At 37.4% G+C, this 57,671-nt stretch carries 42 protein-coding genes and 10 pseudogenes (1 of these 52 running past the window's edge); 26 read left to right on the plus strand and 26 right to left on the minus strand.

What is annotated here, in order from left to right; genetic code table 11:
* Positions 1-17: 17 nt before the first annotated feature.
* The 5 genes and pseudogenes from HX13_RS12420 to nhaA all read left to right on the plus strand — a co-directional run bounded on the left by HX13_RS12420 (position 18) and on the right by nhaA (position 8,130).
* A complete protein-coding gene (locus HX13_RS12420) occupies positions 18-1,904 on the plus strand; it encodes an AMP-binding protein (protein WP_050021321.1) in 1,887 nt (628 codons plus the stop codon).
* Positions 1,905-2,040: 136 nt separating this feature from the next.
* Entirely contained in the window at positions 2,041-3,948 is a 1,908-nt protein-coding gene (gene acs, locus HX13_RS12425) for an acetate--CoA ligase (RefSeq protein WP_050021322.1), read from the plus strand.
* A 312-nt stretch (positions 3,949-4,260) separates the two neighbouring features.
* Entirely contained in the window at positions 4,261-4,539 is a 279-nt protein-coding gene (locus HX13_RS12430) for a hypothetical protein (protein WP_238555280.1), read from the plus strand.
* A 198-nt stretch (positions 4,540-4,737) separates the two neighbouring features.
* A pseudogene (locus tag HX13_RS12435) lies at positions 4,738-6,949 on the plus strand (RelA/SpoT family protein).
* Positions 6,950-6,951: 2 nt separating this feature from the next.
* A complete protein-coding gene (nhaA, locus tag HX13_RS12440; protein WP_050021323.1) occupies positions 6,952-8,130 on the plus strand; it encodes a Na+/H+ antiporter NhaA in 1,179 nt (392 codons plus the stop codon).
* On the opposite strand, the pseudogene HX13_RS12445 reads toward nhaA, so the two are convergent.
* Positions 8,127-9,141: pseudogene (locus HX13_RS12445) on the minus strand (YihY/virulence factor BrkB family protein). The gene nhaA and the pseudogene HX13_RS12445 sit on opposite strands and share 4 nt — an antisense overlap.
* 333 nt (positions 9,142-9,474) lie before the next feature.
* Here HX13_RS12445 and HX13_RS12450 point away from each other — a divergent pair.
* Positions 9,475-9,949: pseudogene (locus HX13_RS12450) on the plus strand (23S rRNA (pseudouridine(1915)-N(3))-methyltransferase RlmH).
* A gap of 55 nt (positions 9,950-10,004) precedes the next feature.
* Here HX13_RS12450 and HX13_RS12455 read toward each other — a convergent pair.
* From HX13_RS12455 to HX13_RS12465, 3 genes are read right to left on the minus strand one after another with little or no spacing between them, the layout of a single operon-like run.
* Positions 10,005-10,817, minus strand: coding sequence for a tetratricopeptide repeat protein (locus HX13_RS12455; RefSeq protein WP_050021324.1), 813 nt, complete (start codon positions 10,815-10,817; stop codon positions 10,005-10,007).
* Positions 10,814-11,380, minus strand: a complete 567-nt coding sequence (locus tag HX13_RS12460) for a phosphatase PAP2 family protein (RefSeq protein WP_050021325.1) — start codon at positions 11,378-11,380, stop codon at positions 10,814-10,816. The genes HX13_RS12455 and HX13_RS12460 overlap by 4 nt, the downstream gene beginning before the upstream one ends.
* A gap of 1 nt (position 11,381) precedes the next feature.
* Positions 11,382-11,717: a twin-arginine translocase TatA/TatE family subunit gene (locus HX13_RS12465; protein WP_050021326.1), complete on the minus strand. Its 336-nt coding sequence runs from the start codon at positions 11,715-11,717 to the stop codon at positions 11,382-11,384.
* 243 nt (positions 11,718-11,960) lie between these two features.
* Between HX13_RS12465 and HX13_RS12470 the strand changes: the two genes are divergently transcribed.
* The gene (locus HX13_RS12470; protein ID WP_050021327.1) at positions 11,961-12,905 is read left to right on the plus strand and encodes a hypothetical protein; all 945 of its coding nucleotides are present in this window, start codon (positions 11,961-11,963) and stop codon (positions 12,903-12,905) included.
* Positions 12,906-13,004: 99 nt separating this feature from the next.
* On the opposite strand, the gene HX13_RS12475 is transcribed toward HX13_RS12470, so the two are convergent.
* The 5 genes and pseudogenes from HX13_RS12475 to secD form a co-directional block, all read right to left on the minus strand.
* Entirely contained in the window at positions 13,005-13,805 is an 801-nt protein-coding gene (locus HX13_RS12475; protein ID WP_050021328.1) for an arylamine N-acetyltransferase family protein, read from the minus strand.
* A gap of 126 nt (positions 13,806-13,931) precedes the next feature.
* Positions 13,932-15,179, minus strand: coding sequence for a TCR/Tet family MFS transporter (locus HX13_RS12480; protein ID WP_050021329.1), 1,248 nt, complete (start codon positions 15,177-15,179; stop codon positions 13,932-13,934).
* 222 nt (positions 15,180-15,401) lie between these two features.
* Positions 15,402-16,676 carry a hypothetical protein gene (locus HX13_RS12485; RefSeq protein ID WP_128572392.1) on the minus strand — a complete coding sequence of 425 codons (1,275 nt, stop codon included), beginning with the start codon at positions 16,674-16,676 and terminating at the stop codon, positions 15,402-15,404.
* 88 nt (positions 16,677-16,764) lie between these two features.
* Positions 16,765-17,337: a hypothetical protein gene (locus tag HX13_RS12490; protein WP_050021331.1), complete on the minus strand. Its 573-nt coding sequence runs from the start codon at positions 17,335-17,337 to the stop codon at positions 16,765-16,767.
* Positions 17,338-17,711: 374 nt separating this feature from the next.
* Positions 17,712-20,607 (minus strand): annotated as a pseudogene (secD, locus tag HX13_RS12495) (protein translocase subunit SecD).
* Positions 20,608-20,823: 216 nt separating this feature from the next.
* Between secD and HX13_RS12500 the strand changes: the two are divergent.
* On the plus strand, positions 20,824-22,194 hold the full coding sequence (locus tag HX13_RS12500; protein ID WP_050021332.1) for a PQQ-dependent sugar dehydrogenase: 1,371 nt from the start codon (positions 20,824-20,826) through the stop codon (positions 22,192-22,194).
* Positions 22,195-22,232: 38 nt separating this feature from the next.
* On the opposite strand, the gene HX13_RS12505 is transcribed toward HX13_RS12500, so the two are convergent.
* The 4 genes and pseudogenes from HX13_RS12505 to HX13_RS12520 all read right to left on the minus strand — a co-directional run bounded on the left by HX13_RS12505 (position 22,233) and on the right by HX13_RS12520 (position 27,532).
* Positions 22,233-23,411 (minus strand): hypothetical protein, encoded by a 1,179-nt coding sequence (locus tag HX13_RS12505; protein WP_050021333.1) that lies wholly within the window; start codon positions 23,409-23,411, stop codon positions 22,233-22,235.
* 6 nt (positions 23,412-23,417) lie between these two features.
* A pseudogene (gene hemN, locus HX13_RS12510) lies at positions 23,418-24,775 on the minus strand (oxygen-independent coproporphyrinogen III oxidase).
* Between the two features lie 172 nt (positions 24,776-24,947).
* Positions 24,948-25,961: a WD40/YVTN/BNR-like repeat-containing protein gene (locus tag HX13_RS12515; RefSeq protein WP_050021334.1), complete on the minus strand. Its 1,014-nt coding sequence runs from the start codon at positions 25,959-25,961 to the stop codon at positions 24,948-24,950.
* A gap of 53 nt (positions 25,962-26,014) precedes the next feature.
* Positions 26,015-27,532 (minus strand): amino acid permease, encoded by a 1,518-nt coding sequence (locus HX13_RS12520; protein ID WP_050021335.1) that lies wholly within the window; start codon positions 27,530-27,532, stop codon positions 26,015-26,017.
* Between the two features lie 164 nt (positions 27,533-27,696).
* Here HX13_RS12520 and pnuC point away from each other — a divergent pair.
* The 6 genes and pseudogenes from pnuC (at position 27,697) to HX13_RS12550 (ending at position 33,670) form a co-directional block, all read left to right on the plus strand.
* A pseudogene (gene pnuC, locus HX13_RS12530) lies at positions 27,697-28,390 on the plus strand (nicotinamide riboside transporter PnuC).
* A gap of 12 nt (positions 28,391-28,402) precedes the next feature.
* The gene (locus HX13_RS24275; RefSeq protein WP_238555281.1) at positions 28,403-28,645 is read left to right on the plus strand and encodes a hypothetical protein; all 243 of its coding nucleotides are present in this window, start codon (positions 28,403-28,405) and stop codon (positions 28,643-28,645) included.
* On the plus strand, positions 28,636-29,046 hold the full coding sequence (locus HX13_RS24280) for a hypothetical protein (protein WP_238555282.1): 411 nt from the start codon (positions 28,636-28,638) through the stop codon (positions 29,044-29,046). The genes HX13_RS24275 and HX13_RS24280 overlap by 10 nt, the downstream gene beginning before the upstream one ends.
* A gap of 96 nt (positions 29,047-29,142) precedes the next feature.
* A pseudogene (dapF, locus tag HX13_RS12540) lies at positions 29,143-29,911 on the plus strand (diaminopimelate epimerase).
* Between the two features lie 30 nt (positions 29,912-29,941).
* Positions 29,942-30,967 carry an endolytic transglycosylase MltG gene (gene mltG / locus HX13_RS12545; RefSeq protein WP_050021338.1) on the plus strand — a complete coding sequence of 342 codons (1,026 nt, stop codon included), beginning with the start codon at positions 29,942-29,944 and terminating at the stop codon, positions 30,965-30,967.
* A gap of 138 nt (positions 30,968-31,105) precedes the next feature.
* A complete protein-coding gene (locus HX13_RS12550) occupies positions 31,106-33,670 on the plus strand; it encodes a TonB-dependent receptor domain-containing protein (protein WP_050021339.1) in 2,565 nt (854 codons plus the stop codon).
* 41 nt (positions 33,671-33,711) lie between these two features.
* Here the strand turns inward: HX13_RS12550 and HX13_RS12555 are convergent, their stop codons facing one another.
* From HX13_RS12555 to HX13_RS12570, 4 genes and pseudogenes are all read right to left on the minus strand, one after another.
* On the minus strand, positions 33,712-34,164 hold the full coding sequence (locus tag HX13_RS12555; protein WP_050021340.1) for an adenylyltransferase/cytidyltransferase family protein: 453 nt from the start codon (positions 34,162-34,164) through the stop codon (positions 33,712-33,714).
* A 14-nt stretch (positions 34,165-34,178) separates the two neighbouring features.
* Entirely contained in the window at positions 34,179-34,988 is an 810-nt protein-coding gene (locus HX13_RS12560) for a methyltransferase domain-containing protein (RefSeq protein ID WP_050021341.1), read from the minus strand.
* Positions 34,955-35,978, minus strand: a pseudogene (galE, locus tag HX13_RS12565) (UDP-glucose 4-epimerase GalE). Before galE ends, HX13_RS12560 begins: the two are co-directional and overlap by 34 nt.
* A gap of 174 nt (positions 35,979-36,152) precedes the next feature.
* On the minus strand, positions 36,153-37,262 hold the full coding sequence (locus HX13_RS12570; RefSeq protein WP_050021342.1) for a DegT/DnrJ/EryC1/StrS family aminotransferase: 1,110 nt from the start codon (positions 37,260-37,262) through the stop codon (positions 36,153-36,155).
* A 267-nt stretch (positions 37,263-37,529) separates the two neighbouring features.
* On the opposite strand from HX13_RS12570, the gene HX13_RS12575 reads away from it, so the two are divergent.
* Positions 37,530-38,972: a S8/S53 family peptidase gene (locus HX13_RS12575; RefSeq protein ID WP_238555284.1), complete on the plus strand. Its 1,443-nt coding sequence runs from the start codon at positions 37,530-37,532 to the stop codon at positions 38,970-38,972.
* A gap of 171 nt (positions 38,973-39,143) precedes the next feature.
* Here HX13_RS12575 and HX13_RS26380 read toward each other — a convergent pair whose 3' ends face one another.
* From HX13_RS26380 to HX13_RS26390, 3 genes and pseudogenes are all read right to left on the minus strand, one after another.
* A complete protein-coding gene (locus HX13_RS26380) occupies positions 39,144-39,395 on the minus strand; it encodes a hypothetical protein (RefSeq protein ID WP_410493125.1) in 252 nt (83 codons plus the stop codon).
* A 28-nt stretch (positions 39,396-39,423) separates the two neighbouring features.
* On the minus strand, positions 39,424-40,725 hold the full coding sequence (locus tag HX13_RS26385; RefSeq protein ID WP_410493131.1) for a phosphoenolpyruvate carboxylase: 1,302 nt from the start codon (positions 40,723-40,725) through the stop codon (positions 39,424-39,426).
* A gap of 36 nt (positions 40,726-40,761) precedes the next feature.
* Positions 40,762-41,611: pseudogene (locus HX13_RS26390) on the minus strand (phosphoenolpyruvate carboxylase); the annotation flags it as partial.
* A 172-nt stretch (positions 41,612-41,783) separates the two neighbouring features.
* Here HX13_RS26390 and HX13_RS12585 point away from each other — a divergent pair.
* The 8 genes from HX13_RS12585 to HX13_RS12620 all read left to right on the plus strand — a co-directional run bounded on the left by HX13_RS12585 (position 41,784) and on the right by HX13_RS12620 (position 47,607).
* Positions 41,784-42,350 carry a Crp/Fnr family transcriptional regulator gene (locus HX13_RS12585; protein WP_050021344.1) on the plus strand — a complete coding sequence of 189 codons (567 nt, stop codon included), beginning with the start codon at positions 41,784-41,786 and terminating at the stop codon, positions 42,348-42,350.
* Between the two features lie 55 nt (positions 42,351-42,405).
* Positions 42,406-42,984, plus strand: coding sequence for a peptide deformylase (gene def, locus HX13_RS12590; protein ID WP_050021345.1), 579 nt, complete (start codon positions 42,406-42,408; stop codon positions 42,982-42,984).
* A 517-nt stretch (positions 42,985-43,501) separates the two neighbouring features.
* Positions 43,502-43,768 carry a hypothetical protein gene (locus HX13_RS12595; RefSeq protein WP_128572393.1) on the plus strand — a complete coding sequence of 89 codons (267 nt, stop codon included), beginning with the start codon at positions 43,502-43,504 and terminating at the stop codon, positions 43,766-43,768.
* Positions 43,769-43,889: 121 nt separating this feature from the next.
* Positions 43,890-44,228: a hypothetical protein gene (locus HX13_RS12600; protein ID WP_128572394.1), complete on the plus strand. Its 339-nt coding sequence runs from the start codon at positions 43,890-43,892 to the stop codon at positions 44,226-44,228.
* A 37-nt stretch (positions 44,229-44,265) separates the two neighbouring features.
* Positions 44,266-44,871 (plus strand): hypothetical protein, encoded by a 606-nt coding sequence (locus tag HX13_RS12605; protein ID WP_050021348.1) that lies wholly within the window; start codon positions 44,266-44,268, stop codon positions 44,869-44,871.
* Between the two features lie 176 nt (positions 44,872-45,047).
* The gene (locus tag HX13_RS12610; protein WP_050021349.1) at positions 45,048-46,211 is read left to right on the plus strand and encodes an iron-containing alcohol dehydrogenase; all 1,164 of its coding nucleotides are present in this window, start codon (positions 45,048-45,050) and stop codon (positions 46,209-46,211) included.
* 215 nt (positions 46,212-46,426) lie between these two features.
* Complete coding sequence (locus HX13_RS12615) at positions 46,427-46,888, plus strand: lipocalin family protein (RefSeq protein ID WP_050021350.1); 462 nt, start codon at positions 46,427-46,429, stop codon at positions 46,886-46,888.
* Positions 46,889-46,950: 62 nt separating this feature from the next.
* Positions 46,951-47,607, plus strand: coding sequence for a GDSL-type esterase/lipase family protein (locus HX13_RS12620; RefSeq protein ID WP_050021351.1), 657 nt, complete (start codon positions 46,951-46,953; stop codon positions 47,605-47,607).
* A gap of 43 nt (positions 47,608-47,650) precedes the next feature.
* Here the strand turns inward: HX13_RS12620 and HX13_RS12625 are convergent, their stop codons facing one another.
* Positions 47,651-49,003: a DEAD/DEAH box helicase gene (locus HX13_RS12625; protein ID WP_050021352.1), complete on the minus strand. Its 1,353-nt coding sequence runs from the start codon at positions 49,001-49,003 to the stop codon at positions 47,651-47,653.
* Positions 49,004-49,159: 156 nt separating this feature from the next.
* Complete coding sequence (locus tag HX13_RS12630; RefSeq protein WP_050021353.1) at positions 49,160-50,809, minus strand: ABC1 kinase family protein; 1,650 nt, start codon at positions 50,807-50,809, stop codon at positions 49,160-49,162.
* Positions 50,810-51,038: 229 nt separating this feature from the next.
* On the opposite strand from HX13_RS12630, the gene HX13_RS22795 reads away from it, so the two are divergent.
* Both HX13_RS22795 and HX13_RS22800 read left to right on the plus strand, forming a co-directional pair.
* Positions 51,039-51,206 (plus strand): hypothetical protein, encoded by a 168-nt coding sequence (locus HX13_RS22795; RefSeq protein WP_167336369.1) that lies wholly within the window; start codon positions 51,039-51,041, stop codon positions 51,204-51,206.
* Positions 51,207-51,397: 191 nt separating this feature from the next.
* The gene (locus HX13_RS22800) at positions 51,398-51,553 is read left to right on the plus strand and encodes a hypothetical protein (RefSeq protein ID WP_168238059.1); all 156 of its coding nucleotides are present in this window, start codon (positions 51,398-51,400) and stop codon (positions 51,551-51,553) included.
* A gap of 40 nt (positions 51,554-51,593) precedes the next feature.
* On the opposite strand, the gene HX13_RS12635 is transcribed toward HX13_RS22800, so the two are convergent.
* The gene (locus tag HX13_RS12635; protein WP_050021354.1) at positions 51,594-53,096 is read right to left on the minus strand and encodes a carbon-nitrogen hydrolase family protein; all 1,503 of its coding nucleotides are present in this window, start codon (positions 53,094-53,096) and stop codon (positions 51,594-51,596) included.
* 255 nt (positions 53,097-53,351) lie between these two features.
* Here HX13_RS12635 and HX13_RS12640 point away from each other — a divergent pair, with 255 nt between their 5' ends.
* A complete protein-coding gene (locus HX13_RS12640; RefSeq protein WP_050021355.1) occupies positions 53,352-53,705 on the plus strand; it encodes a nuclear transport factor 2 family protein in 354 nt (117 codons plus the stop codon).
* Between the two features lie 149 nt (positions 53,706-53,854).
* Here HX13_RS12640 and guaA read toward each other — a convergent pair whose 3' ends face one another.
* The 3 genes and pseudogenes from guaA to purH all read right to left on the minus strand — a co-directional run.
* Positions 53,855-55,384, minus strand: a complete 1,530-nt coding sequence (gene guaA / locus HX13_RS12645) for a glutamine-hydrolyzing GMP synthase (protein ID WP_050021356.1) — start codon at positions 55,382-55,384, stop codon at positions 53,855-53,857.
* Positions 55,385-55,556: 172 nt separating this feature from the next.
* Positions 55,557-56,796, minus strand: a pseudogene (gene purD, locus HX13_RS12650) (phosphoribosylamine--glycine ligase).
* Positions 56,797-56,885: 89 nt separating this feature from the next.
* Positions 56,886-57,671, minus strand: partial view of a bifunctional phosphoribosylaminoimidazolecarboxamide formyltransferase/IMP cyclohydrolase gene (purH, locus tag HX13_RS12655; RefSeq protein ID WP_050021357.1) — the 3' portion only. Its footprint extends 732 nt past the window's final position; 786 of the gene's 1,518 nt are visible here — the last part of the coding sequence; its start codon lies beyond the right edge, outside the window; it ends in the stop codon at positions 56,886-56,888.

Below are 57,671 nucleotides of genomic sequence, written 5' to 3' on the forward strand. Positions count from 1 at the left end.
CCAAACACACTATTGATATGAATACTGATATTTTATTTAAACAAAGTATAGAAGATAAAGAAGAATTCTGGAAAGAGCAGGCCAGGGAAATAAAATGGTCTGAATTTCCTCAAACTATTCTTTCAAAAGATAAAAATGATTACCCGCAATGGTTTTCCGACGGGAAACTCAATATGTGCCATTTATGCATTGACCGGCATATTGAAGATGGTTTTGGAGACCAGACAGCTATTGTTTATGACTCACCTGTTACTCATCAGAAAAAAACTTATACTTTCAGAGAAGCTCAGGAAGAAATTTCAAAACTGGCAGGAGGGCTGAGTTCTCTTGGCTTACAGAAAGGAGATACAGCCGTTATTTATATGCCGATGATCCCGCAGACCCTTTTCGCCATGCTGGCCTGTGCAAGAATCGGGGTTATTCATAATGTAGTGTTTGGAGGTTTTGCACCTCATGAACTGGTAGTAAGAATTGACGACTGTAAACCAAAAGTTTTAATCACAGCTACCGCCGGTGTAGAGATCGCCAAAAGAATCCCTTACTTACCGCTTGTTGAAAAAGCTATAGAGATGGCACAGGATAAAGTGGATCATATCGTTGTTTACAACAGAAAACTGACAGAAAACCAACACGAAATGTTCGACGGCCTGATTGATTATGAAGAACTCGTTCAAAAGTCCGAACCTGTTGATTGTATTTCTGTAGCATCTACCCACCCGCTTTATTTGCTTTACACTTCAGGAACTACAGGAAAGCCTAAAGGAATTGTACGGGACACCGGAGGTTATGCCACGGCATTAAAATTCTCCATGAAATACATTTATGGGGTTGAACCGGGTGAAACGTATTGGGCCGCCTCTGATTTTGGCTGGGCAGTGGGTCATAGTTTTTCCGTGTATGGTCCGTTAATTAACAGGAACACCACGATTATCTTTGAAGGAAAACCCGTTATGACTCCTGACGCCGGCACTTTCTGGAGAATTATTTCAGAATATAAGGTTTCCGTTATGTTTACAGCTCCTACTGCTATCCGGGCAATTAAAAAGGAAGATCCTGATGGGGAACTGGTGAAAAAATATGATTTGTCTCACTTCAAAAAACAGTTTCTGGCAGGAGAACGGTGTGATGTTGCTACGTTGGATTGGTTCGCCCGCCACATAGGAGTTCCCGCTATTGATCATTGGTGGCAGACGGAATCGGGCTGGCCAATGCTGGGATTAATGACCTTCGATGACCGATACAAGATCAAAAGGGCCTCTGCCGGAAAGCCCATCCCCGGATACGACATTAAAATATTTGATGAAAATGGTCTGGAGCTTGACCCTCACCACGAAGGATACCTGGTTATCAAACTTCCGCTTCCTCCGGGAGCCATGCTGGGAATCTGGAAAGATTATGAGCGTTTTCAAAACAGCTATCTGTCCCAGTACAAAGGGTATTATTTTTCCGGAGACGGCGCTATACAGGATGAGGACGGATATATTTTCATCACAGGAAGAGTGGATGACGTAATCAATGTAGCCGGGCACAGGCTCTCCACTTCCGAAATGGAAGAGATTGTTTCTTCCCACCCGGATGTTGCAGAGTGTGCTGTGGTGGGAATAGATGATGATCTGAAAGGACAGGTTCCTTTTGCGGTAATTGTTTTAAAAAACGGATCTTTAATTTCCGGGGAACAGGTTGAAAAAGATATCATCCAAATGGTCCGCGAAAAAATAGGAGCCGTAGCTTTCCTGAAAAACGCAATGGTTGTCAAACGCTTACCCAAAACCCGGTCGGGCAAAATCTTAAGAAAGCTCATCAGAACCTTACTGGACGGAAAAGATTTCCAGATTCCCTCGACAATTGATGATGAAAAAATCATTGAAGAAATTCAGGAAAAAATCAAGGATTATAGGGCTTAGACCGGAAATTAAACATATATTTAAGTATCAGTTTAAATTTTCAGGTTACAAAAAATCATCACCCTGTTAACGGGTAAAACATACGGACAATATTATTTATCAATAAAAATTCAAATTTCAAAAAAACGAAAGGGATATGAGAAATTACTTAATAGAAGATTTACCACATTATTTTGAAGAATATAAAAAATCTATCAAAAATCCTAAAAAGTTCTGGGATAAAATAGCAGATCAGAACTTTGTATGGTACCAAAGGTGGAGCAAGGTTGTTAAGTACGATATGAACGAAGCTAAGATTACATGGTTTAAAAATGCCAAGCTTAATATTACCAAAAACTGTATAGACAGGCATCTTGCTGTAAGAGGAGACAAAACAGCCATCATCTGGGAACCGAATGATCCTAAAGAAGAAGCACAACATATTTCCTACAACGAACTATATACCCGTGTTAATAAAACGGCTAATGTTCTGCGTGATATGGGAATCGAAAAAGGAGACAGGGTCTGCATCTATCTTCCCATGATCCCTGAGCTGGCAATCACGATGCTGGCCTGTGCCAAACTGGGAGCTGTACATTCTGTTATTTTTGCAGGATTTTCCGCTTCTGCCGTTTCTTCAAGAGTCAATGACTGTGAAGCCAAAATGGTTATCACGTCAGATGGAAGCTACAGGGGAAACAAAGTACTGGATCTGAAAAGCATTGTTGATGAAGCTCTTGAAAAAAGCCCAACTGTTGAAAAAGTATTGGTGGTAAAGAGAACCCACAACGAAATCAAAATGAAAGAAGGCAGAGATTACTGGATGGCTGATCTCTATGAAAAAGCCTCCCCTGATTTTGTAACTGTGATCATGGATTCGGAAGACCCTCTTTTCATCCTGTATACTTCAGGTTCTACCGGAAAACCTAAAGGAATGCTCCATACCTGTGCAGGTTATATGGTGTATACCGCCTATACTTTTAAAAATGTTTTTAATTATAAAGAAAATGATATTTACTGGTGTACTGCCGATATCGGATGGATTACCGGCCATTCTTACATCCTTTACGGCCCCTTGTTGAATGGTGCTACAACAGTGATTTTCGAGGGGGTTCCCACCTATCCGGAACCGGACCGTTTCTGGGAAGTTATTGAAAAACATAAGATCACCCAGTTTTATACCGCCCCTACTGCCATCCGTTCTTTGGCAAAAGAAAGCACAGAATGGGTAGACAAACATGACCTGAGCACCCTAAAGGTCATCGGATCTGTGGGTGAACCAATCAATGATGAAGCCTGGCACTGGTTCAACGACCATGTCGGAAAGAAAAAATGTCCGATTGTAGATACATGGTGGCAAACCGAAACAGGAGGAATTATGATTTCCCCTCTTCCTTTCGTTACCCCTACAAAACCTACCTATGCTACCCTTCCGTTACCGGGAATTCAACCTGTTTTAATGGATGACAAACGCAATGAGATCACCGGGAACCAGGTAACGGGAAACCTTTGTATCCGTTTTCCATGGCCGGGAATTGCAAGAACCATCTGGGGAGATCATCAAAGATATAAGGAAACCTATTTTACAGCATTCCCAGGAAAATATTTTACAGGTGACGGGGCGTTACGGGATGAAGTAGGTTATTACAGAATTACAGGCCGCGTAGATGATGTAATCATTGTTTCCGGGCACAACCTGGGTACCGCCCCTATCGAAGACAGTATCAATCAGCATCCTGCCGTAGCAGAATCCGCTATTGTAGGTTATCCGCATGATATCAAAGGAAATGCCCTGTATGGCTACGTAACTCTTAAAGAAACCGGAGAGAGCCGCGATAAGGAAAACCTTAAAAAAGAAATTAACCAATTAATCTCCGACCAGATTGGCCCGATCGCCAAACTGGATAAGATTCAGTTTGTTTCAGGGCTTCCCAAGACACGGTCCGGGAAAATCATGCGTAGGATTCTGAGAAAAATTGCAGAAGGAGACTTCAGTAACTTCGGGGATATCAGCACACTATTGAATCCTGAGATCGTAGAGGAGATCAAAAACGAAAGAATTTAGTTTGAAATCCAATGTATTCCAAGGCCGTTTCTGTATAAGAAGCGGCCTTTTCTATGAAGTTTTGTTTATCCTAAACAAGCATCAACTTTGTTTCTTTTTTTTTGCTTCTTTCAACTTGTACCACTTTCTATCATTATTTGATTCATGAATCACATTGCATGGTCTTTACAATTAAACACCTGTTCAATAGACATTCACAAATAATAATTCATTACATTATAGATAAAACATTAATAAGTGAATTTTATTAAAATAAATTTGAAACATTAAGGAATTATTATTAACTTTAATAACAACTTTAAACCCACAATTATGTCAAATATATTAGCTGGGCTATTTGAGCATCACAGCGATTACAAAAAGCTAGAAGATGATCTTGAAAATTCAGGATTCCAAAATTCAGATTACATTATATATATTAATAGTGGAAACCACAGTAATCAATACCTTGCAAGTGTTTCTGTAAAGGATAGCAACCAGGTAGAAACTGCCCGGAACGCTTTCACTCAGAATGGGGTTCTCAAAACCTATTTATTTGAAAATATGAGCATTGACCAAGCGAATTACGACACTATTAAAAAAATATATTGATGCAAGAAACAGAGCAGAAATTCACAACAGTCCTGACATTAAAATTAAAAACGTCCAGTGACGGAATGAATTCTGAAGTGAAATTTTAAAGGTATAGAATCTAATAACCGAAAGTCCGTAGAGATATTCTGCGGATTTTTTGTGTTTGAAAAGAGTAAAAAATTTCGTATTTTCGTTCAAATATAGGCATCTGCACAAATGAGTTACGACTTAGAACAAGAGAATAAGGAGATCCTTGCCAGATATAAGGATCTGATTTCAAATACATACAGGACTTTGGATGAGGAAAATAACAAACTCATCCGAAAGGCATTCGATATTGCATTGGATGCCCACAAGGATCAAAGGAGGAAAACCGGAGAGCCATACATTTACCATCCTATTGCGGTTGCAAAAATTGTAGCCACAGAAATCGGTTTGGGAGCTACTTCCATAGCTTGTGCACTGCTGCATGATGTGATTGAAGATTCGGATTACACTTATGAGGATCTCAAAAAAATCTTTGGAGAAAAGATTGCCAATATCGTGAATGGGCTGACCAAAATCTCCATCATGAATCATCAGAATATTTCTGTACAATCTGAAAACTACAGAAAATTACTATTGACGCTGTCTGAAGATTTCAGGGTGATTCTGATTAAAATAGCAGACCGCCTTCACAATATGAGAACCCTGGAGAGCATGGCACCGGACAAGCAGAAAAAAAATTGCTTCAGAAACGGTCTATATCTATGCTCCTATGGCACACCGCCTCGGATTATATAATATTAAATCTGAGCTGGAAGACCTTTCATTAAAGTATAACAACCCTGAAGTATATCATGAGATCACCGAAAAACTGGAACTGGCCAAAGAAAGCAGGGAACGATATATTCAGGAATTTACCAAAGAAGTATCGGAAAGGCTTCGGGAAGAAGGATTAAATTTTAAAATCAAGGGCCGTGCAAAAGCTATTTCTTCCATTTACAGAAAAATGCTGAAACAGGGCGTTTCTTTTGAAGAGGTTTTTGACAACTATGCGATCAGAATTATTTATAAATCTGATGCTAAAAATGAAAAATTCCTGGCCTGGAAAATATATTCCATTGTTACTGATGTATACCACAGCAACCCTTCAAGAATGCGTGACTGGATCACTCAGCCGCGTTCCACAGGATATGAGAGTTTGCATCTGACGGTATTAGGACCCGATAAAAAATGGATTGAGGTACAGATCCGTTCTGAACGAATGGACGAAATTGCCGAAAAAGGGGTGGCTGCTCACTATAAATACAAAGAGGGTTACAAACAAAGCTCTGATGACCGGAATTTTGAAAAATGGGTAACAGAAATCCGTGAGGTTCTTGAGCAGCAGCAAAATCTTTCCACTTCCGAACTGTTGGACAATATTAAGCTTAATCTTTATTCTAAGGAAGTATTTGTCTTTACCCCTAAAGGAGAAATTAAAATTCTTCCTACCAATGCTACAGCTTTGGATTTTGCATTTGCCGTCCATTCTGACCTGGGGATGAAATGTTTAGGTGCCAAGATCAATGGAAAACTTGTTCCTATCTCCTATGTTCTTCAAAACGGGGATCAGGTGGATATTCTTTCCTCCCAAAACCAGAAACCCAAATCCGACTGGCTGGAATTTGTTGTTACTTCTAAGGCCAAGTCAAAGATTAAAAGTTATCTGAATTCTCAGAAAAACCAATTGGTGGAAGAAGGAAAAGAAATCCTTCAGAGAAAATTACGCCATGCCAAGATCAATTTCAATGATGATGAAGTCAATAAGCTTCAGAAATTTTTTAATCTGAAATCTTCCCAGGAGCTGTTTCTTAAATTCCAGAGTAATGAACTGGATGCCAGCAGTCTGAGAAAATATATAGAAAGTAAAAACGTATTTAATAATTTACTTTCCCGGTTCAGAAAATCTCCATCAAAAAATCTGCACTTTGAAGAACCGAAAGAGCAGAATCTGGATATGATCGTCTTTGGAAAGGACGAAGAAAAACTGAACTACAGCTATGCAAAATGCTGTACTGTAATTCCCGGCGATAAAATCTTCGGATTTATCACCATTTCTGATGGTATTAAGGTACACAGTGACAATTGTCCGAATGCCATTAACCTCAGGGCACAATATGATTACCGTGTCATTCCTGCCAAATGGGTAAACGCCGAAAGCTTCAAAAACAGAGTAAAAATTGAAATTGAAGGGCTTGACAGGATGGGAATGATCAATGATATTACCACTGTGATCAGTGGAAGCATGGGAATGGATATGAAAAGCATGTCCATTGAATCCAACAATGGCGTTTTCACCGGAAACATCAATCTGGAAGTAAAAAATAAAGGTCAGCTGGAAGAAACCTTCAAAAAACTTAAAAGCATTAATGGCGTTTCGAGAGTGAGACGATTACAATCTTAAACATGAATTTATCTCTTTATTTTAAAAAATTTTTCAACAACAGTCAGGCTTCAGGAATTATCCTTATTTTCTGTGTGCTTATTTCATTACTCATTGCCAATTCCTCTTTAGCTGAGAATTTTCAGCACTTTTTAGATCAGGAGGTAGGAACCCATCTGTTTGGGCTGGAATATCCTGTCAGCATCTGGATCAACGATGGGCTGATGGCTGTATTCTTTCTTCTGGTAGGTCTTGAAATCAAAAGAGAACTGGTAGAAGGTGAATTGTCTTCTTTTAAGAATGCTTCCCTACCCATTTTCGCTGCTGTAGGAGGCATGCTTGTTCCTGCTGTCATTTTCAGTATTTTCAACTCCGGGACGGAATACAGCAATGGCTGGGGAATTCCTATGGCAACGGATATCGCTTTCTCATTGGCCATTATCTCTATGCTGGGTAAAAAAATCCCTAATTCGATCAAAATATTTCTGGCTGCTTTAGCTATTGTAGACGATTTAGGAGCCATTCTTGTTATTGCTATTTTCTATACGGAACAGATTCACTGGACCTATCTGCTGCTGTCTTTTGGGGTAACTGCCCTGTTGTTTATTTTAAACTTTTTAAAAGTAACCAAAACTATATTTTATATCATTCCGGGCTTATTTTTATGGTATTTCCTTCATCACTCCGGAATTCATGCAACAATAGCAGGTGTATTGCTTGCTTTCTCCATTCCGACCAATGCATCGAATGTAGAAATTTCCCCTCTGGAAAAACTGGAACATCAGCTTCATATTCCGGTAAGCTTTATGATCATGCCTGTATTTGCCCTTACCAATACCAATATTACTTTTTCAAGTGATATGGTTTCCGGCATTACCAGTACATTGGGATTGGGAATTATTGGTGGTCTGATATTGGGAAAACTGATCGGAATCAATATATTCTCTTTAATCGCAATTAAATTAAAGCTTAGTTCTTTACCACAAAACAGCAATTGGCTTCAAATGATTGGTGTAGGGCTTTTGGCCGGAATCGGGTTCACCATGTCTATTTTTATTGCCCTGCTCTCTTTTAAAGATGAAATTCTGATCCAGGATGAAGCGAAGTTTGCTATTTTAATCGCATCTTTTATAGCTGCCATTTTAGGATTTATCATTTTAAGCATAAGCTCGAAAGGAAACATGGAACCGGAGGAAGACTAATCCTTCTTTCGGTTTTCCTGCATTCTTCTGTGCTCTTCACCACTTTCAAAGTCGGGCTCTGTGATGGGGGTATGATAGTGAGCTGCTTCTTTTTTGATTTCGTCAGATAATAATTTTTCGATCCTCAGCTTTCTGATGGCCATATTTAATTCATTACCGAATAAGAGCAGGTATACGTTCACATTCACCCAAACCATAAGCAGGATCATTGTTCCGATAGAACCATACAGAACGTTGTACCGGGCAATATTTTTTACATAAATCGCAAAGAAGTATGTGGTCACTACAAACAGTATTGTTGTAAGAATCGCGCCTGGAACAGCCTGTCTGAACCTGGCAATTTTTACTGTTCCCAACCAGTAAAATAAAGTCAGCAGTATAAAGTAAAACAGTGGAAAAGAAACAAATCCGATAATACTGGAAAGATTATCTACAAGCCATGAAATTTCATAAGACGGGGTGAAGGGCTTGATGACAACCTCTGCATAATACACCCCAAAAAGTGCTAAAAACACAATGGTTATAAAGCCTATTGTAATGAAAAAAGAAAGGATAAATTCTTTAACATCACTGAGCTTCTCATCCGAATTTTCATTAAATCCATTAATCAGAGAAAATGTACCGTTTGTAGCGAAAATCAAAGCCAGTATAATGGTCAGGTTACTAATCCCTTTCATATTGGGAATAATATTGTTTTCTATATAGCCTCTCACATCATTTTCCATATTGGATGGAAAAACATTATGCATCAAAACATTAAAAAATATAAAACTCAAGCTTATCATAAAGCGGCAAATAAGGCAAAACGGAAAGCAGGAACAGGATAAAAGGAAATAAACTCATGGTAAAGCTCCAGGAAATGGCAGCTGCCTTTCTGCCGATTTTATTCTTAAAAATTCCGGAGATATAAATCTGAAACATCTGCCAAAGTGATATTCCCAAAACAGGAATATGGATATGATCAAAAAACTCTTGAATTTTCAGTATAAATCTGGGAACTTTAATATTCATCTATTGTAATAATTTCACAATTAACGAAAGACTTATTCTCTGAAAGCCATTTTCTTTTCAGCTACATTGCAGGTCTTTCCCTACAAATATAATCATTTTCTATATCCTTATAACCGGGTAAGATTGGTCAATCTTCATTAATTATGTAAGATCTGCTTATTACTTTGCATGCTAATGATCATATCATATATGAAAAAGAAAATATTCTTTAAAAATTACAGATTTATTTAATATCAGTTGGTATAAGATGACATTAAACAATGCAAGCATTTCCCTTTTCCAACTTTACCGTCAGCTTAAAAAGCCCTATCTTTGCCTCTGAAACTTTTATCAATGCGAATCAGTTTACTTTGTATCGGCAAAACAGACGATAAGGAAATCACGTCTTTAATCCATTATTACCTTAACCGTTTACCCAAACACTGGAATTTTGAAATTACAGAAATTCCTGATGTTAAAAATGCTAAAAACCTGTCTCCCGATCTTCTTAAAAAAGAGGAAGCAAAAATTGTTTTTACATCATATTGACAAAAATGATCTTGTTGTAATGCTTGATGAAAAAGGAAAGCAACTGACCAGCCGGGAGTTTTCTCAAAAAATAGATACCTGGATGAGTTCTTCTGTGAAAAAAGTACATATTCTGATTGGTGGAGCCTATGGTTTTTCAGAAGAGATGTATAACAGGGCCAACGAAAAAATGTCATTATCTAAAATGACTTTCACCCATCAGATGATCCGGTTATTCATTGTAGAGCAATTGTACAGAGCCGATCAGATCCTTCAGGGAAAACCTTACCATAATGATTAAACACTAAAAAATGGCCTTGTTAGGCCATTTATATGGATTCAGAGAAATTAAAATTTTATTTCTTTGTACATTTAGTATAATATTCTGCGAGTATTGCTTTTTCATATCCCAGGTTTACAGCTTTATCCAGATTTTCACAGGCTTCTTTAGGTTTGGCTGTATCCAATAATATTAATGCTTTGGTAACGTAGGATTGGGCGAATTTAGGATCAATAGAAACAGCTTTATTCACATCTGAGAGCGCTTCTTTATATTTTTTCATTTTAAAATAAACATCGGCTCTTCCGTTGTATAACAGTGATTCCGGTTTTTCGGCTATCAATGTATTATAATCTTTTAAGGCACCATTGAGGTCTCCGTTATTTTTCTTCAGATTTGCCAGTCCGGTTTTAGCAAAAATATTATCCGGAGCAAAAGTCAGAATCTGGTTAAGATCCTGCATGGCCTGTTCCTTTTTTCCCTGGCTGTCGTAGATTTTGGAACGAGTGAGGTATAAATCCGGATTTTTATCGTCTACCTGAAGTCCTTTTTCAATATATTCCAGTGCTTTTACCTTATTTCCTTTCTGGCTGTGTAATGATGCGAGATTGGCATAAACGGGGGCCGACATCGGATTTGTTTTTAACGCTGATTCATACGATTTGAAAGCCTGAGTGGTTTTTCCCAATCTTCTTTGGGCTGTTCCCAGGTTGTTATAATATTCAGACTGGAATTTTTGAATCTGCTCTTTCGCTGCCAATTTTGAGTATTGCTCTTCAGCACATTTATAATCTGCTTTTTTGAAGCATTCTTCGGCCTGCTTTTTATCCTGAGCATATAAGCCGGATGTAAAGCTGATGGAAACTACAAGTAATAAAAGTTTTCTCATGAGGTTATGTTTTGTTTGTTGATCACTTTTCTGGCGAGTGCACCGAATATCACTCCCAATAAAGATCCAACAAACGCCCCCACCAAAATATCTATCGGGAAATGCACTCCTAAATATATACGGCTATAAGAAACTATTAAAGCCCATACAAATATAACATATGGAAACCATTTCAGCTTATTTTTCAGCAAAATACTCAAAAAAGAAGCTAAAAAGAAGGTATTGGAGGCATGAGCAGAATAAAATCCATACGAACCGCCACATTTTACAATTCTCATATAGGGCTCCAGGCTTGGATCGTGGCAGGGTCTGAGTCTTGCCACTCCATATTTGAAAACACTTGCCAGCTGATCTGAAACCGTAGCTCCAAGGGCAAGGAATACAAGAATAAAAACCAGGGATTTCAGCTGATAATTTTTGTATAAAAAATAAAGAAATATGATATAAAGAGGCACCCAGATCCAGGTACTAGAAATCAGCATCCACAGCTGATCAAAAGAAGGGTCTCCTAAATTGTTAAGGTAAAGGAATACCTGTTTATCTTCCTGAATAATTTCCTCCATATTATCTGCTTACAGGTCCTTCATAGGTTTCGTCCTCTGAAGGTTTTGGTTTTGGAGGTTCATTAGATGAGACAGGTTCCGTCAGAATATCTTTTTTAATATCATTCACCGGATTGAAGTCTTTGGCCGCATCTTTTACTTTCTCAATTTCACGTTTGATTTCTGAAACAGGGTTATCTGTTTCTTTCATAATCTCCGTTTTGATATCTTCCACTGCCCCACGCATTTTCCTAACACCTGCCCCCAGGTCACGTGCTATCTGAGGAAGTTTATCCGGTCCGAATAATACAACGATTGCGATGGCAATGAGTGCCATTTCTCCAATGCTTAATTCCATGCTGTAAAATTACAAAAGATTATACATTTATTTACAGTAAACTTAAATTTTAAACAAATTTTAAGAATTTAATGATTAACAGAATGGAAGGAACAAAACCGAGCATTGAAGTGGTTCTATTATTCTCTTAGTTGTCAATATCATCATTCTACCGGAAATTATTAATTAATAAATAATTAATTCAAATCTATGAGAATTATTTAATATTTTACTATATTTACCACACAACCTAAATTATTTAATATGAAAAAATTAGTATCCACTTTCAAATTACTGGCTGTATTGTCAGTATTAACTCTTAGCAGCTGCCGGGACGAAAACAATGACATTGCCCAACAGGAAGTACTTCAGAACAAAGTAACCATGGCAGATCTTAAAAAGGAGATCACCCCCTCTTCCCAGGCTGTTCCTGATGTTGTTCAATCTCAGCTGGAAGAATCAAAGAAAAATATTGAATATTATTTAAAGAATGATTTACAGATCACCGGAATCACTGTGCTGGGACAGCTTTCCACCACAAAAGGTATTGAGCTTTCACAGAGCTTGATTTCTGATCAGGACCAGTTTATTGCCATAGGAAATATTATGGACCCTTCTTCTGTAAAAATCGGGAAAATTGGAGATTTATATACCGGGGAGGATCTCATTACTGCTCAAAAAGGACTTAAAGAAATGATTTCAGAAGAGATTAAAACCGGTACGAATGTCCTGGAAGTAACATGGAACGGCAAAAATGGAAAATTCACAACACTTTGTTTCTACAATAGCACCGGGATTATCTGGGATAATATTTTTGGAGGTCTGGTCATGATGGATACGAGAGGCCAGGTGGAAACAACCAATGACGCAGCAGCAAAAGTAGCTTCCAAATGGTATAAGCAATGGTGGACTGCCAAATGGCTGTGGGGCTCTAAAAGAGGCGAGATCGGTTATAAAATTACCATTTACTATTCGGGTTCCACCGTATCCAATACCGATGTAAGCGACTGGGGTAATATCAGCTTGGGAAAAGCAAAAAGCGAAAGCAAAGTTATTAAAAATTCAGGTGCTTACGGCAAATGCCAGTATGCTTTAGGACTTTGTACACCAACAGGTTCTTTGAGCTTTAATGCCAGCAAATTCTCAGTATCTTTCTCAGGTTTGGGAAGCAATATTGTAAGCAACGGAAGCCAATCACTTTATCCGTAATTTGTCTTCACAATATCGTTTTCAAAATACTAAAGAGGTTGTCCAGACAGCCTCTTTAGTATTTTTATCAGGTACCGTTTAGGCGTTTTGTGTATGATTTTAGTCTTTTGGTTTCATTTTCAACCTTTCAATAGCATTGTCTTTCAATCCAAAAGTATTTTCCAATATTTCAAAAAGTTGCAGATCTTTTTCTATCGGTACAGATTCTTTAATGCCTTCGTTGGAACGAATATTCAATATATTGTCAGTATACGTATAGCGGGCATTTTCATCTACTTTTGAAAGAACCAGGTTCTTCTTAAAATTAGATTCGGGATGGGTAGATAAATACCAGTTGGCAATTTCCAGATCAACAGGTTCTACGTGTCCCAGCCTAAAGCGGTATATCGGAAGCCATTTCTGTTTCCACGTCCAAAGAATATAAGTGCTTTCATTTTGGGAAATTTTGAAAATACCATTAGGAGTCTGCTGTGCTTCTTCTTCATTCAGGAGTATGGGAGTGGTAAGGGTTACCGTTCCAAATCCGCAATCCACCAGATATCTTGTTCCTTCCAGATCGACAGTGAGCAATAAATGCGTTGGAGCTGCAACACTGTTTTCATCGCGTTTCCATACTACCCTGCCTAATTGCAGTTTCACGCTGAAACCTAAATACCGTAAGACTTCACTTAAAAGCAGGTTTTGTTCATAGCAATATCCACCCCGCGATGTGGTGATCAGTTTATTAAAAATATCATCCGGGCTTAAAGACGGAACAGTTCCCGTATAAGGGTCTATGTTTTCAAAAGGAATGTGCTTGGGATGAAGCTGATGAATCTTTTTCAACGTCTCCATAGTGGTTTCTGCATCACCGGAATAATGGATCCGCTGCAGATATTGTTGTAGTTTTAATGCATCCATACTTTAGGGTTTACCATTATTAATATTACAAAAAATTACTTTTAAAAGAAAGCGTAACTTCACCAATCTATGTAAATATTTTGTACAAAAAAAGGTTAAGAACTACTATCTTAACCTTTAATTTTTCTATTTTTTCTTGAAGAGAATATCATCATCAATCTTTCTCTTCTTGTGAAAAGCTGAATACGTAATCACCACACTGATGGCCATTAAAATAAATGCAAGGAAGAAAGGTGCCCCTGAAAACTTGAATGGTGCTTCGTCATGGGTAAAAAAGTAGAACAGATTGGTCATCATCGGAGGCCCAATAATCGAAGTAGCGCTCATCAGACTGGTTAAAGCTCCCTGAAGTTCCCCCTGTTCATTGGAAGGTACACTTTTTGTTATCACAGACTGCAAGGCCGGTCCACAGATTCCTCCTAAACAATACGGTACCAGAAATGCAAACATCATCCAGCCTTCTGATGCAAAAGCAAACAAAAACATTCCTACGGCATATAAAGCCAGGCCATAATAGATACTTTTCTGTTCGCCCAGCCTTGGTGTTGTCCATCTGATTAAAACTCCCTGCACCAGGCCAACCAATAAACCCACTACTCCCAGTGATATTCCTACCATTCTTTCCGTCCAGCTGAATTTATACATCGTAAAGAAACTCCAGTTGCTTTGTACAGCATGTCCGGCAATATAGATCAGAATCAAAGCGACAATAAGTCCTGAGATTTCAGGATGTTTACCTAAGAATTTAAATGAGCCTACCGGATTGGCACGTTTCCAATCAAATTCTCTCCTTTTATCTTTGTCCAAACTCTCCGGCAGGATAAAATACCCATACAGAAAATTAAGTAAACATAACCCTGCAGCTGCATAGAAAGGAACTCTTGCTCCGTAGTGTCCCAAAACTCCTCCCAATACAGGCCCTATAATAAACCCAAGGCCAAAGGCAGCTCCTATCAAGCCGAAGTTTTTGGCCCGGTCTTCATCTGTAGAAATATCCGCAATATAGGCACTGGCGGTTGTTACGCTTGCTCCTGTAATTCCTGCAATAATTCTACCGATAAACAGCCACCAGATCGTGGGCGCCAATGCCAGGAAAATATAATCGACTGCAAACCCGAAGAGGGAAATGAGAATAATAGGCCTTCGCCCATACTTATCACTCAGATTACCTACCAGTGGTGAGAAAATAAACTGCACAAATGCATAGGCAAATCCCAGCCAACCTCCATATTTTGCTGCTTCACTGATATCAGCATGAATAAGTTCCTCAATTAATTTAGGAACAACGGGTATAATAATCCCCCAACCCGTAATATCAATCAACAATGTAATAAATATAAAGCCTATGGCTGCTTTTTTCTTTGAATTTTCCATGATGCTGCAAAATTAATCAAATCTTAAAAAATAATGATTCTAAATTGCACTGTATTAAAGAAGTTTACTATTGTATAGCAGAATTATATCAGAAAACACTTTGTTTTTATATTATTTCCAACAACTCAAGGCGTAAAAAATTAAAGATCGGGCAACCATAAAATAAAAAAACCTGATTTCATATGAAACAGGTTTTTTATGATTCAATTAGGATATATAAGGCTAGTCACTATTAAGTTTTGTATAAATCATACGATTGGATATGATACATTTGATGAGGCAGCTTTTTTTAAGGGTAACTTTTACCACATTGCTGTATTGATAAGCGGTACTGTTTCCATTGAGGTTAGATCTTACTCCACGGCGATAATAAGTAGTCTGTGTTATAACCGGGGCATCATATGTTGCAGAAGTAGCATTGGGAATGTTGGTAAAAGTAACATTATCCGCTGAACTCTGCCATTGATATTCTGCATTTCCGGTCACCTGAGCCGCTGCAGTTACTGTAAACGCTGCTGGATCAGCATTGATATCCAGACAAACCGTTTGATCGGTTCCAATGGTTCCAGGATTGTTCACTGCATTTACAAAAAGTCTACCAACATTGGAATTTGCCTGGAATGAACATGTATAGAAACTGGATTTGGCCACCACCCTATACTGATTATTGTTAAATCCTGCAGGAATATTACTGATACTAAGTGTTGAAGTAGTAACATTACTGTAATTACTTCCATTGGCCAGATCTGTCCATACAGAGCCATTTAATATCTGCCATTGGTAGGTAACATTTGCCGGTGTTTCATCAATATCCGTATTGCTGATGACGGCTGTCATTGTAGCAGACCCACCTACAGGAACCGTTCTGTCAGAAGGTTGAGACAAATAAGTCATCGGATCTATATAATACTCTGACAGAATATTATACACTTTCATTTCATTAAATGTAAAACCAATTCCAAAGTCCGAATACGATAATCTGATTTCATCCCATGCAACGGTAGGCATTACTTTAATAATTTTCCGGCTCTGGTTATCTCCAAAATCAAAGAAAAAGTGCCCTCCAACCGGTGTTGAGTATACTTCCTGCCCGTTATTAAAGAATCTGAAGCTGGCATCATTAAAGCTGGCATTAAAGTTAAAGCCTTCAGAAGAGAAATCTATATATACAGGCTTATTGGCAGGAAAGTCAGTGCCGGTAGTTCCCACACTGATATAAATAGGACATACCCCCGCTCCGATACCCGGTTTAAGGGAAGCATATGAATTCACATCTATATCGGTCATATTGCTGGCATTAGCTGCTACCGCTCCCACTTTTAAACAAGGCGGAAAAAAGGTAATAGCATTAGCATACTGGGCAGAAGTATTGGTATCTAATAATCTCCCACAACCACCCATAGGTAAGGAAACCATTTCCTGCGACAGCACTTTGTCTGTCACCAGAAAGCATAGCACGATAAGAATATAGCGTAATATTGAATTTGTTTTCATCATTGATAATTTTAAGCGGTTAATGGTACACGGAATAATATTCATCCCTACCTAATCAGAGATGATTGCAATGATTGTCAGTCACTTAAAATTATTTGATTACAAATACAATATTAACGAACGAGCAGGCTGTAGCCGTCCCTACCACATCATAACGCAGGATACCATTGGCATCAATACTTACATTCCGTAAAACATTGCCATCAAAATCCGTTACATAATAATAGAGATCAGTAGCATTCACAAAGAAAGGAATGGCTGCAGGAGCTCCTGTACTTGTAACTTTCGGAGTAGAAAACTGTGTCTTATACAATTGATATAAATCCAATGTCTTGCCTGTACCTAAGGTAGAAGTATCAATACTGATAGAAGGCATATAGAAGAACTTAACAATATTTCCACTGATGGGAACCCAGTTGGGGTTCGCGGGTGTTCCGATATTCTGGGTTAATGCCTGCCTTTTCAGATCATATACCAACAGACCATTTGCCGGGGTGGCCACTGTGTTGAGATCGGAAATTCTGGGGATTAACACACCTTTATTGGTGCCGGTAACATCTAAAGCAGAGCTTTTATCAGGGTTGGGGGTGCCAATTCCCGTCTGCGCAGTAATAACGCTGCCAGCACATAGTGCCGCAGCCACGAATAATTTTTCGAATTTCATTTTTGTTTTGTTTTTTGTAAATATATAATAATTTACTGCATAATCGCATTTATTTTTTTCAATTAAAATATCGATATATTCATAATCCCATATAAATCATTTATTAATGAAATTACAGATTATTTTTAATCTCTAAGGTTAGATTTATTTAGCAATAAGTCTACTTTTGATGTTAAGTTTTGACATTTATTCGGATGAAAAAATTACTTAGAAATGGGCAAATTGGGGAAACGGAAATATAGATCAAGATAACTATTGGCTCTATTTCCATACTGATATCCGGGTGAAAAGAACTTTCAACACTAAGAATTCCGGCTGGCAATAAAAAAAAGCCTTTCTCTCGAAAGGCTTTTACTCATTTATTGTAGTCTAAATTACTTTGAAGCAAGTACTTCTTTGTTAGAAGTGGTTTTTCCATGTACTTCCTCTTCTTTTCCTTTTCTCAGGAAGTCATAAGCGATAGCCGATGCAATAAAGATGGATGAATAAGTTCCGAACCCGATACCGATCAACATAGCAAACATAAACCCTCTCAGGTTATCTCCACCGAAGATGAAAATAGCAAGGATTACAAGAATCGTTGTAAATGAAGTGTTGAATGTTCTACCTAGCGTGCTGGAAATAGAGTCATCAAACAGACCTGCCAACGTTTAAAGATTTCTTCTCTCTCAGGTACTCCCTGATTCTATCGAAGATAATCACGGTGTCGTTAATAGAATATCCTAATACCGTAAGGATTGCAGCAATGAAATCCTGGTTGATTTCCATATTGAACGGCATATATTTGTGAAGCAATGAATACGTCCCCAAAATGATAACCGCATCGTGGAACAGAGCTGCCACAGCCCCCAGAGAGAACTGCCATTTTCTAAATCTGAATAAGATATAAATAAAGATTCCCGCAAGAGCAGCCACAACAGCAAGAATACCGTGGGTCTGGATATCGTCTGCCACTGTAGGGCCTACTTTTTCAGAAGAAATAATACCCGCATGATCTTTATCTGCAGATTTAAAATCCGCTAAGGTAATATTAGCTGGAAGATCTCCTTTCAGGCCTTCATATAGTTTCTGTTCAATTGTCTGGTCAGCTTTTAAAGATTCATCTTCAATCAGGTAATCCGTTGAGATTTTTAATTGTTTAGCATTACCGAAAGTTTTAGCTTCTACCGAGGAGTTCTTACCATCTTCGGTCTTAAACAGTTTTACTAGTTTTTCTTCAACATCGTTAGCATTAACTTCCTTATTGAATCTTACTACGTAGTTTCTACCTCCTGTAAAGTCGATACCATATTTGAACCCTTGGGTAAACATAGATACTAAACAAATTACAGTTAATACAGCAGAAATAATATAGGCATATTTTCTTTTTCCGATAAAATCAATCCAGGTGTTTCTGAACAGGTTTTTCGTAGGTGGTGTCCAGACAGAAAGGTGTTTTCCTTTATTCAGTCTGCTGAAGATCATTACCCTTGAAAGTAATACGGAAGTGAACAATGTCATGATAATACCGATCATCAATGTCAAGGCAAACCCTTTGATAGGTCCTGTTCCGAAGAAGAATAATACAACAGCCGTTAATAACGTAGTTGAGTGACCATCAATAATTGCACTTAATGCATGCTTGAAACCGTCTTTATATGCCTCTAAGATGCCCTTACCTGCAAATAATTCTTCTTTCGTTCTTTCATAGATGATTACGTTCGTATCTACCGCCATGGCCATTGTCAGTACAATACCTGCAATACCAGGAAGCGTAAGCGTAAAGTCTCCGGAATCCATAATTCCGAAAATATAGAAAAGGTTTATTACCATCGCAATTACAGCGTACACTCCGGCACCTCCGTAATAGAAAATGATATACACGATGATAATCAGGAATGCAATCGCAAATGAAATCATACCGGCGTTGATAGATTCCTGTCCTAAAGACGGACCTACCTGAGTAGCCTGAACTACTTTAGCCCCTGCAGGTAATTTTCCGGCACCTAAAACGTCTACCAGCTCTTTAGCCTCTTCCTGAGAGAAGTTACCGGAGATCTGAGTTCTACCGTTAGGAATAGCATTTACAACATTCGGTGCAGTGTATACTCTGTTATCCAGGGTTACAGCAACCGGTTTTCCAACGTTTTTCTCTGTTAATGTTTTCCATTCTTTTGCTCCTTTGGAATCCATCTGCATATCTACCACTACTCTACCAAGCTCATCGTAGCTGATATTGGCAGTTTCTACAGCACCGTCTACCGGAGCTTTTTGATTGATGTTACCTCTGATCGCATACAATACCAGGTCATCCGGGCTTGTTGCTTCAGGTTTGTACCCCCACATGAATTGGGTATATTTAATGTTAGCCGGACGTAAGGACTGGGCTACTTTGCTGTTTAAAATTTTATTTACAGCGGCTGTATCAGACAATTTTACGTTGGCAACCCCATTACTTCTTAATTTCTCAAGCTGTAAAAGTTTCATAAGGTTTACATTTTTTGCAACCCCCATAGAATCTCCTTTTGCAGCAACCATAGTTGTCAAAGTCTGGAAATAAGGTGCAATTTCAGGAATCTGCTGTACTTCCCAGAATTGAAGTTTTGCAGAAGTCTGAAGCATTTTTTTCACTTTGTCGATGTCCTTCATACCAGGCATTTCCACAGAAATTCTTGCGGTACCAGGCACTCTCTGAACATTCGGCTGGATAGCTCCAAGCTTATCAATTCTTGTTCTGATTACTTCAAAAGCTGTCCCTACAGAAAGATCAATTCTTCTTTTCACAATACTTTTCACCTGCTCATCAGTTGTATTGTACTTGATTTCGGTCAGGTTTGTATTTCCGAAAAGTTCCGGATCAGCAAGCTTCAGGTTTGTTCCTTTTGCTTTGTTAATCGCATCGAACTGTTCAAAGAAATTGTCGATGTAAGATTTTGTAGAGTTTTTCTGAACTTCATCAGTCTTGTTTAAAGCCTCAATAAGAACAGGATTAGTAGAATAATTGGTTAAATCATTTACCAAATCTCTCTGGTTGATTTCCAATAGAACGTTGATCCCTCCTTTTAAGTCAAGACCAAGTTTCATTTCCTTGTCTTTAGCTTTAGAATAATAAAGCTTCGTATACCCAAGATTAAGAGTATCTTCCTTGATTCGTTTGATCTCTTTCTCGTTTCCTTTCGCAGCTTCAATCTGCGATTCAATTTTGCTGGCGTACCAGGTTGGTAATAGCTCGTTTAAGCAGATCAACCCCAGGACAATAGCAACAATTGTAATAAGTCCTTTTCCTTGCATTTTGTTATAACTACGTTAAATTAAGTCGGCAAATATAATGATTTTCTTGTATTTTATGAATTTTTAACAACAGAAATGGTTTATTTTCAGATATATTGGTAGTATGATTTCTATTTAAGATTTAACAATTTTTTCATAGTATGATCATGAAATTTTCAAATTTTGATTGGTATAAAATTTTCATTCATCATTCAACACACTAACTATCAAAATATTATGAAAAATTTACTTTTTACCATCTGTATTTTTTCTTCCTTAATCCTTAATGCCCAAAGCATTAATCTGGAAGAATTTGCTACCGGGCTCACCCGTCCTGTTGAGATTACCAATGCCAATGACAGCCGTTTGTTTGTGGTACAGCAAACCGGAATTATCAAAATTATTCAACCCAATGGGAATATTAATTCCACTGATTTTTTAAACATTACTTCAAAAGTACTCTACGGAGGTGAAAGAGGCCTTTTGGGATTGGCATTTCATCCGCAATATGCTACCAACGGATATTTTTTTGTATACTATAACAATACAGCAGGAAATATTGTTGTGGCGAGATATACCGTCAGTTCATCAAATCCTGATACAGCAGACCCCAATTCGGAGAAAATCCTGCTCAATATTCCTAAACCTTTTGATAATCACAACGGAGGAAGCCTGCATTTTGCTCCCGATGGAAAATTATGGATGATCACGGGGGACGGAGGAAGCAGTGGAGACCCGAATAATAATGCCCAAAATAAAAATGCACTTTTAGGAAAACTGCTGAGAATAGATGTAGATGCTACCGGCCCGTATAATATTCCGGGGGATAACCCTTTTGCCGGAGCAGGTGTTGATGGCGCTGATGAAGTCTGGGCATACGGACTTAGAAACGGATGGAAATTTTCTTTTGACCTGACTTCAGGAAACGTTATCATAGCAGATGTAGGCCAGGGAGCTATTGAGGAGATTAACAGAATGCCTCTTAACCAATCCGGCATCAATTACGGCTGGCGTTGCTATGAAGGAAATACTCCCTACAATACAACAGGATGTCCGGCACAATCATCTATGACCTTTCCTGTTGCCGTTTATGATCATTCGGGTGGAAAATGCTCCGTTACCGGAGGATACGTCTACAGAGGAACGCAATATCCTTCTCTTCAGGGAAAATACTTTTTTGCAGATTATTGTTCCGGCCAAATCGGAATATTAGACAGCAACAATATTATTACATGGACTTCTCCCTATAATGGAAGCAATTTCTCCACCTTCGGACAAGACTCGCAAAAAGAGCTGTATGTGGCAGCTGTCAATACCGGAAAAATATTCAGAATTACCACAGGAACTCTAGGGACCCAGGAAAATAATACCCTGGAAATGGTAAAGATATATCCTAACCCGGCTTCCAAAGAGATCTTCATTAATGGAATCAGAGATCCTAAAATAACAGCAGAGATCATCAATGCAGAAGGGAGGAAGGTTTTAGAAACCCAACAAATTATAAACGGAAAAAGTATTGATATTTCCGGAATACCGGCAGGAGTGTATTATATCAATCTTAAATCAGGAGATCTGAAATCCTACAGTCAGAAGTTAATTATTAAATAAGCTGATACATTACATAGAATCCGCAGCCCTGGTATTGATTACCCGGGCTTTTTTATTAAATATGTTACCATCGAAAAGACAGGAACCAGAAGCAATAATCTTTCGGGTTTTGAAAACCCTTCTGTTTCATTATCAAAAAGACCGTTCAGTGATACCGCAGTAAGCATTACGGCCGACACGAAAAAAATAATTTCAAAGCTACTTGGTTTTCCTGGAAGCTCTACACTTTTAAAGTGACTATCTAAAATCCAGAATCCAAGAAAAAGAATCATAAAGGGGAACGACCATATTCTGAACGTATCCCAAGCAATTGCATGCAATATCAGAGGAAATAAAGCTATTATTCCCAGGAAAAGCAGAATATATCCATTCACATTTCTGAACAATTTATAAATCATCAGCATCATAAAGGCAATGGGAATCCAGAATTTAATGGTAAATGCAGAGAAAAAAACTCTTTTCAGAAAATTCGGCCCTTCCTGTTTCAAATAGGTTACGAAACTCTCTGTATAAGCATCCGAAACAATATACCCGAAACGCCTGCTGATAAATCCTGAACTTTCCAGATAATTAAAAATAATTTCACGATTATCTTTCCCCGAAAACTCCTGATAGAGGGAAACCGAAATTATCATGGCTACAGAAACCCCCGAGAAAAATATTGCTTTCCTTATAAGGTCTGATGTTATAGCGGGTTTATTATTAATTTCATTCAGTGATAGCGCAAAAAGACAAATGGGAAGCATCAGAAAAAATGAAATTTCATGAATAAGCACACTTACCCCACACAATAGGGAAGCCAATGTGATGTACCGCTGTCTGATAAGGTACACAGCCAAAAATGTAAGCAGGAAAATCACCTGATCCAGGTACCCTATAAAATGAGCCGACAATACGATATACTGGGACAGAAAAAAGACCGTGTACAACAAAACTTTACGGATGTGGTAATTTTGAAAGGTATGCTTCACAGCAATAATCATTATTGCCAGGTATAAAAGAAATAATATTACCGCTGATACTATTTCTATCTGACATTCACTTTTTTCAAAAAAGAATCCGAAAATTTCCCCTGCAAGGCCTCTTTTGATGAATCCGGACCTGTAATCTACAAGCCAGTGGGCTTTTGCCCATTCATTAGGCAGTCTTACTGTCTTTAAAAAGCTGAAAGAAAGAGCATACGTGTATAAAAATATGACTGGAGCCCTATGCTTCATAGCTTCCTATATGGTCATAGAGAATATCCTTGTTTCAGGTTTATTTCTCATCATTCTAAGATCAAAAACCATGGCTACATTCCTTGTAAATGCCCTTCCTGCTTCCGTAATCTTAATTTCATTACCATTGATTTCAACCAATCCGTCGTTTTCCATTTCGGCAAGCATATCAAGTGCATTTTCCAATTCCGGGAAAGAATTAGTATGGGTAAAAGTAGTTTCCAGCTGACACATCAGATTCAGAATATGCCTTCTTACAATTAAATCTTCTTCGTTAAGAACATGACCTTTCACTACCGGAATTTCTCCTTTCTCAACAATGTCTGGTACTCCTCTACTGTTTTTACATTTTGGGCAAATGCATACCATGAATCTGAAATAGCTGACATTCCAAGGCCTACCATCAGTTGGGTATTGCTGGAAGTGTATCCCATAAAGTTTCTGTGAAGTTTCTTATGAATTAAAGATTGGTATAAATCATCATGTTCAAGGGAGAAGTGATCCATTCCCACTTCAATATATCCTAAATCCTGAAGAAGCTTCTTCCCATCTTCATACAATCTCCGTTTTTCTTCTCCACTCGGTAAATCATTTTCATCGAACCCCCTCTGTCCTACTCCTTTCACCCACGGAACATGCGCATAGGAATAAAATGCCAGCCTGTCCGGCTTTAACTCCATGGTCTTTCTGATGGTATGTTCCATCGCTTCCCAATTCTGATGAGGAAGCCCGAAAACCAAATCATGGCTGATTCCCCTGTATCCTATTTCTTTTGCCCATTCCGTTACCGCTTTTACATTTTCAAAAGGCTGAATCCTGTTGATCGCTTTCTGAACTTTAGGATCATAATCCTGAACGCCAAAGCTCACTCTTCTGAAACCAAGATCATATAAGGTCTGAAGATGTTCTTTGGTGGTATTATTCGGGTGACCTTCAAAAGAAAATTCAGGATGTTCAGCAATATCCACCGTTTCAAAAATCCCTTCCAACAATGTTCTTAAATTCTGAGGAGAAAAAAAGGTAGGAGTTCCACCCCCTAAATGCAGTTCTTTCAGTTTGGGTCTTTCATTAAACAAAGCAAGGTAAAGCTTCCATTCCTTCAATACGCTTTCAAGATAAGGAACTTCTACGCTATGCTGTTTTGTAATTCTTTTGTGGCATGCACAAAACGTACATAATGCCTCGCAGAAAGGTAAATGGATATAAATAGAAATTCCCTCCCCTGAATTGGTTTCACGGAATGACCTAATCACACTTTCTTTCCATTTTTCAGGAGTGAATGTTGTCTCATCCCAATATGGAACGGTAGGATAAGAAGTGTAACGGGGTCCGGGAATATTATATTTATCTATTAAAGAGTTCATTGAAAAATAAAATTTATAAGGTAGAATTTAACATAATTAAAATTCATTCTGCAAAATTAACCATTACTTACGAATTTTAACCTATGAATTATATTAGGTTCTATTTTATAATGAGTCTAAATACGTATGATCAATATCTTCGGGGAATAATGATAAATTCTATATCTTATATTTACAATTTTAATCTGGCTTTTACTATCCTGCCATTTCCGGCAAAAACGACGGTATTTCCATCTATCCATTGGCAGACAAACAACCCTTTTTCATCAGAAATCTTCTTCCATGTTTTACCAAAATCTGAGGAATAGCTAATATTCTGATCTCCTACTGCGACCATTTCTTTACCTTTGGATCCGGGCCTGATTTTCACGCAGGTCATATAACCTGCATTTTGACCTGACGCCTGTATCTGCCAGGTTTTACCACCATCCGTTGTGGTTGCTATATTGTTGATGTTAGCCTCCTGCCTGGTATAATCACCTCCTACAGCAACACCAAAATGATCTCCATAGAAATCTATAGAATACATTCCCTGGGAAGGTTCTCCCTGGATAAACGGAGTAGTAAAAGTTTCAAACTTCTCATTTTTTAAATTCATTCTCAGAATCCTCGATGCCTTTCCTCCCGTTGCTATCCACAAATAATTTCCGGAGGAAGCAATATTAGTGTTGCTTGCCGCAAAAGCAGCTTCTCCCGGATGTAACATCAGATTACTCCTGAACATACCCCATTTCCCGTTTTTATATACCGCCAGTTTCAGGACATTGTCTTTATCTGCATCGCTGAAAGCATAAGCCAGTTTATCATTTACGAAATGTAAGGCGTCATAGAAAGCTGTTTTTGCTGTATCTGTAAAAATAACCTGCGATTTTAAATCCTTCTTGTCAATTTTAAAGAAACGGGCCGGATTTACGATATTAATGGCATAAAAAGCACTTTTATCCTTCCCCAGGGTTCTGAATTCAAGTTTTCCGGCGTCTAATTCTACCTGTTTCTGATTTTCGGGATTTTTCAAATCAACAAAGCCAAACTTGGAACCTGTTCCACTGTACCAGACTTTATGCTCATCAACCTCAAGGGCTCTGATGCTGATCTTATCGGTCAGAATGTTTTCAAAGCCTTCTATCTGTTGAGAAAATATGATCACTCCAACGGATAGGAACACAATGGAAAAAAATTTTTTCATAGTATATGATGTTTATGTACAAAAAAAAACCGCCGGAGCGGTTTATATCAATATTAATCTATATCCTTATATTTTTCAGGATTATTAAGTTTACTGTTTTTTCTACCATAAAGGAAGTATACAATTCCTCCAAGCAATAACCATCCTGCGGAAAGCTCTTTTGCATGGTCACTCAGGTTATAGATCAGGTATAAATTGATGATCACCCCTAAACCAACTACAATTTGATAAGCAGGCACCTTGAAAGGTCTGATAAGATTAGGTTCTTTTTTTCTCATTACCCAAACGGCAATACAAACCAATGTAAACGCGAACAGGGTTCCAAAGCTCGTCATATCTGCAAGCGTTGAGATTGGCGTCAGAGCAGCAATCAGGGCAACTACTATTCCAAGTAAAATAATTCCTTTGTAAGGAGTTCTTGTTTTCGGGTGAAGTTCACCAAAGAATCTGGGAATTAATCCGTCTTTTGCCATTCCGATAAAGATTCTGGATTGTCCCATCATCATTACCATTACTACAGAGATCAAACCTACAGTAGCGGCAATTGTTACAATATTACTTGCCCAGTGTTTTCCGGCAATTTCAAAAGCATAGGCTACAGGTGCTTTTATCGCATCCGGATACCTTCCTTCCGGATTAAAGTCTGTATAATGCATCATCCCTGTCAGGACAAGAGATACACAGATATATAAAGCGGTACAGATTAACAACGAAGCAATAATGGCAAAAGGGACATCTTTTTTAGGATTAATCGCTTCTCCCGCCTGTGTGGAAACAGCATCAAAGCCAATATAGGCAAAGAAAATAGCAGCAGCACCGGAAATAATCCCCTGGATACCGTAGGCCGAGACCATATCTCCTTCGGAGTTTTTAATCTTTATCTGATCTGGAATAAAAGGTTTCCAGTTTTTAACTCCGTCAACAGCGTTATAAAGATCCGTATTGGAAAAAATAATATAAACCCCTGCAAAAATTACAAAAATAACCGCTGTGGTTTTTAATAATACAATAAGGTTATTCGCGCCTGCAGCTTCTTTTGTACCTTTAACCAATAATGCGGTAATCAATAAAACAAGAATAAATGCCGGCAGGTTCATTGAAAATCCTTCTCCTGTATAACTGGCAGGGTCGGAAGTAAGATAGGCAGGCAAATGAACCCCGAATATTTTCAAAAATTTGGTAAAATATCCTGACCAGCTCACGGAAACCGCCATACTCGCCATGGCATACTCTAAAATGAGACACCAGCCCATTGCCCAGGCAAAAATCTCTCCTACTGTTCCGTATGCATACGCATAAGCTGAACCTTCAACAGGAATAATGGAAGCAAATTCCGCATAACACAAAGCAGCAAAAACACAGGCAATACCTGCTATAATGAAAGAGATTGCCAGCGCCGGCCCGGCGTGATAATAGGCTCCGGTTCCGGTAAGCACAAAGATTCCACCACCAATGATAGCCCCTACTCCGATAGCTGTTAAACTCCATTTTCCAAGGACCTTTTTCAGCTCACTTTTCTTCATATCTGCCTCATAGGCACTTAGTGGTTTCTTAACCCAAATTTTAGACATGTTTTTTTATTTATTAAGGATTCACGAAAATATAAAAAATTTAGGAACTCTAACGTTTATCGGCAAATTTTCATCAATTATTTTAATAAAAAAAATTAAAAACCTGACCAACACATCATTTAAAGTATTTCAGCAAGTATTAATTTTTGTTTATTTTTGGCCGCATGAATGTATATGATCTTTTTATAAAGCCGTATGAAAGCTACACTGCCGCGCAGATCATACTGGAAGCTTCCGGAGCTTTATTTGGAACCCTGAGCGTTTTACTTTTCCATCAAAAAAAATATATGGGTATACCCTACCGGCATTATTTCTACTTTGATCTATGTATATATTCTTTTCAATTTTGGATTGCTGGGTGACTGCCTCATCAATGTTTATTACACAGTCATGAGTGTTTACGGATGGATTCTCTGGTCTAAAAATTCCAAAGATCACATTCATGTAGAGGTGACATGGGCGACCAAAAAAGAATGGATCTATGCAGGCCTCCTGTTTATACTGAGCCTGGCATTTGTCACTTTTATTTATTATTGCAAACCTTATATCGATAATCTGGAGAGTAACTATCTCGGTTTATATCATCTCGACTGGGCCAATTGGATGGATATTTTTACAACTTCAATATTTTTAGTAGGAATGTGGTTTATGGCCAAACAGCGCATTGAGAACTGGATTTTCTGGATTATCGGAGATCTGATTTGCATTCCTATGATGATTTTTAAGGGCCTTGGAATCACTTCGGTTCAATATTTGGTATTCACTATAATGGCTATCTTAGGATACCTTAATTGGAAAAAAAAGTTTAAAAGAAAAAAAAAGTACAATAAAGTCATGAAAAATTTTTTTAAAAAATAGCAGTAAGTATCTTTGCTATCAGCACCCTTACCTCTTGTCTGGCCTATTCAGACGGATACGGAAGTAATGGTGGTTATTATGGAGATCCGTATTATAATAACGGATATTATTACGCACCTTCCGGATATTACGGAAACGGTGGATATTGGGGCAATGACGGCTATTATTATAGAAACAATATCAATTATTATTATGATAACGGCGTTCCTTATTACTACTACAATTACAATAACTCCAGAAGGAAGGTGTATGTAGAAAGAAGATCTGATTCAAGACAAAACAGTGGATTCAGAGGTCAGTCTGGCAGCGGTAGTGGCTATTATAACAACAATAATAACGGATATTATAACAGAAATAATAATAGCAACAGAAATAATAGCGGAGGTTTTAGAAACCAGAATAGCGGAAACCAGGGAAACCAGGGTAATCAGAATTCCCAGAACAGCGGTGGATTCAGAAACGGCAGTGGTTATCAGACCCCACAAAGAAACTCAAACACCAATAGTGGCGGATTCAGAAATACGGAAAGCAACAGCAGCTACAGATCTGAATCTTCAAGTGGCAGCGGGTTCAGGGGCGGATATTCCGGTACTCAAAACAGCGGATCAGGTAACTCAAATAATACGACAAGATCCAATAGTGGTGGTTTTAGATAAAACGATTATAAATAAGGAAACGAACAGCTAACACTGTTCGTTTTTCATTTTAAATATAGTAATTTTGTTTCTTCATTTTAGATTATACAAGAAAATATGGATTTTTATAAATATCAGGGAACCGGGAATGATTTTGTAATGATAGATAACCGTGATCTTCAGTTTCCCAAGGACAGGAATATTATCGGAAAATTATGTGACAGACGCTTCGGGATTGGAGCTGATGGGCTTATCTTATTGGAAAATGATCCTGATTATGATTTTAAAATGGTGTACTACAACTCTGATGGCGGGGAAAGTACCATGTGCGGAAATGGAGGCCGCTGCCTTGTAGCCTTCGGTTTTTTCCTGGACATTTTTGAAGATAAATGTAAATTCATTGCTATAGACGGAGAACATGAAGCTGAAATTCATAACGGCATCATTAAATTAAAAATGATTGATGTAAATACCATTTCCCATGATGGAAACGATTTTGTTCTTAATACCGGCTCTCCTCATTATGTAAAGTATGTTGAAAATCTTGAAAATTATAAGGTATTTGCTGAAGGATACGGGATCAGAAATTCAGAAAATTATAAAGAAAAAGGAATCAATGTCAACTTTGTAGAAAAAAAAATCTGATGATGAGATTTTTGTAAGAACCTATGAACGAGGCGTTGAAGACGAAACTTACAGCTGTGGAACCGGAGTTACAGCTTCCGCTTTAACTTTTCTGCAAAAAGACAATCTAACCTCTGTAAAAGTTAAAACTTTGGGAGGCAACCTTAAGGTATACGCTGAAAGGAATGGAGATTCTTTTCATAACATATGGCTTGAAGGCCCCGCAAAGCAGGTTTTTAGAGGTAAGATAGACCTCCTCTAAAAACATAACTTTTAATCAATAAGTATAGGAATGAAAAAAACTATTCTCATTATTATTCTGCTGGCTTTTGTAGTCGCAGGATTTTTTGGTTTGAGATTTTATAATACATATTACGGGAACAACGTAGAAAAGGAAGGTTATGTACTGATCCCTCATAAAGCAGGCTTCGGGCAGATTATGGATTCTATCAGCCCGTATATCAAAGACAGGGAATCATTTGAAACGGTAGCCAAAGATAAGAAGCTTGCGGCCAATTTTAAGCCGGGGCGTTATCATATTGAAAACGGAACCGGAAATACAGACCTTGTCAATATGATTAAAGCAGGTAACCAAACGGCCAATTCCTTCAGGATCGGTGATTTTGGAGATATGTATCAGATGATTGGTAAGGTTACCAAAAAAACAGAATTGGATTCTTTACATTTTGTTAATGATCTAAACGGTATTGCCCAGGAGAAAGGCTATAAAAACGCAGAGGATTTAAAAAAGTATTTTTTCATTGATACTTATAATTTTTTCTGGACAGTAAGCCCAAGAGAATTTTTCAAAAAGTTTGATGATCAGTATAATGATTTCTGGACCAGTGAAAGACAAAACAAGGAACAACAGTCCGGTCTGACAAGAGACCAGATCTATGCCCTTGCTTCTATTGTTTATAAAGAGTCGGGCGGAAAAAAAGATGAAATGAAAACGATAGCAGGATTATACTTAAACCGTTACAGAAAGGGTATGAAGCTTCAGTCTGACCCTACGGTAATCTATGCCATCAATAAACAGACTAATTTTAAGGAACCTATTAAAAGGGTATTATATAAGCACCTGTCTACTCCATCCCCTTACAACACCTATGCTAATGCAGGTATTCCTCCGGGACCTATCTGTGTGGTGGATAAAAATTCAGTAGACGCTGTGTTAAATGCAGAAAACAATAATTATATATTTATGTGCGCTGATCCTGCAAGATTTGGATATCATAAGTTTACGGCAAGTGCTGAAGAACATGCTGTAAATGCAAAAGCCTATCAGGATTGGCTTAATTCAAAAAATATAAAATAGGCTTAGCAAACAATTAGAATTTAAACATAAAAAACGAACCTTATTATTTTGATAGTCAGCGGTTTATGAAGTATCAAAATAACAAGGCTATCTTTTCACGATTTTATACAAAAAAATAACCTATGAACAAGACAGAAATTGTCAGCATTTTCACCAAAAAAAACGTTAGGGCTTACCTTAGTACTTTCGGCAGCAGCAATGGCTTTTGCACAGGAAAAAGCAGGGATTTCAGGGATGATTGTCAACAAGAAAAACCAGCCTGTTCCTTATGCTTCTGTAACATTCAGTAATAAAGCGAACAAATCCTTAAGCGATGCTGTTCTGACTGATGAAAAAGGACAATACAAACTGCAGCTTGCTCCCGGAGATTATGACATTACAGTAGAAGCTATTGATTATAAAAAAAGTACCACCAGTAAAAACATTACCGGAAGCGGAAATATCGGGGCATTATCCATAGAACCTGAAGCTGCTACGACATTGGACGGAAAAACACAGGAAATCCAGGGAATCGTAATTACTGCGGCTGCTCCTAAGGCTTATAAGGTTGAATTGGATAAAAAAACCTATGATCCTTCACAGGATATCGTCAGCAAGGGAGGAAACCTTCAGGATGTCCTTTCGAATGTTCCTTCGGTGTCGGTAGATACAGACGGGACAGTTTCTATGAGAGGAAATTCCAATGTTAAATTTTTAATCAACGGTAAACCGTCTTCCCTTCTTGGCATCGATGACGGAGCTAATGCGCTCCAGAGTATTCCTGCTGATCAGATTGAAAGAATTGAGGTGATTACCAATCCTTCTTCTAAATTTGAAGCCAGCGGAACTGCCGGTATTCTGAATATCATCCTTAAAAAAGATAAAAAAATGGGCTTTAACGGAACGGTAACGGGAACATTGGGTTATCTTCCGCGTACCAACCTGAATGCCAATTTAAACTGGAGAAAAGGTAACTGGACCTGGTTCCTGAATGGTGGTGGTGGCTATCAGAAGAATGAAAGCACAATGAAGAATACAACCACAAGAAAAGACGACATTAGTGCCTTGCCTTCCGACTCATTTCCTTTTACCCAGTATTCACAACAAAATGGGAAAACTAAAAGGGAAAGTGACACCTATAACGTGACGGCAGGTTTTACCCATGACTTCAATGATAAGACCTCTATTAACTTCTCCGGAATGGTGAGAAGCTTTGATACTGATCAGACCGGACTTAATACTTATAATGAAAAAGTCTATCCTCTCCCTTCTTCTCTTAGCAATGTACTTAGAGAAAGGAACAGCTATGGAAATAATAAAAACCTAGCGACTCAGTTCGACTTGGGATTTGACCAGAAAATCGGGGATAAAGGACAGCTTTTATCTGCATCTGCCAGCTATCAGACAAATAAATCCGACGGGATCAATCAGATTGTACAAAAAACTTTTATTGAAAATGTTCTACAGCCTAAAGGGAATATCGTCAATAATGTAAGTACAGATTCTAAGACGGATACCTTCATCGGAAAACTTGATTATGAGCTCCCGATAGGTGAAAAATCTAAATTAGAAGCCGGAGCAAGGTATGATTATAACAAAAATTCCTATAATTATTTTGTGGACCAAAGTGAAAACGGACAGACTCCAACTACAAGATTTGATTTTACAAGTAACACCGTATATTCCGAGAACATCCTTGGAATTTATGCTCAGTTCAAAAGTAAAATAGGAGAAAAATTTGCCTATCAGCTGGGATTGAGAAGTGAATATTCCAAAATTGATGTCAACTTCCAGAATTTTGACAAAGAAGGAAATCCCGCCAATACCCCTGAAGTAAATAAAAATTATACAAAGTTCTTCCCTTCTGTCTTTTTAAGCTATGATATTGCGAAGAACAATCAGATCTTATTAAATTATTCAAGAAGGATTAACCGGCCAAGAGCATTCTCTTTAATTCCTTTTATGTCTTTTGATGATGACAGAAACTATTTCAGGGGAAATCCTAATCTGAATCCAACATACGAGAACTCTTTCGAGCTTGGATATAATTTGTCTAATAAAAAGATTACTTTTAATCCGACCTTATATTTTAAAAAGTCTGAAGACGAGCAAAACAGATATCAATATATAGATGAAACAGGAGCTGTTAATACAATTCCTTTCAACGTAGGTACTGAAACCAACTATGGTTTGGATCTTAATGGTACTTATGATCCTTTCAACTGGTGGAAAATAATGCTTTCAGCAGATTTATACGGATATAAAAATACGGGAAGCTATAACTTATACCCTGATAATCCGAGGACTTTAAATGACTTCTCAGGTTCGGGATTCTCTTATAGAATACGTTTCAACAATACCTTTAAGCCAACCAAAACATTGAGTGTCCAAATCCAGAGTTTTTACAGGGCTGCTGAGAAAACCGCAATGAATAACAGAAAAGCCATGTATGGTATAGATTTGGGAGTGAGCCAGACGATCTGGAAAGGAAACGGAATTATTGGATTTAACATCAGAGATATTTTCAATACGAGAAAAATGAGAAACTTCACAGATAATGCCCAGTTTACCAGGGAAATGGAAATGCAGTGGCAGCCAAGACAGTTTGCTTTATCATTTACCTATAGGTTTAAGCAGGGTGAGAAGGTTGACATTAAACCAAAAGTAAAGAAAGATATTAATTCAAATACAACAGGCGACGACGAGCAGGGCGGCCCAATGTAATCGATAAAAAATCCCGAAAGTAATTTTTCGGGATTTTTATTTTATTTTACAGGTTCTTTTTTGGCAATTTTTTCTTTTTCTGCTTCATAAATCCGTCTTCTCAAATCACTTGTTGAGAATCTGTGATCTCTTTTGTTATAAAAAATTTCAATTCCTTTTTCTTCGCAATATTGTTTGCCTGTAAAGTCTTTATCCAGATAATCGTCTCCAATGATTCTTACATCGATTACAAAGGATTTCAGAATATCCAAAAGGTCTTCCTCAGTATAATAAGGAACGATCTCGTCTACTGCATTCACAGCTTTTAACTGGATATATCGTTCTACAATCGTCTGGCTGGGTTTATTTTTGCCTGGACGGTCATGGGATGGGTCAATCTGAAGCCCTACGATTAAATAATCGCATACTGTTTTAGCTTCTTCAAGCATTTTAATATGTCCTGCATGTAATAAATCAAATGAGGAAAATGTAATACCTATTCTTTGTGTCTTCATATTAATTTCTAAAATTAAAATTTCGCTGAAATAAACGTTCTTTTAAACGGATAAAAGACCGGTGATTCAGGAAAGGTGTTTTGCAATTCTTTTTTATAATCGTTTTTAAATTGTTCTTTCAGTTCATCCGGAAGCCTTTCAATATAAGGAATCATGGCCGTTCCGGAAGCCCAGGTAAAGACGGCTTCTGCATCCCTGAGTACATGAGGAAATACTTTTTCAAAAACAATGATTTCTTTCCCTTTATTATCAAATAAAATTTGGGCATAGTCCTCTATTTTCAAAACCGTATATTCTCTTTTCCAGGAGTTATAAGCTGTTTTATAAGGCTCAGCTTCTGCTACTTTTCTAAGCAGCTGATGCACTACATATTCATGATTGGAAGGAATCTGTACGGCCAATTGTCCGCCGGCTTTAATTTTACTGATAATTCTCGGAAAAAGCTCTTTATGGTGGCTACACCACTGTATAGCCGCATTGGAGATCACCAAATCATAAGTATCAGCAAGGTGAAGCTGTTCCTCGATGCTTCTTTTTTCAAAATGCAACCTGTTTGTTGCAAAATGAGCTGCTTTTTCCAGCATTTCCTCAGAGGAGTCTATTCCCAAAACTTTAGAATCCTCCAGGTAATCCAAAAGTTTGGAAGTCAGTTCTCCTGTCCCACAACCCAGATCAATAACCGACAGATTGGTTTTTGATTCTACAAGCTTAAGCAAGTCAAAAAACGGGGCTGATCGTTCTTCCTTGAACTGGTCGTATATTTCAGAATTCCAGGCCATGATAAATAATTTTATGAGTTTCTGGTGTTCAGGTATTTCTGCCATTCCCAGGTTGTCCTTAAAGCTTCTTCCAAAGACGTTTTCAGACTTCCATCCCAGTTCCTGTTCTGCCTTGGCTGGATTGGCATATGCAATGGTAATATCGCCTTCCCTTCTATCACAGATCTGATAAGGAACATTTACCCCATTGGCGCTTTCAAAAGCTTTTACAACTTCTAAAACCGATGATCCTTTTCCTGTTCCAAGGTTATAAATATCTATTACTGTTTCCGCTGATTGATCTTCCATTAACTTTTTTAACGCTGCCACATGCGCTTTTGCAAGATCAACAACATAAATATAATCACGAACAGCCGTTCCATCTTCTGTTGGATAATCATCTCCCCAGATATTTAGTTTTTCACGAACTCCGGCTGCCGTTTGCGTAACGTAAGGCACCAGATTATTCGGAACCCCGATGGGTAATTCTCCGAGTTTTGCAGACGGATGGGCCCCAATAGGATTAAAATACCTTAGCAACGTTATTTTCCGGTTATATGCTTTTGCAAAATCAATAAGGATTTCCTCTCCCATTTGTTTTGTTTTACCATAAACACTTTCGGGCATTTTCAAAGGGGTATTCTCATCGATTGGCATCTTATCAGCCTGCCCGTACACAGTACAGGATGAGCTGAAAATAAAGTTTGAAATTCCTCTTATTTTAAATTCCTGAAGAATATTTATTAATGAAAATAAGTTATTCTCATAATAATCTACAGGGATCACCTGGCTCTCCCCCACTGCTTTGGAAGCTGCAAAATTGATACAACCATCAATATGGTGGGCATCAAAAACCTGGGTAAGAAGTTCTTTTCTTTTTAAGTCAAAAGGATAAAAAACAGGCTTTTTGCCTGTAATTTCCTCTATATTATTTAAAATAAATCTTTCTGAATTGGATAAATCATCTACGATAATGACCTCAAAACCATTATTGATAAGTTCCACTACCGTGTGGGAACCAATATATCCAAGTCCTCCTGTAACAAGTATTGCCATTTTTATTTTTTAATCTTTGTGTTTTTCTATATCATTTATTAATTCCACTTATTTTTCATTATAAATAATATGTCGAAATTACTAAATAATCCGAATTAATACTGATTTTATAAAGTAAAATTTTAAACCGGCAATCTCTATTAAATGATCAACTAGCTTATATATAAATACTTTCTACTTCATAAACTCAAGTACCGCGTCTGTAATATATTTCAACTGCTCTTCATCCAGCTCAGTATGCATTGGTAAAGAGATAACCTGATCCAGGAGCTTATCTGTATTCACAAAATCGGCATCATTACTTTCCTGAAAATATGCTTTTTGTTTTCTTAATGCTACAGGGTAATAAATCATTGCCGGAATTTCTTTTTCAGCAAGGAATTTTTGCAGTTCATTTCGTTTACCGTTAAGAATTCTTAAGGTATACTGGTGGAATACATGGGTGGAGCTTTCAGATCTTACAGGGGTAAGAATATGAGGATGATTGGCAAATGCTTCATCATAATAATCTGCGGCTTTCCTTCTTGCTTCGTTATAAGAATCCAGGTGTGGGAGTTTTTTTCTTAAAACAGCAGCCTGGATACTATCCAAACGAGAGTTCACTCCTACCTCATCATGATAATATCTTTCATACATTCCATGATTTACAATTCCTCTCAGGCGGTGGGCCAATTCGTCATTATTGGTAAAGATAGCTCCGCCATCACCATAGCATCCTAAATTTTTTGAAGGAAAGAAAGAAGTGGTACCTACCGTAGACATTGTCCCTGCATATTTTACTGTTCCATCGGAGAACGTGTATTCTGCTCCTATTGCCTGTGCATTATCTTCTATAACGTATAGGTTGTGTTCTTCAGCAATTTTCAATATTTCTTCCATATTGGCACATTGCCCGAATATATGTACAGGGATAATTGCTTTTGTTTTCGGGGTAATTGCTTTTCTGATCTGATCTGTTGAAATGGTAAATGTATCATAGTCAACATCTACTAAAACAGATTTTAGTTTAAGCAGATGAATAACCTCCACTGTTGCTGCAAAAGTAAAATCAGCAGTAATTACTTCATCTCCTTCTTTCAGGTCTAAAGCCATTAAAGCGATCTGTAATGCATCGGTTCCATTGGCACATGGAATTACATGCTTTACGTCTAAATAAGACTCCAATTCATTCTGGAAAGACTTTACTTCAGGGCCGTTAATAAAAGCTGCCGAATCCATTACATTTAAAACTGCATTGTCTACATCATTCTTTATTTTGTAATACTGACTTTGCAAGTCAACCATCTGAATTTTTTTTCATAAAATAAATATTTGTGTAAAAATAAGGAATTTAAAATCCTATCAAAAATTTTATTGGTTTTGTTTTTATCTTTATACAAAATATTCCTATGAAAAAATTTTTTACTTTTTTGTTTCTTAACCGGTTATCTTCATATTCCGGCTCAAACAAGGCTTGTTTTTGTATACTTTACGGATAAGCCCAATAAGTCGGCATTTTATGCCAATCCACTTTCAGAACTGACACAAAAGTCTCTCAACAGACGCACCACATTGGGAATTCCGCTCAATGATCAGGATGCTCCCATTGAACAATCATATCTGCAAAACCTTCAGAATCTTGGCTTTACTGTCACAGATTATTCAAAGTGGCTTAATGGTGCGGCTGTACAGGCAACTCCTGCACAGGTTTCTCTTCTGCAGGCCCAGCCTTTCGTGCAATCTGTCGAAAGTTTTGCCAGAAACGGATCAACAGGAGGCACAATTAAGCCGGTTGATAAATGGAAAGATCATTCAACCACTCAGAAAACACTCACAACCTTCAATTACGGATCTGGTACAGCCCAGATTGACCAGGTGAATATACGTCCCCTTCATGTGGCAGGATATACCGGAACCGGAGTTTCCATTGCTGTTATTGATGCAGGTTTTCCAACGGTAAATACTGGCAGTGCATTTTCCAGATTGTGGACTAATAACCAGATTAAAGCCGGTTATGATTTTGTCACCAAAACCAATGATATCTATAACCCATCTTTAAGTTCACATGGTACTGTGGTATTGGGAACTATAGGAGGATATCTGGAAAATATATTTGTAGGTTCCGCCCCCGATGCTGATTTTTATCTTTACCGGAGTGAAAACGCGGCAGTAGAAGTTCCTGAAGAGGAAATGTACTGGATTGAAGCTGCTGAAGAAGCTGACAGAAAAGGGGTAGAAATTATTACTACATCACTGGGCTACAATGTTTTTGACGACCCTCAATACAATTACACTTATGCTGATATGAACGGAAGCACCTCTTTTATTGCACGGGCAGCCGGAATTGCAGCAGAAAAAGGAATATTCGTTCTTGCAGCATCCGGAAATTCCGGGCAGCAACCCTGGCATTATCTGCTGACCCCTTCAGATCATGAAAAAGTATTTAGTATCGGATCGGTAGATACTGCCGGAATCTCATCAGATTTTTCTTCATATGGTCCTAATTCCCTTGGAGTGATAAAACCTGACGGAAGCACACAAGGTACTGCTACCACCACTGTATATGACGGATCTACCCTCACTGTAAACGGGACCTCTATTGCTACTCCTATTGCAGCAGGAGGCGTAGCTTGTTTCATTCAGGCCTTTCCTTCGATGAACAGGGATCAGATCAGATTGAAACTACGGCAAACAGCTTCCCTATATCCTAATCATACAGACCAGATAGGATATGGTATCCTGAATTTCGGTAGTCTTTACAGTTCTGTTTTGGATACTTCTGAGGCTTTGAAAAAAGAAAAATTCAGTATTTTCCCTAATCCTGTTAAAAATGTTTTGAATATTACCTCAAAAAATGAGATTAAAACATTGGAAGTTTATGATAATCTGGGAAGGCTCATCAGAAAAAATAGTAATCAAAAATCCATGAATGTGGCAGATTTTTCAAAAGGAACGTATTATCTGAAGATTCAGGCAAAGGATAAGATCTATTATGAAAAATTTATTAAAGAATAAAGTTACTCTCTATAAGTTTCCGGCTAAAGCCGATGGATTGGTTAATAATAATAGAACGGGCTGAAGCCCGTTCCAATTGATAATATTGCCGTATTTAATCATTACGCTGAGTTTCTGCTGGCATTAATATTTCCGAATAAAGAACGCGTCACCAGCTTTTCATAGGCGCCTTTATCTCCTTCTCCTTTTTGAATCTTCATCAAGGCGTATTGTTGAATACTCAATAACGGAAGAACAATTTTTTTCACGGATTTTTACTGATTTTCTGGATAGCGGATCTTCTTCCTGAAGCATTTTAAATCCGGTCAGCTCAAGCATAATATCTTTTGAAAGTTCGTATTCATCAAAAAGGATATTCCAGAATGTGCCGAATTTCGGATTGTTTTTGATATAATATGTCAAAGGAAAATAAGATTTGTTCATACTCATCATGGAGTTTAGAACCAATGTTTTAAAAAAAGTCCGAACCTTTGTATAATTCTCTTACTTCTTCAAATCTTCCCTGCTCTTTCATTTGCTGCATGGCATATCCAAAGCCGAAGAATCCCGGCACATTTTGCTTCAGCTGGGACCATGATCCCACAAATGGAATGGCTCTCAGGTCTTCAAACTTCAGTTCGCTTCCGTTTCCTCTTTTGGAAGGACGGCTTCCGATATTTGTTTTTCCATAGTATTCCAGTGTACTCATTTCCTGGAGATAAGGAACAAACATAGGGTGGGCTTTCAGATCTGCGTATTTTTTGTAGCTGATTTCCGCCAGTTCAGCAATCAGTTTTCTTTCTTTTTCCGTAAGTTCTTTTTTAGCATTTTTAAAGACATCATTTTCAACTCCTGCTGTTAAAAGCTGTTCAAAATTATACTTAGCCTGTTCTTTATTTCCGAAAATACTGGTAATAGTCTGCCCCTGAATTGTTAATTCAATTTTATTATTGGCAATAGTTTTACCTTGTGATGCGTAAAAATCGTGGGTTTTTCCTCCACCCCTTGCAGGAGGACCTCCTCTTCCGTCAAAGAAAATGACTTTGATATGATGCTGTTCGGAAAGTTTTGTTAAAAGTTCTTTTGCCTTATAAATTTCCCAGTTAGCTTTTAAATATCCTCCATCTTTGGTTCCATCAGAAAAACCAAGCATAATAGTCTGCTGATTTCCTCTTCTTTCAAGGTGTTTTTTATATACAGGGTTCTGATACAGTTCATTCATCACATTTTCGGCATTGGCAAGACCTTCCATGGTTTCAAAAAGAGGCACGATATCCATATTGATCTCTTCGTCTTTATATCCGCAAACTTTGAAAAACGCATATACGTTCATCACATCTTTTACAGCATCAGAATTGGAAATGATATAACGGTTCATTCCTCTGAGACCATTTACATTCTGAATTTCAGAAACCTGTGAAACTGTCAGCAGTGTATCTTTTACAATATCCTCAAAATCATCGGGATTTATTTTTTCAGAAACCTGAATCAGTCGGGTAAATTTCTGTTGCGGGTCAGCTTCCTCATTTCCGTAAAGTCTGGCAAATACTTCATCAATTGCTTTCTGATGAATCCGGCTGTCCTGCCGGATATCCAACGTTGCAAAATGAGTCCCGAAAATTCTCACCCGGTCCCTGAAATTGGTCAAAAGATCAAGAAACAAAGAATTGTGTTCATGAATTAATATATTTTCAGCTTCATCTGCTTTTGCTAAAATATCTTCTGCAGTAATGCTTTTTCCATTGAAAATAGCAGCATACAATTCTTCACTCAATTGAGTCAGGATCTCTGAAACTCCCCTGAAACTCAGCCTTCTCCTGATAAACTTTAAATGACTGTAATAGGACTTCAGAATGGCAGAACGAAGCTCTTCTGCCACTCTTTTGGTAACATCTGCTGTTACGAAAGGGTTTCCATCCCTGTCACCACCCGGCCAGAAACCAAGCTGGATGATGTCTTCGTGTAAATGAAAATGTCCGTTTCCAAACGTTTTTTTTAATTTTTGTAAATAATTCTCCGATGGTATCATAGTACACGTATCTCAAATACGAAATAATGCTCAGTGCTTCGTCAATCGGTGTGGGTTTCTCTTTGTTCACAAAAGGTGTTTTTCCCAACTGTTGTAAAAGCATATCGATCTGGGTAACGGAATCACTGGTAATGGCTCCCCTCAGGTCCTGGATAATACGTTGTACTGAACTCGGATAAAATTGTGTAGGGTGAGCTGTGAATACAACTTTTACACTAAAGTCCTTCAGCTTTTCGCGCACTTTTTCAAGCTTATGGTCCTGAAAAGAACGTTCAAAAAGATTGGTGACTGTTCCGTTATCGCTTTCGGAGTGAAGGTTGGGAAATGCTGCATCCTCAATACTGTCAAACAAGACCACCTGTCTTTCTATATATTGAATGATCTTAAAAAGCAGTTCGAGCTTTTGCTCCTCAGTCTCAAGGTCTGTATGATTTTTAAAAAATTCTTCTACAATAATCTCGGGAGTTTTTCCTGCTTCATAGCCGGTTCTGCTTTCCTCATAAAGGAAGGGAAGCAACATCCCGATATTGGTCATTTTATCATATGGCAGGCTCATAAATAATGAATTGTAGATCTGGAACTTATTTTCCACAATCTGCCTGAATTTTTCTGCGCGTTGGTCGTGTATCATAATAACAAATGTAAGTGATTTTGCAATGAGTTGAATTGACAATTGACAAAAAAGTTGGTATAAAATTACAGTAATTATTCCTCAGATTCCCAATCAAACATTTTGTAAATTTGTAACCTGGATCATCTCAGGGTATAGAGATTGGTCAAAAGTCATCCGAAAAGTTTCCAATATGGGCTACATCAGAGAATATTATGAACAGATTATAAAACTGCAGGAATCCGAATGGTCATTTATAGCAAAACACTTTCACAGAAAAGTATTTCCTAAGAATGAGATTATTACATTGCAGGGCAGCACGGAAAACTTTCTTTCTTTTATAGAAACCGGGCTGGTAAGGTCTTATATTCCTGATGATGAATATGGCTATACTTTCGGTTTTGGATTTGAAAAGGAGTTTATCTGTGCGTATGACTCTTTTCTTACCCGAACGCCTTCTGAATATGAAATGCAGGCACTGACAGAAACCGTGGCATGGCAGATTTCTTATGATGACCTGCAGAAAGTTTACAAAGAAACCAACGTTGGTAATCATTTAGGCCGTTTTGCCTCTGAAAAATTATTTTTATCCAAAAGCAAAAGAGAACTTTCTTTACTGAAGTTTACAGCTAAGCAGCGTTATTTACAATTATTTACCGAGCAGCCTGAGCTTCTGCAGCGTGTTCCCCTCAAATATATTGCTTCCTATATTGGAGTTACTCCACAGGCTTTAAGCAGAATCCGCAGGCAAATTAATTAACATAGGTTCATTGTATATCTCTCCTGCTCTGCTGAACTTTGCAGAAAATACAACAATGAATCTACCTATCCTTGCTTACGGAAATAATATTTTAAAACAGAAATGTCTCCAGATCAATGAAATTACTCCGGAAATTCATCAATTGGTAAATGACATGTGGGATACAATGGAGAATGCCAATGGTTGCGGACTTGCTTCACCCCAGATCGGGAAACCTTTACAACTCTTCGTTGTTGACAGTCAGATCACTTATCAAAACCTGGATACGGAAGATCAGATACTGTATTTCGAAAAAGGTGATAAGGGAATAAAAGAAACTTTTATCAATGCGAAAATAATCCATAGTTCAAAAGAAGCCTGGGAAGATTATGAAGGGTGCCTGAGCATTCCCGGACTTTCTCAAAAGGTAAAAAGGCCCTGGGAAATTACGATTGAATATCTGGACCGGAATTTTATAAAGCATACCAAAACTTTTAAAGGAATGACGGCAAGAATTATTCAACATGAGTATGATCATACTCAGGGAGTTTTATACATCAACCGACTGAAGCCATTAACAAAGAAACTGATGGAATCTAAACTTAAGAAAATTGCCAGTGGGAATATTGTGACAGGGTATCCTATGAAGTTTTGATCAACTTTTTGAGTCGTTTGGGCAAGTTGGCGAGATCAAGCTAGAGATGTATTAATGCATTTGAGGCCCATCAATATTGAGTTTTAAATGTATCTTCGTAAAAAACTTAACCAAAAATGAAATTCGGAATTATTTTTTATGCGATTTTAGGAATTTTAGCTTTATTCATAGGTATTTATCTACTGCAACATTTTTATTCTTCTTTCTATTATTTTTTTCATTGGTGCATTTATCAATGTCGTTTTCATTCATAAAGAATATTCCCTTCATAAAAATGATAAAATTGAATATGATGAAAATTCAATTCCTGATGAAGTTATAGTCAAATATTCACGTTCAGGTAGAATTATCGCTATTGCTACTTACAGTATGTTTGTGATCCTGGGATTATTTTTTTCTATCAGGTCTTAAGTTGAAATTTAATGAGACCGTACTAGTTGTATTAATTATACTTCTTGGATTTATCGGTTATTTTATTTTTAAAATCATTTCACAAGTCAGAAAAATATCAGAAATTATGATCTCCATCAATGGAAAAGGAATTCAGATAAAAAATAATGCAAGGTATTTATGGAATGAAATTCAACTGGAAAAGATTATTGTAAAACGTTTAGTAAGTCGTGAATCTAAACACGATTATAAACCTGAAATAAATTATTTATACTTCTTTCACAACGACGAAAAGATAGAAATAAACATCGATGATTTAGATATTACAGATTATCAGCTTTCCCAAGTTTTGAAAATATTTAGAGCTCGTTTTAATAATTCAGGTATAATATAATTCTGATTACAAAACATTCATTAATTTTACTTTTCACACCATTCCCACGCTACATGAAAAAAAACATTCATTTTCCTACTCTTAATAGTACTGTTCATCTCTTGTGAAAAAGATTGTTACAATGCGCCACAACCCATCGTTTTTTGAGTTCGTAAACTCTAATCATGAAAATCTTATTACCAACAGTACATTGACCACCTACTCAGTTCAAGACGAGAATAATGCCAACATACAATTGACCAAAACATCCGACAATAAAGTTATTTTAGAAAATGTAGGGGCCTATAATGGAACAAAAAAATATAAATTTTATTCTAATATTAAAAATCTGGATTTTTCCATCCAATCATCTGAATTTAAAGGAGGTTGTGATGGCTTTCAAATCAATAAATTAACGTTCACGGGCATTGGAATTGACGTAACAGACGAAAAAGGCTATTACAAAATTGTCTTGCAATAAATCTTCTTAACTTTGTTAAATTTGTAAAAATAACTGAATGAGAGTATTATTTCCGGCTTTATTGTTATTATGCAGCATGATTTTCGGCCAGAAAGCTGTTCCATCCGATTTCAAAAAAATCCCGGAAATTCTAGATAATATCGATCTACTCTATCCATTCATCATACCGGATAAAGATTATGCCTATTGGCGGGTACTCAGCAACGACACCGATTATGAAAAAGCGGTTATCTATGAAAGCCAGGCTCCTGAATTTATGACGATTAATGAACCTGTTCCGGAAAAAGGATTTTTTCAAAAATGTATAGGTAACAATTGTTTTTCATACATCCTTGCATGCAAAAATGAAAGACCGGTTTATTTTTCCAGCGAGCAGCAGTTGAGAGATTTTATCGGAACGGTAGACAATCTGCCTGAAGCTCTTTTACTGGCAAAAACATATGGGTATACGGTAGACACCACCAACCTTTTTACCGGAGCCTACAAAATTGAAGACCGCTATATTTCTTTATACCTTAAACAATCTAAGGGCTGTCCTGCTGTAAAAGAATCTTTTAGGGTTAAAATCAACAGGAAAACCGGAAAACTGGAGGCAAAAACTAATGGAGTGTATGCAAAGGATGAAAATTGTATTTCTTTATAGTTTGGTTCATTTTTGTAAAAACAAGGCCAACTTCAGAAAACAATAAAAAAAGTCTCATCCAGATGACAGAAAGATCTGCAATAGCTTTCATGAAAATCAACCATAGTAATTTTAAAATTCCATTAACTCAATTTTCTTTTTTCATTCCGTAAATTTGGGTAAAATAAATTTAGAACATGCTTAATTTTGAGTTTAAAAATCCGACTAAAATACTTTTCGGGAAAGGTGAAATTGCCAAGATTTCCAATGAAATCCCTAAGGAAGCCAGAATATTAATGATCTACGGTGGTGGAAGCATCAAAAACAATGGGGTATATGATCAGGTAAAAGAAGCACTTAAGGATCATGAGGTCTATGAATTTGGCGGAGTTCCTGCCAATCCTGAATATGAAGTGCTGACGAAAGCCATAGATTTTATTAAAGAAAACAATATCACCTATCTTCTTGCTGTAGGAGGAGGCTCAGTTATTGACGGAACAAAGTTTATCTCTGCAGCGGCCAGATATAACGGCGAGCCTTGGGATATCCTGAGAAAACAGGTAAGAACATTCGAAGGGGAAGGAATGCCGTTTGGAAGTATTCTTACGCTTCCTGCTACCGGCTCTGAAATGAATTCAGGATACGTTATCTCAAGAAGGGAAACTAATGAAAAGCTTTCTTCAGGAGGGCCAGGACTTTTTCCCCAATTTTCTGTTTTGGATCCTGAAGTCGTTAGATCTATTCCTAAAAACCAGATTGTAAACGGCATTACCGACGCCTATACCCATGTATTGGAACAATATATGACTGCCCCTTCTTCTGCAGATCTGCAGGAAAGAATTGCGGAAAGTATTCTGATCAGTCTTCAGGAAACAGCTCCTAAAGTATTGGCTGAAGATTTCAACTATGATGCTGCCGGAAATTTTATGTGGTGCTGTACAATGGCTTTAAACGGGCTTATCCAGAAAGGAGTGATTACAGACTGGGCTGTACATGCAATGGGGCATGAGCTTACCGCTTATTTTGGTATCGACCATGCCAGAACATTAGCGATTATTGCTCCATCACATTACCGTTATAATTTTGACAGCAAAAAAGGAAAGCTTGCACAATACGCCGAAAGAGTATGGGGAATTAAAGATGGAACAGTAGAAGAAAAAGCAGAGATGGGTATAAAAAAACTGGAAGAGTTTTTCCACAGTCTTCATATCAAGACCAGACTTTCGGAATATACGGAAGATTATAAGGGAACTGCTGAAAGAGTGGAAAAAGCATTTACAGACAGAAACTGGGCAGGTCTTGGAGAATACAGAAAATTAACGCCTCAGGATGCTTTTAAGATTGTTGAGATGAGCTATTAAATATTATTTTTGTTTCGTCTCTGCAGATAAAATATGGGAAGCGGGCTTTCAGCCCGCTTTTGTTAATATTTAACAGCAATATTTTGTTCTTACAACATACCATTCTATCTTTTGAAGAATTATCTTTTTTATAAACATTTGTTTAAAAAAACAAGAATTTCATTACAGATATTTCAAATTTATTTATATTTTAGCATATTCTTAAATTTGTAAAAATGAAAAAACAACTACTTTTATTTGCCTTTTCTGCTGTAGCGTTTACCTCTTGTAAAGATGATGATCTTCAAGCTTATGAAATGGAGATGATGAAAGGAGATTGGAAGGAGGTTAAAACGGAAGTCATCTCAGGAAAAGATAATAAAACAGTACTTTCTACCACTACTCCACAAGGATGCAGTATCAAAAATACCCTGTTCTTCAGAACCGATTTTTATGTAAGCTATACTGCTTACACAGGAACCGGAGCAGATTGTCAGCCTAATGCAAAAAGTGAAGGAAAATATACCTATGATGAAGAATCCAAGATTTTGGGAATTAAGTTTGACAATGATGAAAACAAAGATTACCGGGTTGATATATTAACCAGCAAAGATCTGAGAGTTGCTCAGAAATTTGGAAGCTTTGACCAGGACGGAGATAAAATTCCGGATATTGTCTATATTACTTACAAAAGATAAACCATAACTCCCGTTGATCGGGAGTTTTTTATTATTTTTATCTGAAATTAAAATTTGATATAATGAAGAAGATTTTATCAGCATTTCTATTGCTGTCTTTCGCCCTTTTCTTTTCGCAGGAAAAAAAGCCGATGTTCTGGCAGGACATTCAGAATTTCAAAAAAGAGGACCAGCAGAACCCGCCTCCCAAGAATGCCATTCTTTTTCTGGGAAGTTCTTCTTTTACAAAATGGACCGATGTAGCCGACTATTTCCCGGATAAAACAATTATCAACAGAGGTTTTGGCGGCTCCAGGCTTACCGATCTTAATGATTTTGCAGATGACCTGCTGGCTCCTTATCAACCCAAACAGATTATAATTTACTGTGGTGAAAATGATTTTGCAGACAATCACCAGTTGAAAGCAAAGGAAGTAGTTAAGAGGTATAAATCTTTTTATAAGAAAATACGAAAAAGATTCCCTCATATTGAAGTGGACTACATTTCTATCAAATATTCTCCGAGCAGAGAGGTGATCTGGCCACAGATCAGGGAGGCTAATAAAAAGATTGCTGCTTTCATGGAAAAAGAACCCAATGCTGAGTTCATTGATGTTACCAAAGCTATGGAAGATGAAAACGGGAATGTAAGAAAGGATATTTTTGTAGAAGATATGTTGCACTTTAAACCGGAAGGCTACCAGATTTGGACGAAGGTAATGAAACCTTATATGAAATAAAAATAGCGGCCCTGTTAAGCCGCTATTTTTTTATCCGTTTTTCTCATTTCTTTCTTTTCGATTTAGACTTAGCTTTCTGCTGGGCCCTGTTGGCACCGAATTTCTTAGGTGCTTTTCTCTTGGATGGCCCGCCCCAGTTTTCTTTCGTGTTCTTAGCTTTTTTCTCGTGGAAAGCTCCCCCTCCTTCATTCAGTTTTACCTGTACAGGGTTTTTCATGACCACTTCATCTTTTTCGGAAGCAATTTTATTAGGGTTGATCTTTACTTCTGCAGGGAAATCATTAAACTTTAATTCTTTATCCATCAATAATTCGATGTCCAATACAAGAGGTTCCTCTTTTTTGGTAACAAAAGTCACTGCTTTTCCTTCTTTGTCCGCCCTACCGGTCCTACCGATTCTGTGAATGTATTGTTCAGGGATATCCGGAGTTTCAAAATTGATTACGTGGGTAATATTTGAAATATCCAGACCTCTTGCCATTACATCGGTAGTGATCAATCCTCTTATCTCTTCATTTTCAAACCTTTTCATCGCTTTAAGCCTGTAATTTTGAGATTTATTGGAATGAATCACATCGAATTGTTCAGGAAAAAGCTCGTCAATTTTAGTAAACAGCAGATCAGCATGTTTCTTATTGTTATTGAAAATTAACACTTTAGACATATCCGTGTCTTTTTTCAACAAATACTCAAGTAAGTTGATCTTGGTATTAAAATTTTCAACTTTATATGCTGTTTGTTCAATTTTTTCAAGAGGAGTTCCGGACCTGGCTAATGAGATTTCAACCGGATTGGCAAAATATTCATCCAGCATTTCATCCACTGCTTCTGTCATGGTTGCAGAGAAAAGGATATTTTGTCTTTTCTCTTTCATCATTTCAAAAATATGGGTGAGCTGAGGCCTGAAGCCCAGGTTAAGCATTTCATCAAATTCATCGATAATCAATTTCTGAATTTCCTTCAGGGAGATCGCATTATCAATAGCAAGATCCATTACTCTTCCCGGTGTTCCTACTAAAATGTCACAGCCATCATTGAATAAGAGTTTCTGGGTATTGATGTTTTTTCCTCCATATATTCCAATTACTCTTGCAGTAATATTTTCTGTCAGTTTTTCAAGAATTTCAGTCACCTGCACTACCAGTTCTCTTGTAGGAACTAGTACCAAAACAGTTGGATTCCCTGTTTTGCTATATTTCCATGTTTTCAATACAGGTAAAAGATAAGCCAGTGTTTTCCCGGTTCCCGTTTGTGCAATTCCCATTACATCTCTTCCGGAAAGAATAGGTTTTAAGCTTTTTTCCTGAATTGGTGTAGGCTCGAATAATTCCAGGTCTGCTAAAACATCAAGAATTTTAACCGGAAGGTCAAAATCTGCAAAAGTGAGTTTTTCCATTTTGCAAAGATAGGTATTTAATTACAAGTTAAAAATTAGCATCATAAACATATCCTTTCCCCAGCTTTTTTCTGATAGGAAACTGATCCGTCTTCCCACTGGTTACAATACGTTGATGCGAGACATTGCTGCTCCTATTAGCACTTTAAAATTTAATTATTTCCTCGATACTCTCAGCAAAAGTATTAAAACCAAAATAACTGAGAAAACAAATCCTAACACAGCTACTAAAGACAATTCACCTATTCTGGGCCCGGATTCTGAAACAAAGACTATAGCCGTTGCAATAATATTTGCTCCCAGAACCATAGCTAAAATCAGATTAATCACACTGGACTTGATCAGCTGGTTGGTCTTTTCTATATTTTTAATCTCACTGGAAACCGTAAATTTGTTTTCATCTAACTTTTGAAGAACAGAGCGAAGTTCTTTCGGTATTTCATCTACATTATCCGTGAAGTTCATCATCCGGTCCATACCGGTTTTTAAAAGATTTTTCGGGCTGATCTTTTTGGTGAATATTTTCTTAGTGTAAGGATGAAGGCTTTTAACAATATCCAGTTCAGGGTTAATATTTCTTCCTACACCTTCTATCAGGCTAATTCCTTTAAACAGCAGATAAAAATAATCCGGCATATAGAGCCTGTTGTCTTTCAGGATATCCTTCATCTTATTGATAATGACCTGAACATTGATTTGCTGGAGGGATGAACTGTGGACAAAATTCAGAATGTCTTCTACATCACCTTCAAATCTTCTTTCATCCGGAATTTCATAGCTTATTGCCATTTTTTTAAGATAGCGGACTATTTTATGAGGGTTTTTGGCAACAAAGCTTACAATAAGGTTTTCGAGAATTTCCTTATCATTAGGCTGGATTTTCCCTACAGCACCAAAATCAATGAATACAATCTTTCCATCTCTTTTCACCAGGATATTACCGGCATGCGGATCGGCATGAAAGAATCCATAATCCAGGATCTGAGAAACAAACAGTCTTAATCCTATCTCGGAGACCTTTACCGGATCAATACCATTGGCCAGGAGAATGGATTTGTCCGTCACTTTGATTCCGTCAATAAATTCCATACAAAGAATATTGTTATTGGAGAATTCTTCATATACCTTTGGAATATAGGTTTCTTTATTATTTTTAAAATTAAGGCGGAATTGCTGAATATTATTTTTTTCGTTAATCAAGGAAACCTCTTCCAGTAATGATTTTTCAAAAGTGGAAATAGCCTGTTTCATATTCAGCTTTTCTCCTATTTCTGAATAGGTGGATATCAGTTTTTCAATATCTTTAATCAAGAGCAAATCGTCTTCAATGACAGACTGCACATCAGGTTTTCTCAGTTTCAGAATTACCGGACTTCCATCTTTCAGAACGCCTTTATACACTTGCGCAATGGAAGCAGTGGCTAAAGGTTCTTTCTGAATTTCCAGAAAGTAATCTTTTACGGAAATATTGAATTCATTTTCAAGGGCTTCTTCAACATCCATGTCTACCGTATCTACCTTGTCCTGCAATTTCTGAAGCTCCTGAATCAGTTCCGGCGGCAGCAAATCTTCCCTGTTACTGAATGTCTGCCCAAGCTTTACAAAAGTGGGTCCCAGCTCTTCCAGAGCCAGTCTTATTCTCTCATAAACTGTTCCCTTTGAAATAATTTCATCAGAATTTACTGAGGCATCATCTTGTTTATTACCCCCGTTCATTCTTGCCAGCAGGTCTTTAAATCCGTATTTACTTAACACGGAAATCAGTTTGGCAGATCTTTTCAGTTTTCTTTGCTGTTTATCGAACATAATTTATCAATAGTAATTGCAATTTACTCCAAAAACTGTTCCCAATAGTATTTTTATTCTGCCTGCACTCCTTCTTCATTAATTTTTTATATTTAGAAAGCTGAACCGGGTGGTATTTGAGAGTTAAAAGTTCATACTATAAAATTTCAACAAAAACACGGACGTATAATATATTTTTCTATATTTACGTCGTACAAACATTAAAACAAACCAATAAAAGTATTAGAACATGAAAAAATTACACAACAACAAACTATCAAGAGAGCAATTGAAAGGTATTTCAGGGAATGGTATCATCATCGGTGGTACCTGTTCAAATGAATGCTGCCCTACTGACGGAAGACCGAGATGTCCGAAATTAATTTGTCCTGCGGTCGTTTGCCCTCAGTATATGTAATTCTTTCAAAAAAATTTTAGGTAAATAAAACAGAAGGCTAATGCCTTCTGTTTTTTTGTTATATAAAACGCTCAGATAGTAAACACAATAAACAGTATATCAATATATTATTTCATCCAAATAGCAATAAAAAGAATGAAAAAAAACGTTTTTATATTGTACTATTAAAACTTATCAAAAAAATATTCAACATGAAAAATTTACGTAACAAAAAACTTTCAAGGGAACAATTAAAAAGTATTTCCGGAAACGGTCCTGTTTTCAACTGCACCTATGAATGCTGTCCTGAAGACGGAAGACCATTATGCCCGGGATTTTATTGCCCGGATGTCATATGTCCAAATTAACTGACAGTAACAAAAAAGAATGCAGCTGCATTCTTTTTTGTTATTTAAGATAAGTGTCATAAAGGTCTTTTCTCCGGTCTTTCATCACCTGGACGGAGCCATTATGGTGCAGGTCTTTCAATAAATTCAGATCTACATCCACGATCAGGGTCATCTCGGTATTCGGAGTGGCTTCTCCTTTTACAGCATTAGACGGAAAGGCAAAGTCTGAAGGTGTAAATACAGCAGCCTGTCCGAACTGGATATCCATATTATTAACCTTTGGAAGATTTCCTACGCAACCGGCAATTGCGACATAGCATTCATTCTCTATGGCTCTTGCTGCCGCACAGTGCCGAACCCTCATATAAGCATTCTGGGTATCTGTAAGGTATGGGACAAATAGTATTTTCATTCCCTGATCTGCCAGAATTCTGGGCAATTCCGGGAATTCCACATCATAACAGATGACAAGGCCTACTTTACCACAATCGGTATCGAAAACTTTGATTTCATTGCCACCTTTCATTCCGTAATATCTTTTTTCATTTGGGGTAATGTGAATCTTTCTGTATTCATCCATACGCCCATCACGATGAAGAAGATAGCTTACATTGTAGAGTTCATTGTTTTCAAAAACAGGCATGCTTCCGGAAATAATATTCACATTATAACTGATGGCCAGCTCTGAAATTCTTTCTTTAATCTCTTCGGTAAGTTTTGCCAGTTCTATCATACTGTCTCTTTCCGAAAGATTATTGAAGGGGGCCAGTAAAGGAGTATTGAAAAGTTCAGGGAAGAGTACAAAGTCTGATTTGTAATCTCCCATTACATTTACAAAAAACTCCACCTGCTCATAAAAAGCGTCTATATCTTTGAAATGCCTCATCTGCCATTGTACCAATCCCAGGCGGATGATACTATCCTGCATCGTATTCGGGTTTTTGCTGTAGTAGATATTATTCCACTGCAAGAGAACGGCATTTTCTCTGGACGCTTCATCTTCGGGAAGGTATTTTTTCAATACCCTGATCGGCAGGAAATTATTTGAAAGCTGAAAAGATAACACGGGATCATAAATTTCTTTATCTCTCACCCTTCGTATATATTCTCTTGGAGAAAGCTCATGGCTGTGCTTGTGGTAATTCGGGATTCTGCCGCCCAGAATTATTGATTTTAAATTTAATAATTCGCATAATTCTTTTCTGGCATCATACAATCTTCTTCCGAGACGCAATTCTCTGAATTCGGGATCAACAAAAACTTCTATCCCATATAAAACATTTCCTTTTGAAGTGTGTGTATTGAAGGTATAATTACCTGTAATATCACTATAGGTATGATCATCCCCGAATTCGTCATAATTCACAATAATAGACAGCGCCACTGCAGCCAGTTTTCCATCTACTGTAATACAAATTTGACCATCCGGAAATATTCTGGTGAGCTTTTCTATACTTTTCTTAGACCATATTGATTCCGACATTTGCGGATAAGCCCTTTTCATTGTTTGTGCCAATTCATCATAATCCTGAACGCTCAGGGGTCTTGTTTCTATTTGCATTTGATGTAATTTTTACTTAAATTTAGTGAAAATTCTGCAACTAATAAACTTCCGTATTAAACGGGGTTGTGATTCTATCAACTTATTACATGTTTCCATTTCTATATGAAACAATATGCATCGATGCAAGTAAGCCCTGTATTCGTTTTATTTTTTATCCCGGTCAGTAAATAAATAAAAGTTTCTAATTATCAGTATTAAAACAACATTTTTACCTACCTTTATGTTAAATTAATATTTTGTTCTCAAATGACTATGACACCTAAAGAAGTTTTGAAAAAATGGATAGATAGCTTTAATGCGGCTGATGCGGCTTGTATTGCAGAATTATATGCAGAAGATGCAGTAAACCATCAAGTTTCAAATGAGCCAGTAGTGGGTAAAACTGCTATTTACGAAATGTTTGCAAATGAATTTGCAACAGCTAAAATGGTTTGCATCGTAGAAAATATTTTTGAAGATGGGGAATGGGCTATAATGGAATGGAAGGACCCTCTTGGACTTCGCGGATGTGGATTTTTTCATGTAAAAAACGATAAAATCATATTCCAGAGAGGATACTGGGATAAACTCTCATTTTTAAAGCTACATAATCTCCCTATTGAATAATAAAGAAATTACCATTTACAAAAAATACTTTTGAAAGATGTTGAATATAAGGGAATATGGAAAATAGGATATTGGAAGATAAAACATTTAACAAAAAAATCCTGCCCGTTTTCTGGGCAGGATTTATATTTTAAATTCAAGTCAAAAAACTATTCCCACTCAATGGTTGCAGGCGGTTTGCTTGAAATATCGTAAGCTACTCTGTTGATTCCTCTTACTTCGTTGATGATTCTGCTGGAAACAGTATCTAAGAACTCGTAAGGAAGTCTGCTCCACGTTGCCGTCATAAAGTCGATTGTATTAGCAGAACGCACTACAGCTGTATACTCGTAAGTTCTTTCATCTCCCATTACTCCTACAGATTTTACCGGAAGTAATACTACGAATGCCTGTGATACTTTCTCATAAAGATCGTTTTTGTATAACTCTTCGATGAAGATATCATCAGCTTCCTGCAGGATTCTCACTTTTTCCGCATCTACAGCACCCAATACTCTGATTCCTAATCCAGGGCCCGGGAAAGGGTGTCTGTATACCAGGTGATGAGGGATTCCCAATTCTTCTCCTACTTTTCTTACTTCATCCTTGAAAAGCTCTCTTAATGGCTCCAGTAATTCGAATTCCATATCTTCAGGAAGCCCTCCAACGTTGTGATGGGACTTGATCACTGCAGATGGTCCGTTTACAGACTGACTTTCAATCACGTCAGGATAAATGGTTCCCTGAGCTAAGAATTTAGCGCCTTCAATTTTGTGGGATTCTTCATCAAACACATGGATAAACTCGTTTCCGATGATTTTTCTTTTCGCTTCAGGATCATCTACTCCGGCTAATTTTGAAAGGAACCTTTCTTTGGCGTCTACCATTTTAATGTTCATGTGGAAATGTTCTCCATATTGATCCATTACTTTCTTGCCTTCATCTTTTCTTAATAATCCCGTATCTACGAAGATACAAGTCAACTGATCACCGATAGCTTTATGGATCAAAACAGCCGCTACAGAAGAATCCACACCTCCGGAAAGTCCAAGGATTACTTTATTATTCCCTACTTTCTCACGGATCTCTTCAACCGTTCTGTCAATATAGTTGGTCAGTTTCCAGTTTTTCTCTGCATTACAGATTCCGAAAACGAAATTTTCAAGCATTTTCCCTCCTTCTTCTGTATGAGAAACTTCCGGATGGAACTGAACACAGAAGATTTTTTTGTCTTCGTTAGAGATGGAAGCTATTACACCTGATTTTGCATTTAATTCAAAACCTGCAGGCAACGCTCCTACTTCGTCAAAATGGCTCATCCAAACGACGGAGTTCTGAGTTACTCCTTTTAACAAAGAGCTTTCTTTAACAATTTCAAGATTGGCTTTACCGTATTCTCCTTTTTCTCCTTTATTTACTTTTCCTCCTAAAAGATGAGCCGTCATCTGCATTCCATAGCAGATTCCCAACACAGGAACTCCCTGCTCATATAATTCTTTTTCAACCAGGTGGGCATTTTCTGCATTTACAGAACTTGGTCCACCGGAAAGGATGATTCCTTTGGGTTGTTTTGCTAAAATATCTTGTAATGGTGTATTGTAAGGCAAGATTTCAGAGTATACGCCCATCTCACGGATTCTTCTTCCGATAAGCTGGTTGTACTGGGATCCGAAATCTAAAATAATAATACCGTTGTTCATTTTTGATAATTGATAAATAATATTAATTTAAAAGCTTCAAGCAATAAGCTTTAGGCAGTAAGCTTTTTTATAATACAATAAGCTTACTGCCTGCAGCCTAAAGCCTATTGCTTACTTAACTGTTTTACAAAAAAAGACTTGGAATGGTTCCAAATCTTTTTCGTGATTTTTATTAAAACTTTCCGATGTCTTCTCTGTAGAAGCCGTAATCGAAATGTACGTGCCCTGCGTCTTCGTAAACCTTTTTGCGGGCATCTTCATAGGTAGCTCCTGTAGCCACAATGTTCAGTACTCTACCGCCATTGGAAACTACTTTATCTCCTTTTCTGATCGCACCGGCATATAATAATTTACTGTGCTTTAATTTGTCTTCTCCTGTAATTTCGAAACCTGTTTCAATGTTTCTCGGATAACCTCCTGAGCACATTACCAGGCACACTGCTTTTTCGTCTTTGAACTTAAGTTCGATATCCTTTCCTTCCATACAATCCTGGATCACATCCAGAAGGTTGTTTTCCATCAGTGCCATCAATACCTGAGTTTCAGGATCTCCGAATCTCATGTTATATTCAAGAAGGTAAGCACCGTTTTTCGTTACCATCAATCCGAAGAAGATGATTCCTTTAAATCCGAAACCTTCAGCCTTAAGACCTTTAATGGTAGGTTCCAGGATGTTTTTCTCGAAATCTGCATAGTGCTCCTGAGTAAATTCCGGGCTTGGTGCTACGGAACCCATACCTCCTGTATTAGGTCCTGTATCTCCGTTTCCGGCTTTTTTTATAATCTTTTGCAGCTACACAAGGGAAAAGTTTTTCACCATTAGAGAAAGCGATGATAGAAGCTTCAAAACCTTGTAAATATTCTTCGATAACTAAACGGATTCCGGCATCACCATAGATTCTTCTGATCATGAAATCATGGATCGTTGCTTCAGCTTCTTCAAGGTTGTCACAGATAACAACTCCTTTTCCGCCTGCTAAACCACTTGCCTTGATTACTAAAGGATACTCCTGTGTTTTTACATATTCTACCGCCTCATTATATGAATCAAATACTACAGCCCTGGCTGTTTTGATATCATAGGTCTGCATAAATTTCTTAGAGAATGCTTTACTTCCTTCCAGGCTTGCCACCTTCTGGGTAGGACCAAAAACTTTAAGATCGTGTTTTTTAAACTCATCCTTTAAACCAGCTACCAATGGAGCTTCAGGACCTACAATCGTAAGATCAATCTTTTCTTTAATAGCGAAATCTCTAAGTTCTTTGATTTCTGATAAATGAACATTTTTCCCTATTACATCGGTAGTAGCATTCCCGTTGGCAAAAAACATTTTAGAAATTCTCGGGTCATTCTGAAGCTTTGCCGCTAAAGCAGATTCTCTACCGCCTTCACCTATGATTAATATTCTCATACTTTATTTATTATCTAGTCTTAATTTACAAATATATAATTTTGAATGCTATAAATACAATCCCTGATTATTTTTTAATTCTATTTTAATTAGTGGAAAAAGTGTCTGACACCTGTAAACATCATCGGGATACCATGCTCATTAGCAGCTTCTATGCTATCCTGATCTTTTACACTTCCACCCGGCTGAATAATTGCTTTGATACCTTCCTGGGCGCAGAAGTCCACTACGTCACGGAAAGGGAAAAACGCATCTGAAGCCAATACCAGATCTCCGGAGAATTTTTCCTTTGCTCTTTCGATAGCCTGTTGTGTTGCCCAGATTCTGTTAACCTGTCCTCCACCGATTCCGAATGCCTGGATTCCGTTGGAAACAACAATAGCGTTTGACTTTACATATTTTACCACTCTCTGAGAGAAAAGCAATGCTTTTTTCTGTGCTTCTGTAGGCTGTACTTCAGTAACTACCTTAATGTCATCAGAGAAATGAAGATCATTGTCCTGAACTAAAATACCGCCATCAACCTTTACCCAGGTTTGTTTATCTGAAACAGGGTTTACGATTTTGATGATTCTAAGGTTTTTCTTTTTTCTTAAGATTTCCAGAGCCTCTTCATCAAACTCAGGGGCCATTACGATTTCAAGGAAAGTTTTGTTCAGTTCTTCAGCTGTTGCCGCATCAATCTTATAGTTCATAGCAACAATTCCGCCAAAAATAGAAACCGGATCGCATTCGAAAGTTTTCTGGTATGTTTCCAATGCGGAAGTTCCGATCGCCACACCACAAGGTGTAGAGTGTTTTACAGCGCAACAGGCCATTTCTTCTTTGAACTCGTTGACTACTTTCCAGCAAAGGTCCATATCACGAAGGTTGTT

This window comes from Chryseobacterium sp. P1-3 (assembly GCF_000738495.1).
GTDB lineage: Bacteria > Bacteroidota > Bacteroidia > Flavobacteriales > Weeksellaceae > Chryseobacterium > Chryseobacterium gallinarum.

What these genes read in the sequence shown, in the direction of transcription:
- HX13_RS12420 (WP_050021321.1), top strand. Translation starts at nt 18, where the DNA reads ATGAATACTGATATTTTATTTAAACAAAGTATAGAAGATAAAGAAGAA.
- acs (WP_050021322.1), top strand. Translation starts at nt 2,041, where the DNA reads ATGAGAAATTACTTAATAGAAGATTTACCACATTATTTTGAAGAATAT.
- HX13_RS12430 (WP_238555280.1), top strand. Translation starts at nt 4,261, where the DNA reads ATGTCAAATATATTAGCTGGGCTATTTGAGCATCACAGCGATTACAAA.
- nhaA (WP_050021323.1), top strand. Translation starts at nt 6,952, where the DNA reads ATGAATTTATCTCTTTATTTTAAAAAATTTTTCAACAACAGTCAGGCT.
- HX13_RS12455 (WP_050021324.1), bottom strand. Translation starts at nt 10,817, where the DNA reads ATGAGAAAACTTTTATTACTTGTAGTTTCCATCAGCTTTACATCCGGC.
- HX13_RS12460 (WP_050021325.1), bottom strand. Translation starts at nt 11,380, where the DNA reads ATGGAGGAAATTATTCAGGAAGATAAACAGGTATTCCTTTACCTTAAC.
- HX13_RS12465 (WP_050021326.1), bottom strand. Translation starts at nt 11,717, where the DNA reads ATGGAATTAAGCATTGGAGAAATGGCACTCATTGCCATCGCAATCGTT.
- HX13_RS12470 (WP_050021327.1), top strand. Translation starts at nt 11,961, where the DNA reads ATGAAAAAATTAGTATCCACTTTCAAATTACTGGCTGTATTGTCAGTA.
- HX13_RS12475 (WP_050021328.1), bottom strand. Translation starts at nt 13,805, where the DNA reads ATGGATGCATTAAAACTACAACAATATCTGCAGCGGATCCATTATTCC.
- HX13_RS12480 (WP_050021329.1), bottom strand. Translation starts at nt 15,179, where the DNA reads ATGGAAAATTCAAAGAAAAAAGCAGCCATAGGCTTTATATTTATTACA.
- HX13_RS12485 (WP_128572392.1), bottom strand. Translation starts at nt 16,676, where the DNA reads ATGATGAAAACAAATTCAATATTACGCTATATTCTTATCGTGCTATGC.
- HX13_RS12490 (WP_050021331.1), bottom strand. Translation starts at nt 17,337, where the DNA reads ATGAAATTCGAAAAATTATTCGTGGCTGCGGCACTATGTGCTGGCAGC.
- HX13_RS12500 (WP_050021332.1), top strand. Translation starts at nt 20,824, where the DNA reads ATGAAAAATTTACTTTTTACCATCTGTATTTTTTCTTCCTTAATCCTT.
- HX13_RS12505 (WP_050021333.1), bottom strand. Translation starts at nt 23,411, where the DNA reads ATGAAGCATAGGGCTCCAGTCATATTTTTATACACGTATGCTCTTTCT.
- HX13_RS12515 (WP_050021334.1), bottom strand. Translation starts at nt 25,961, where the DNA reads ATGAAAAAATTTTTTTCCATTGTGTTCCTATCCGTTGGAGTGATCATA.
- HX13_RS12520 (WP_050021335.1), bottom strand. Translation starts at nt 27,532, where the DNA reads ATGTCTAAAATTTGGGTTAAGAAACCACTAAGTGCCTATGAGGCAGAT.
- mltG (WP_050021338.1), top strand. Translation starts at nt 29,942, where the DNA reads ATGAAAAAAACTATTCTCATTATTATTCTGCTGGCTTTTGTAGTCGCA.
- HX13_RS12555 (WP_050021340.1), bottom strand. Translation starts at nt 34,164, where the DNA reads ATGAAGACACAAAGAATAGGTATTACATTTTCCTCATTTGATTTATTA.
- HX13_RS12560 (WP_050021341.1), bottom strand. Translation starts at nt 34,988, where the DNA reads ATGGCAGAAATACCTGAACACCAGAAACTCATAAAATTATTTATCATG.
- HX13_RS12570 (WP_050021342.1), bottom strand. Translation starts at nt 37,262, where the DNA reads ATGGTTGACTTGCAAAGTCAGTATTACAAAATAAAGAATGATGTAGAC.
- HX13_RS26380 (WP_410493125.1), bottom strand. Translation starts at nt 39,395, where the DNA reads ATGAACAAATCTTATTTTCCTTTGACATATTATATCAAAAACAATCCG.
- HX13_RS12585 (WP_050021344.1), top strand. Translation starts at nt 41,784, where the DNA reads ATGGGCTACATCAGAGAATATTATGAACAGATTATAAAACTGCAGGAA.
- def (WP_050021345.1), top strand. Translation starts at nt 42,406, where the DNA reads ATGAATCTACCTATCCTTGCTTACGGAAATAATATTTTAAAACAGAAA.
- HX13_RS12595 (WP_128572393.1), top strand. Translation starts at nt 43,502, where the DNA reads ATGATCTCCATCAATGGAAAAGGAATTCAGATAAAAAATAATGCAAGG.
- HX13_RS12600 (WP_128572394.1), top strand. Translation starts at nt 43,890, where the DNA reads ATGCGCCACAACCCATCGTTTTTTGAGTTCGTAAACTCTAATCATGAA.
- HX13_RS12605 (WP_050021348.1), top strand. Translation starts at nt 44,266, where the DNA reads ATGAGAGTATTATTTCCGGCTTTATTGTTATTATGCAGCATGATTTTC.
- HX13_RS12610 (WP_050021349.1), top strand. Translation starts at nt 45,048, where the DNA reads ATGCTTAATTTTGAGTTTAAAAATCCGACTAAAATACTTTTCGGGAAA.
- HX13_RS12615 (WP_050021350.1), top strand. Translation starts at nt 46,427, where the DNA reads ATGAAAAAACAACTACTTTTATTTGCCTTTTCTGCTGTAGCGTTTACC.
- HX13_RS12620 (WP_050021351.1), top strand. Translation starts at nt 46,951, where the DNA reads ATGAAGAAGATTTTATCAGCATTTCTATTGCTGTCTTTCGCCCTTTTC.
- HX13_RS12625 (WP_050021352.1), bottom strand. Translation starts at nt 49,003, where the DNA reads ATGGAAAAACTCACTTTTGCAGATTTTGACCTTCCGGTTAAAATTCTT.
- HX13_RS12630 (WP_050021353.1), bottom strand. Translation starts at nt 50,809, where the DNA reads ATGTTCGATAAACAGCAAAGAAAACTGAAAAGATCTGCCAAACTGATT.
- HX13_RS22795 (WP_167336369.1), top strand. Translation starts at nt 51,039, where the DNA reads ATGAAAAAATTACACAACAACAAACTATCAAGAGAGCAATTGAAAGGT.
- HX13_RS22800 (WP_168238059.1), top strand. Translation starts at nt 51,398, where the DNA reads ATGAAAAATTTACGTAACAAAAAACTTTCAAGGGAACAATTAAAAAGT.
- HX13_RS12635 (WP_050021354.1), bottom strand. Translation starts at nt 53,096, where the DNA reads ATGCAAATAGAAACAAGACCCCTGAGCGTTCAGGATTATGATGAATTG.
- HX13_RS12640 (WP_050021355.1), top strand. Translation starts at nt 53,352, where the DNA reads ATGACACCTAAAGAAGTTTTGAAAAAATGGATAGATAGCTTTAATGCG.
- guaA (WP_050021356.1), bottom strand. Translation starts at nt 55,384, where the DNA reads ATGAACAACGGTATTATTATTTTAGATTTCGGATCCCAGTACAACCAG.